This window comes from Streptosporangium canum (assembly GCF_900113865.1).
In the GTDB taxonomy this organism is placed as follows: domain Bacteria; phylum Actinomycetota; class Actinomycetes; order Streptosporangiales; family Streptosporangiaceae; genus Streptosporangium; species Streptosporangium canum.
This window is the reverse complement of sequence record NZ_FOQY01000027.1, coordinates 1-54,912: the sequence shown is the minus strand read 5'-3', so window position 1 is coordinate 54,912 and position 54,912 is coordinate 1. Positions and strand designations below refer to the sequence as shown.

Annotated in this window: 54 protein-coding genes, 6 tRNA genes and 5 pseudogenes (1 of these 65 only partly in view); 35 read left to right on the top strand and 30 right to left on the bottom strand. The window is 68.8% G+C overall.

Going from position 1 to position 54,912, the window contains the following annotated elements; translation table 11 throughout:
* Positions 1-541: the 5' portion of a carboxylate-amine ligase gene (locus BM085_RS30745; RefSeq protein WP_093890351.1), read on the bottom strand. 617 nt of this gene lie to the left of the window's left edge; 541 of the gene's 1,158 nt are visible here — the first part of the coding sequence; the start codon lies at positions 539-541; its stop codon lies beyond the left edge, outside the window.
* 310 nt (positions 542-851) lie between these two features.
* Between BM085_RS30745 and BM085_RS30740 the strand changes: the two genes are divergently transcribed.
* Positions 852-1,784, top strand: a complete 933-nt coding sequence (locus BM085_RS30740; protein ID WP_245789789.1) for a TrmH family RNA methyltransferase — start codon at positions 852-854, stop codon at positions 1,782-1,784.
* A gap of 171 nt (positions 1,785-1,955) precedes the next feature.
* Here BM085_RS30740 and BM085_RS30735 read toward each other — a convergent pair whose 3' ends face one another.
* Positions 1,956-2,762 carry a hypothetical protein gene (locus tag BM085_RS30735; RefSeq protein WP_143121133.1) on the bottom strand — a complete coding sequence of 269 codons (807 nt, stop codon included), beginning with the start codon at positions 2,760-2,762 and terminating at the stop codon, positions 1,956-1,958.
* Between the two features lie 229 nt (positions 2,763-2,991).
* Positions 2,992-3,234, bottom strand: a complete 243-nt coding sequence (locus tag BM085_RS30730; protein WP_093890349.1) for a hypothetical protein — start codon at positions 3,232-3,234, stop codon at positions 2,992-2,994.
* 800 nt (positions 3,235-4,034) lie between these two features.
* Here BM085_RS30730 and BM085_RS30725 point away from each other — a divergent pair.
* Together BM085_RS30725 and BM085_RS30720 are read left to right on the top strand one after the other, a co-directional pair.
* Entirely contained in the window at positions 4,035-4,433 is a 399-nt protein-coding gene (locus tag BM085_RS30725) for a hypothetical protein (protein ID WP_093890348.1), read from the top strand.
* Between the two features lie 521 nt (positions 4,434-4,954).
* A complete protein-coding gene (locus BM085_RS30720) occupies positions 4,955-5,494 on the top strand; it encodes a hypothetical protein (RefSeq protein WP_093890347.1) in 540 nt (179 codons plus the stop codon).
* A gap of 21 nt (positions 5,495-5,515) precedes the next feature.
* Here the strand turns inward: BM085_RS30720 and BM085_RS30715 are convergent, their stop codons facing one another.
* From BM085_RS30715 to BM085_RS44770, 3 genes are all read right to left on the bottom strand, one after another.
* A complete protein-coding gene (locus BM085_RS30715) occupies positions 5,516-6,202 on the bottom strand; it encodes a hypothetical protein (protein WP_093890346.1) in 687 nt (228 codons plus the stop codon).
* 1,235 nt (positions 6,203-7,437) lie between these two features.
* A complete protein-coding gene (locus BM085_RS30705; protein WP_093890344.1) occupies positions 7,438-7,986 on the bottom strand; it encodes a GNAT family N-acetyltransferase in 549 nt (182 codons plus the stop codon).
* Positions 7,987-8,276: 290 nt separating this feature from the next.
* Positions 8,277-9,029 (bottom strand): DUF6461 domain-containing protein, encoded by a 753-nt coding sequence (locus tag BM085_RS44770; protein WP_177245358.1) that lies wholly within the window; start codon positions 9,027-9,029, stop codon positions 8,277-8,279.
* A 37-nt stretch (positions 9,030-9,066) separates the two neighbouring features.
* On the opposite strand from BM085_RS44770, the gene BM085_RS43550 reads away from it, so the two are divergent.
* Positions 9,067-9,444: a hypothetical protein gene (locus BM085_RS43550; protein ID WP_143121132.1), complete on the top strand. Its 378-nt coding sequence runs from the start codon at positions 9,067-9,069 to the stop codon at positions 9,442-9,444.
* Positions 9,445-9,560: 116 nt separating this feature from the next.
* On the opposite strand, the pseudogene BM085_RS47525 reads toward BM085_RS43550, so the two are convergent.
* The 3 genes and pseudogenes from BM085_RS47525 to BM085_RS30690 all read right to left on the bottom strand — a co-directional run.
* Positions 9,561-9,656: pseudogene (locus BM085_RS47525) on the bottom strand (inositol monophosphatase family protein); the annotation flags it as partial.
* Positions 9,657-9,811: 155 nt separating this feature from the next.
* Positions 9,812-9,979, bottom strand: a pseudogene (locus BM085_RS47520) (inositol monophosphatase family protein); the annotation flags it as partial.
* Between the two features lie 255 nt (positions 9,980-10,234).
* Positions 10,235-10,310: transfer RNA gene (locus BM085_RS30690), tRNA-Lys, on the bottom strand.
* A gap of 118 nt (positions 10,311-10,428) precedes the next feature.
* On the opposite strand from BM085_RS30690, the gene BM085_RS30685 reads away from it, so the two are divergent.
* A complete protein-coding gene (locus tag BM085_RS30685) occupies positions 10,429-11,052 on the top strand; it encodes a 3'-5' exonuclease (protein ID WP_093890342.1) in 624 nt (207 codons plus the stop codon).
* 37 nt (positions 11,053-11,089) lie between these two features.
* Here the strand turns inward: BM085_RS30685 and BM085_RS30680 are convergent, their stop codons facing one another.
* Positions 11,090-12,247 (bottom strand): acyl-CoA dehydrogenase family protein, encoded by a 1,158-nt coding sequence (locus BM085_RS30680; protein WP_093890341.1) that lies wholly within the window; start codon positions 12,245-12,247, stop codon positions 11,090-11,092.
* 119 nt (positions 12,248-12,366) lie between these two features.
* Between BM085_RS30680 and BM085_RS46990 the strand changes: the two genes are divergently transcribed.
* Positions 12,367-12,933 (top strand): PspC domain-containing protein, encoded by a 567-nt coding sequence (locus BM085_RS46990; RefSeq protein WP_093890340.1) that lies wholly within the window; start codon positions 12,367-12,369, stop codon positions 12,931-12,933.
* Position 12,934: 1 nt separating this feature from the next.
* On the opposite strand, the gene BM085_RS30670 is transcribed toward BM085_RS46990, so the two are convergent.
* Together BM085_RS30670 and BM085_RS30665 are read right to left on the bottom strand one after the other, a co-directional pair.
* A complete protein-coding gene (locus BM085_RS30670) occupies positions 12,935-14,230 on the bottom strand; it encodes an MFS transporter (protein ID WP_093890339.1) in 1,296 nt (431 codons plus the stop codon).
* Between the two features lie 169 nt (positions 14,231-14,399).
* Positions 14,400-14,750 (bottom strand): metallopeptidase family protein, encoded by a 351-nt coding sequence (locus BM085_RS30665; RefSeq protein WP_386447862.1) that lies wholly within the window; start codon positions 14,748-14,750, stop codon positions 14,400-14,402.
* A gap of 33 nt (positions 14,751-14,783) precedes the next feature.
* Here BM085_RS30665 and BM085_RS30660 point away from each other — a divergent pair, with 33 nt between their 5' ends.
* The 4 genes from BM085_RS30660 (at position 14,784) to BM085_RS30645 (ending at position 16,731) form a co-directional block, all read left to right on the top strand.
* Positions 14,784-16,283, top strand: coding sequence for a metallophosphoesterase family protein (locus BM085_RS30660; RefSeq protein WP_093890337.1), 1,500 nt, complete (start codon positions 14,784-14,786; stop codon positions 16,281-16,283).
* A gap of 92 nt (positions 16,284-16,375) precedes the next feature.
* Positions 16,376-16,448: transfer RNA gene (locus tag BM085_RS30655), tRNA-Glu, on the top strand.
* Positions 16,449-16,554: 106 nt separating this feature from the next.
* Positions 16,555-16,629, top strand: a tRNA-Asp gene (locus BM085_RS30650).
* Positions 16,630-16,657: 28 nt separating this feature from the next.
* Positions 16,658-16,731: transfer RNA gene (locus BM085_RS30645), tRNA-Phe, on the top strand.
* Between the two features lie 369 nt (positions 16,732-17,100).
* Here the strand turns inward: BM085_RS30645 and BM085_RS44765 are convergent.
* Complete coding sequence (locus BM085_RS44765) at positions 17,101-17,370, bottom strand: site-specific integrase (RefSeq protein WP_093890336.1); 270 nt, start codon at positions 17,368-17,370, stop codon at positions 17,101-17,103.
* A 143-nt stretch (positions 17,371-17,513) separates the two neighbouring features.
* Positions 17,514-19,658, bottom strand: coding sequence for a DNA translocase FtsK (locus BM085_RS30635; protein ID WP_177245357.1), 2,145 nt, complete (start codon positions 19,656-19,658; stop codon positions 17,514-17,516).
* Positions 19,659-20,023: 365 nt separating this feature from the next.
* Between BM085_RS30635 and BM085_RS44760 the strand changes: the two genes are divergently transcribed.
* The 7 genes from BM085_RS44760 (at position 20,024) to BM085_RS30610 (ending at position 24,582) form a co-directional block, all read left to right on the top strand.
* Positions 20,024-20,084, top strand: a tRNA-Phe gene (locus tag BM085_RS44760).
* A gap of 239 nt (positions 20,085-20,323) precedes the next feature.
* Positions 20,324-21,442, top strand: a complete 1,119-nt coding sequence (locus BM085_RS30630; protein ID WP_245789788.1) for a helix-turn-helix domain-containing protein — start codon at positions 20,324-20,326, stop codon at positions 21,440-21,442.
* Positions 21,442-21,990, top strand: a complete 549-nt coding sequence (locus tag BM085_RS30625; RefSeq protein ID WP_093890333.1) for a PIN domain-containing protein — start codon at positions 21,442-21,444, stop codon at positions 21,988-21,990. The genes BM085_RS30630 and BM085_RS30625 overlap by 1 nt, the downstream gene beginning before the upstream one ends.
* Before the next feature lie 225 nt (positions 21,991-22,215).
* Positions 22,216-22,279: transfer RNA gene (locus BM085_RS44755), tRNA-Ser, on the top strand.
* Positions 22,280-22,491: 212 nt separating this feature from the next.
* A complete protein-coding gene (locus BM085_RS30620) occupies positions 22,492-22,752 on the top strand; it encodes a type II toxin-antitoxin system Phd/YefM family antitoxin (protein ID WP_093890332.1) in 261 nt (86 codons plus the stop codon).
* Complete coding sequence (locus BM085_RS30615; RefSeq protein WP_093890331.1) at positions 22,737-23,144, top strand: PIN domain-containing protein; 408 nt, start codon at positions 22,737-22,739, stop codon at positions 23,142-23,144. Before BM085_RS30620 ends, BM085_RS30615 begins: the two co-directional genes overlap by 16 nt.
* Positions 23,145-23,598: 454 nt before the next feature.
* Positions 23,599-24,582 carry a BtrH N-terminal domain-containing protein gene (locus BM085_RS30610; protein ID WP_093890330.1) on the top strand — a complete coding sequence of 328 codons (984 nt, stop codon included), beginning with the start codon at positions 23,599-23,601 and terminating at the stop codon, positions 24,580-24,582.
* 175 nt (positions 24,583-24,757) lie between these two features.
* On the opposite strand, the gene BM085_RS30605 is transcribed toward BM085_RS30610, so the two are convergent.
* Together BM085_RS30605 and BM085_RS30600 are read right to left on the bottom strand one after the other, a co-directional pair.
* A complete protein-coding gene (locus BM085_RS30605) occupies positions 24,758-25,438 on the bottom strand; it encodes a response regulator (RefSeq protein WP_093890402.1) in 681 nt (226 codons plus the stop codon).
* Positions 25,435-26,553, bottom strand: a complete 1,119-nt coding sequence (locus BM085_RS30600) for a sensor histidine kinase (protein ID WP_245789787.1) — start codon at positions 26,551-26,553, stop codon at positions 25,435-25,437. Before BM085_RS30600 ends, BM085_RS30605 begins: the two co-directional genes overlap by 4 nt.
* Positions 26,554-27,071: 518 nt before the next feature.
* Here BM085_RS30600 and BM085_RS30595 point away from each other — a divergent pair.
* Entirely contained in the window at positions 27,072-28,430 is a 1,359-nt protein-coding gene (locus BM085_RS30595) for an alpha/beta hydrolase family protein (RefSeq protein WP_093890328.1), read from the top strand.
* Between the two features lie 111 nt (positions 28,431-28,541).
* Here BM085_RS30595 and katG read toward each other — a convergent pair whose 3' ends face one another.
* The 6 genes from katG to BM085_RS30565 all read right to left on the bottom strand — a co-directional run bounded on the left by katG (position 28,542) and on the right by BM085_RS30565 (position 35,794).
* Positions 28,542-30,770, bottom strand: a complete 2,229-nt coding sequence (gene katG / locus BM085_RS30590) for a catalase/peroxidase HPI (protein WP_093890327.1) — start codon at positions 30,768-30,770, stop codon at positions 28,542-28,544.
* A gap of 29 nt (positions 30,771-30,799) precedes the next feature.
* Complete coding sequence (locus BM085_RS30585; RefSeq protein ID WP_093890326.1) at positions 30,800-31,237, bottom strand: Fur family transcriptional regulator; 438 nt, start codon at positions 31,235-31,237, stop codon at positions 30,800-30,802.
* 247 nt (positions 31,238-31,484) lie between these two features.
* Positions 31,485-32,699, bottom strand: a complete 1,215-nt coding sequence (locus BM085_RS30580) for a cytochrome P450 (protein WP_093890325.1) — start codon at positions 32,697-32,699, stop codon at positions 31,485-31,487.
* A 163-nt stretch (positions 32,700-32,862) separates the two neighbouring features.
* Complete coding sequence (locus tag BM085_RS30575; protein WP_093890324.1) at positions 32,863-33,267, bottom strand: type II toxin-antitoxin system VapC family toxin; 405 nt, start codon at positions 33,265-33,267, stop codon at positions 32,863-32,865.
* Entirely contained in the window at positions 33,260-33,541 is a 282-nt protein-coding gene (locus tag BM085_RS30570; RefSeq protein WP_093890323.1) for a type II toxin-antitoxin system Phd/YefM family antitoxin, read from the bottom strand. The genes BM085_RS30575 and BM085_RS30570 overlap by 8 nt, the downstream gene beginning before the upstream one ends.
* A 159-nt stretch (positions 33,542-33,700) precedes the next feature.
* Positions 33,701-35,794, bottom strand: a complete 2,094-nt coding sequence (locus BM085_RS30565; RefSeq protein WP_093890322.1) for an MMPL family transporter — start codon at positions 35,792-35,794, stop codon at positions 33,701-33,703.
* Between the two features lie 75 nt (positions 35,795-35,869).
* Between BM085_RS30565 and BM085_RS30560 the strand changes: the two genes are divergently transcribed.
* A complete protein-coding gene (locus tag BM085_RS30560) occupies positions 35,870-36,340 on the top strand; it encodes a MarR family transcriptional regulator (protein WP_093890321.1) in 471 nt (156 codons plus the stop codon).
* Between the two features lie 303 nt (positions 36,341-36,643).
* Here the strand turns inward: BM085_RS30560 and BM085_RS46260 are convergent.
* Positions 36,644-37,495 (bottom strand): annotated as a pseudogene (locus BM085_RS46260) (serine hydrolase domain-containing protein); the annotation flags it as partial.
* Positions 37,496-37,768: 273 nt separating this feature from the next.
* Here BM085_RS46260 and BM085_RS30550 point away from each other — a divergent pair.
* Positions 37,769-38,380, top strand: a complete 612-nt coding sequence (locus tag BM085_RS30550; protein WP_245789786.1) for a TetR/AcrR family transcriptional regulator — start codon at positions 37,769-37,771, stop codon at positions 38,378-38,380.
* Between the two features lie 101 nt (positions 38,381-38,481).
* On the opposite strand, the pseudogene BM085_RS30545 reads toward BM085_RS30550, so the two are convergent.
* The 3 genes and pseudogenes from BM085_RS30545 to BM085_RS30535 all read right to left on the bottom strand — a co-directional run.
* Positions 38,482-39,018 (bottom strand): annotated as a pseudogene (locus tag BM085_RS30545) (MFS transporter); the annotation flags it as partial.
* Positions 39,019-39,178: 160 nt separating this feature from the next.
* Positions 39,179-39,667 carry a MarR family winged helix-turn-helix transcriptional regulator gene (locus tag BM085_RS30540; RefSeq protein ID WP_093890320.1) on the bottom strand — a complete coding sequence of 163 codons (489 nt, stop codon included), beginning with the start codon at positions 39,665-39,667 and terminating at the stop codon, positions 39,179-39,181.
* 91 nt (positions 39,668-39,758) lie between these two features.
* Positions 39,759-40,232, bottom strand: a complete 474-nt coding sequence (locus BM085_RS30535) for an RrF2 family transcriptional regulator (RefSeq protein ID WP_093890319.1) — start codon at positions 40,230-40,232, stop codon at positions 39,759-39,761.
* A gap of 83 nt (positions 40,233-40,315) precedes the next feature.
* Here BM085_RS30535 and BM085_RS30530 point away from each other — a divergent pair, with 83 nt between their 5' ends.
* A complete protein-coding gene (locus BM085_RS30530) occupies positions 40,316-41,059 on the top strand; it encodes an SDR family oxidoreductase (protein WP_093890318.1) in 744 nt (247 codons plus the stop codon).
* 133 nt (positions 41,060-41,192) lie between these two features.
* Complete coding sequence (locus tag BM085_RS30525) at positions 41,193-41,840, top strand: SRPBCC family protein (protein ID WP_093890317.1); 648 nt, start codon at positions 41,193-41,195, stop codon at positions 41,838-41,840.
* Positions 41,841-41,953: 113 nt separating this feature from the next.
* Here the strand turns inward: BM085_RS30525 and BM085_RS30520 are convergent, their stop codons facing one another.
* Positions 41,954-42,598 (bottom strand): TetR/AcrR family transcriptional regulator, encoded by a 645-nt coding sequence (locus BM085_RS30520; RefSeq protein ID WP_093890316.1) that lies wholly within the window; start codon positions 42,596-42,598, stop codon positions 41,954-41,956.
* 52 nt (positions 42,599-42,650) lie between these two features.
* Here BM085_RS30520 and BM085_RS30515 point away from each other — a divergent pair, with 52 nt between their 5' ends.
* Positions 42,651-42,950: a hypothetical protein gene (locus BM085_RS30515; RefSeq protein ID WP_093890315.1), complete on the top strand. Its 300-nt coding sequence runs from the start codon at positions 42,651-42,653 to the stop codon at positions 42,948-42,950.
* A gap of 238 nt (positions 42,951-43,188) precedes the next feature.
* The gene (locus tag BM085_RS30510) at positions 43,189-43,395 is read left to right on the top strand and encodes a hypothetical protein (protein WP_093890314.1); all 207 of its coding nucleotides are present in this window, start codon (positions 43,189-43,191) and stop codon (positions 43,393-43,395) included.
* 225 nt (positions 43,396-43,620) lie between these two features.
* Here BM085_RS30510 and BM085_RS30505 read toward each other — a convergent pair whose 3' ends face one another.
* Positions 43,621-44,178: a YceI family protein gene (locus BM085_RS30505; RefSeq protein WP_093890313.1), complete on the bottom strand. Its 558-nt coding sequence runs from the start codon at positions 44,176-44,178 to the stop codon at positions 43,621-43,623.
* A 218-nt stretch (positions 44,179-44,396) separates the two neighbouring features.
* Between BM085_RS30505 and BM085_RS44750 the strand changes: the two genes are divergently transcribed.
* From BM085_RS44750 to BM085_RS30455, 11 genes are all read left to right on the top strand, one after another.
* Positions 44,397-44,546 carry a hypothetical protein gene (locus tag BM085_RS44750; protein WP_156055948.1) on the top strand — a complete coding sequence of 50 codons (150 nt, stop codon included), beginning with the start codon at positions 44,397-44,399 and terminating at the stop codon, positions 44,544-44,546.
* Positions 44,547-44,618: 72 nt separating this feature from the next.
* Positions 44,619-45,581: an MvdC/MvdD family ATP grasp protein gene (locus BM085_RS30500; protein ID WP_093890312.1), complete on the top strand. Its 963-nt coding sequence runs from the start codon at positions 44,619-44,621 to the stop codon at positions 45,579-45,581.
* A complete protein-coding gene (locus tag BM085_RS30495) occupies positions 45,581-46,582 on the top strand; it encodes a TIGR04500 family putative peptide maturation system protein (RefSeq protein ID WP_093890311.1) in 1,002 nt (333 codons plus the stop codon). The genes BM085_RS30500 and BM085_RS30495 overlap by 1 nt, the downstream gene beginning before the upstream one ends.
* Positions 46,579-46,767 carry a hypothetical protein gene (locus BM085_RS30490; protein WP_143121130.1) on the top strand — a complete coding sequence of 63 codons (189 nt, stop codon included), beginning with the start codon at positions 46,579-46,581 and terminating at the stop codon, positions 46,765-46,767. The genes BM085_RS30495 and BM085_RS30490 overlap by 4 nt, the downstream gene beginning before the upstream one ends.
* Positions 46,768-46,852: 85 nt before the next feature.
* The gene (locus tag BM085_RS30485) at positions 46,853-48,970 is read left to right on the top strand and encodes a peptidase domain-containing ABC transporter (protein WP_245789785.1); all 2,118 of its coding nucleotides are present in this window, start codon (positions 46,853-46,855) and stop codon (positions 48,968-48,970) included.
* A 240-nt stretch (positions 48,971-49,210) separates the two neighbouring features.
* On the top strand, positions 49,211-49,621 hold the full coding sequence (locus BM085_RS30480; protein ID WP_093890400.1) for a TOBE domain-containing protein: 411 nt from the start codon (positions 49,211-49,213) through the stop codon (positions 49,619-49,621).
* 9 nt (positions 49,622-49,630) lie between these two features.
* On the top strand, positions 49,631-50,416 hold the full coding sequence (gene modA / locus BM085_RS30475; protein ID WP_093890308.1) for a molybdate ABC transporter substrate-binding protein: 786 nt from the start codon (positions 49,631-49,633) through the stop codon (positions 50,414-50,416).
* A 5-nt stretch (positions 50,417-50,421) separates the two neighbouring features.
* The gene (locus BM085_RS30470) at positions 50,422-51,270 is read left to right on the top strand and encodes an ABC transporter permease (protein WP_093890307.1); all 849 of its coding nucleotides are present in this window, start codon (positions 50,422-50,424) and stop codon (positions 51,268-51,270) included.
* A complete protein-coding gene (locus tag BM085_RS30465; RefSeq protein ID WP_093890306.1) occupies positions 51,267-52,298 on the top strand; it encodes an ABC transporter ATP-binding protein in 1,032 nt (343 codons plus the stop codon). The genes BM085_RS30470 and BM085_RS30465 overlap by 4 nt, the downstream gene beginning before the upstream one ends.
* A 200-nt stretch (positions 52,299-52,498) precedes the next feature.
* On the top strand, positions 52,499-52,843 hold the full coding sequence (locus BM085_RS30460; protein WP_093890305.1) for a hypothetical protein: 345 nt from the start codon (positions 52,499-52,501) through the stop codon (positions 52,841-52,843).
* A gap of 11 nt (positions 52,844-52,854) precedes the next feature.
* On the top strand, positions 52,855-53,340 hold the full coding sequence (locus BM085_RS30455) for a hypothetical protein (protein WP_093890399.1): 486 nt from the start codon (positions 52,855-52,857) through the stop codon (positions 53,338-53,340).
* A gap of 175 nt (positions 53,341-53,515) precedes the next feature.
* On the opposite strand, the gene BM085_RS30450 is transcribed toward BM085_RS30455, so the two are convergent.
* Positions 53,516-54,304, bottom strand: a complete 789-nt coding sequence (locus BM085_RS30450) for a maleylpyruvate isomerase family mycothiol-dependent enzyme (protein ID WP_093890304.1) — start codon at positions 54,302-54,304, stop codon at positions 53,516-53,518.
* A gap of 360 nt (positions 54,305-54,664) precedes the next feature.
* Positions 54,665-54,817, bottom strand: a pseudogene (locus BM085_RS30445) (transposase); the annotation flags it as partial.
* Positions 54,818-54,912: the final 95 nt, after the last annotated feature.

Below are 54,912 nucleotides of genomic sequence, written 5' to 3'. Positions count from 1 at the left end.
CGGTGTCACGGCCCGCCCAGAACGGGGAGTTGGCCATCAGCGCGATGAGCACCGGCAACCACGGCCGCAGGTGGTTGCTCACCAGCACCGCCCGCTCGCGGTCGGGCAGGTGCACATGGACGTGTCCCGCGCAGATGCTCTGCTCGTCGTGGAGCGCCCGGTAGGTGCCGATCCCCACCTCGTAGCGCGGATGGTCGGTGATCGGCGGCGGGACGATCTCGCCCAGCACCGGCGTGCCCGAGGCGATCACCGCCAGCCCTCCGGTCCGGGCCGCGGCGGCCATCGCCGACCGCATCCGCCGTAGCCGCCCCTCCAGCTCGGAGATGTCGGCGCACGGCGGCGTCTTGGCCTCCACCTGGAACCTGGTGATCTCCGTGCTCACCTGCTCGCCCAGCTCGGCGGCGCGCTCCAGCACCGCGGCCGCCTCCGGCGCCACCGCCCGCGTCGACGGGTCGACGACCAGGTACTCCTCCTCCACCCCCACCAGAGGGCAGAGCGCGTCGAAGGTCGATGAATCCGATGAGTCCACGGTCGCCGTCATCCCTGCTCCACTCCCGCCCGGGGCGGATCGCCCGTGTCCGGTGGCATGCCCACCGACGTCACGCTATCTATTCGATCTTGTTTCTGCGGGGATAAAAGGGCATCTCCTTCAACGGACGGTCCTCTCCTGGGCGGTTCGCCGGGTGGGCGCCGGCGTGCCGGACCGGCGGTGCCGGTGAGCTCTCCGGCGATCCGGTCGCTCGGCGGCAGTTCAAGGTAGGGAGGGCAAGGTAGGGAGGAGGAGACATGCGTGTCCGGCCGGCGTCGGCTGATCAAGATCCGAGGTGGGGCCTGGCTGTTAGCCTTGTCCCGTGCCGGGCAGAGAACACGACAGCGGAGCGAAGCGGAGCAGCCGCGCCAGGACGCGCGGGCCCCTCGTGGCCGCGTCGCCTCCCGTCCGGGCCACCCGGCCCGGACGGGTGCCGAGGGTCACCGCCCGCAACGCGCTCTTCCAGCAGTGGCAGGCGCTGCTGACCAACCGCACCAAGCGCCAGCGCACCGGGGAGTTCCTCATCCACGGCGTGCGGCCCATCACGCTGGCCGTCGAGCACGGCTGGCCGCTGCGCACCCTGCTGTATCCGGCCGGCCAGCGGTTGTCGGAGTGGGCGCGGCGCCTGATCGACGACAGCGGCGTCCCGCTCGCCGAGGTCGCCCCGGAGCTGCTGCATGAGCTGGGCGAGCGGGAGTCGGACGCGCCCGAGCTGATCGCGGTCGGCGCGCTGCTCCCCGACGACCTCGACCGGCTGCGGCCGGGGCCGGGCTTCCTGGGGGTGGCCTTCGACCGCCCCGGCAACCCCGGCAACATCGGCACGCTGGTGCGTTCGGCCGACGCCTTCGGCGCCGCGGGCCTGATCGTGACCGGTCACGCCGCCGACGTCTACGACCCCAAGTCGGTGCGGGCGAGCACCGGATCGCTGTTCAGCCTGCCGGTGGTGCGCCGGCCCTCGCCGGAGGACGTGCTCGACTGGGTCGGCGCGCAGCGCGACAGGGGGCTGCCGATCAGGATCGTGGGCACCGACGAGAGCGGCTCGACGCCGATCTCCGGATGCGATCTCACCGTTCCCACCCTGCTGGTGGTCGGCAACGAGACCGCGGGCATGAGCGCACGCTGGCGTGAGATGTGCGACGAGGTCGTGCGGATCCCGATGGGGGGCGCCGCCAGCTCGCTCAACGCCGCCTCGGCCGGCACCCTCGTGCTGTACGAGGCCGCCCGGCAGCGCGACTTCCCCGCCACGGACCGGTGACCCCGCCTCCAACGGTCCGTGGCGTCGGCCGTACCGCGGTCGGCGGTGTCAGGTGCGCCGAGGTCCGTGGCGCGGTCGGCGGTGTCAGGTGCGCCGAGGTCCGTGGCGCGGTCGGCGGTGTCAGGTGCGCCGAGGTCCGTGGCGTCGGCCGTACCACGGGGTGGAACGGGGTCAGATCTCGTCGACCGTCCCGCACTCGCCTTCCTTGAGCGGAGCGGCCTTGTCGTCGTAGGCGTCGTCCACCCGGCCGCCCCCGCCTCCCTCTCCGCTGTAGTCGGGCCGGAGGAACCCGTCCGGAGAGTCGCACTCCGTTCCGGCCGACCAGAACTCGGTGCTCTCGCCGTCCCAGTTGCGCAGCCGGGCACCCGGCTCGTCCCGCCAGAACTCGTGCCGCGCCTTGACGAGGACCATCACCCGGACGATGGGGCTGTCCTTGCCCGCCGGCCGGAGCGCGTAGACGAACCGCGCCTCGTAGTTCACCCACAGCTCGGGCCGGCCGTCCTCGTCCGCGCCCGACTCGGCGGCCAGTTTTCCCCGTACTTTGACCACGTCGCCGACCAGTTCGGCCGAACCGGGGGCGAAGCTGGTTACCCAGGCGCGGCTGTTCTTGTCCTGGTCCTTGTGGTCCAGGTTCCGCAGGAAGTCCTTCCGCTGCTGGGGGTCGAGCTGCTTCGCGAAGGCGTCCGGCCTGCCGCCGAGCAGGGTCTGCCCGTCGAGGTGGGCGGCCCTCAGCATCCGCCTGCTGGTCAGGAACGCCGATCGTACGTCCCCGGCGGAGAAGCGCTGCACCGGTCGCGCCTCGGGAACGACGATGCCGTCGATCCCTTCGGCGAATTTCTCCGCGGGCGACCCCCGGAACGGCTGGCTCGCGGTGATCACTGCCTGGTCGGCCGTCAGCTCGCCGAGCACCCCGCATCCCGTCAGAGCCCCCGCCAGGCATCCCGCCATGATCATTCGCGCTACCCCGTGGTTCGACATAGCAGGATGATAGTTATCGATCTACCCCGGCTTTACCTCAGATGATCAGGGGGAGGCGGTCGCTCGGCGAACCGCTGCGAACCGGCGGGCACGTGCCTTCGCCAGAGGGAGCCGTCGATCCGGCGCCGGGGGAGGGCCTTCGACGGTCATGAACGGGTCTTCGCGCCGACGGCGTGTTCGAAGAGGTCGGCCGGCTCGCGGGGCTCCGGACATAGCCCTGGCCGTCCCCTCAGTCGCCCTTTTTCCCCCTGCTGAGCAGCCCACTGACGAGTAGAACGCCTCCGGGAATGAGAAAGACGAATGCGAGCAGGCGCTGACTGCTCTGCTCGTCCGGGCACTGGAACCAGCTGTCCGGAACGAACGCGCTCCCGCATGTGTTGTCGTCGGAGTGGTGGATGGGCGAGAACCCGATGAAGAGTCCCACCAGAGTGGCAGCGATTCCGGCCGTGATGACTAAATGAACCCTGCTCATTGGACCTCCGCGATTTTCGGATCTCGGACCTTGGTCGAGTGTCTGCCTCTGCCCTGAGAACGACAAGTCCCCAGGGCGGAAACAGCGACAGAGCGAGCAATAGTCAAGACTCGATGACTTCCAAGTCATGGACGGCTGTCATGTCTCCGACAGTAGGCGAGGCCTCTGTCCGGGTGGCTGGAAATGCCGCCTCGGTACGGTGCGTCCACCTCCTGACGGCGCCGGCCGGGGGCCGGGAAGACCGGCGGTCCGTCCGAGAAGGCCATCGACAAGGAACAGATCGCCCAACGGCTTGCTCCTGAGCGGTTCGAATCCCAATCCCGTACGGCGGCCGGCCATGACGTGGCGATCGTGTGGACTGTGGTGGTACGGCCGGCGCTCCGACCCGATCACCATCCCGGAGCCGGGCCTCCCCTGATGATCGACTCTGCGAGAGATGATCGCGACCAGGGAGATGGGCCCACGGGAGAACGACACCTCTGGGTTCAAACGGCAGGGATCAGTGGGTCTCACCTGCGCGAACGGATGTTTTGTACAGACAGGACGGCCAATGAGGACAAGGTTTTACGTAGCCTTGACGAGTACATAACGTGAATGTATAACATGCATGTAAGTGATCACGTGCGGCCGCCCGGAGACTGTGGAGCTCGACGACCTCTGCCACGGATCCGGCCCGCCCGGTCGTCTTCTGTCATGGCGTCACCACAGGGGTGTGCGTACCGTGACGCCTGCCGACCGGCGGGTTACGCGGCTGTAGATGATCGCGCTTCGCCGGACTACCACCCCTCAGGAGATTTTCTGTGCGCAGATTCAAGCAGGGAGCCGCGCTCGCAGTCGCCACTGTGGCCGCGCTCGCCGGAACCTTCGCCGCCGGCAGCCCGGCGATGGCGGCATCGTCGCCAGTCGCGGCCTGCGGCGGCGGCTCCTACCACGTGATCGACAAGCACGACCTGGGCAAGGCCACCGTCTACCTGCTGTACAACGGCACCACCAACTGCGTGGTCACCTGGAAGGACAGCCCCAACAGCACCTTCGTCCTCGCCGAGGTTTTGAAAAGGGGGGGCAACTTGTTGACCGACTCGGGTAATTACTCCACTTACGCCGGCCCGGTGAAGGTCTCCGCTAGAGGGGAGTGCATCGCTTGGGGCGGCATATACGGCAGCACGCAATGGGGCTCGCCTTGGAGTCATTGCGGCTGATCAGAGCGCCTGACCTCGCACAGATCCTTCCGAGCCTGGTCTCCTGCGGGCTGGCTTGGCCCAGGCGAGCATCGGCCAAGGGTTGACGAACGCACCCGACTCCCTTGGATCGGTACTTCAAAGATTTTCACGTTGAGCGTGGTGTCAGCGACGAGTCGTGTCCGGACCTCACCGGCGCTGTGGCGGTGGGCGATCACGATCACACCGGCCGTTGTGTTGCCGAGCGGCCGGTCGATTCGCAGGTGTCCGAAGCAGACGTGTCCGATGACATCAGCGGTGTCAGCTTGTCCATCGCACGGACGCGTACGTAGGCTCTTCGGTCTTGAGGGTGAATTCTCCCCCAAGACCGAAGAGCTGGTAAACGCCGTAGCGAGGCGTCGGCGCGTACCGTACCGGCGAGTAGAGCCTGGCCGGCGCGGCGTGCGTGCGATGGCGGTCCGGAGTCCTGCCACACGCCAGGACCGGCCTGACCCACACGGCTCTCACTGGCCCTGCCCGATGTCTGCGCGCCGGGGTTCGCTATGCATCCCTACGAGCAGGCCGATGAGCTCTGCCAGGCCGTCGACGAGTTGGGCGTCCGCATCTACACAGCGTTGCGCGACGGTGGTCTCGACGCCGACCCCCTCGTCGATCTGGCTTGCCTGATGAAGGAGTGGGGCGCGCCCAGTCCTGTCACGCGGGAACTCCTCGAACGTCTCGCTACCGAGTTGACGGCCGCCGACCTGGCCCGGCTGGGCGAGGCCCTTCTCGACGAGATCGGCTTCGGGCCGACCTTCGCTCTGGAACCGGACCTGCTGGTGCCGCTGGAGGAGGCACTGAAGGTCGTGGAGCGGGACGTCCGCGCCGCGGGGATCACCGGAACGCTTCGGATGATCGTCCCTGACTGGGACGTCATGGGCATGGCATGGGTGGAGTCCGAGGGCGGATCTCGGGATCGGGCTTCACAGCCGAAGCTCTCGGCAACCCGGCCCGTCTCCCTCCTGTCAGGATGGCCCTGTGTCCTACATGCGAGCTGCAACTCTGAGACGGGTCATCGGTGGCGTCCGTGGAGCTCAGCATGAGTGCGACGATCAGCCGCGTGGTCAAGGCCTGTAGATGTTCGACAGCGGCAGATAGGAGCTGAAGTGGTCGACCACGATGTCTGCCACGGCCTCCGCATCGTCGAGCCCGTCAACCTCAAGGACTCGTATGCTCAGGCGACGAGCGGAGCGGACGGCCTCGTCGGCGACGAGGCGGTCTCGGGCGAGTCGGTTGCGCTGTGCTCGATCAGGGTCGCTGACCGCGTGATTGACGGCGGCGGCACGGGGCAGCTCGCGGAACTGACGCTCACGGAATCCCTCGCTCGGCACCATCACGATCATTCGACGGGGTGAGTCGATGATGGGGGCGACCAGTTCGGGACGGAGTCCCCAGCCTTCGGCGATGATGGGTCGCCCCGATACCAGGCCGCGCAGGTCGTCCAGAGCCCACTCGAACCGCGTGGGGAAGCCGGCCAGGGTCTCGTCAGCCATCTCTTGAGGGCTGGTGTTCACCCAGACGCTGTCCGGGTCGGGATCTGCGACGGGCTCGCCAAGTCGCGCTCGACGTGCGATCCGACGGTCATTGTGTGCACGCGCGTCGTGATAGTCGTAGTGGTACGCGGTCAGCCCGTATCGGGTGGCCAGCAGCCTGGCGACGGTGGATTTGCCGGCCCATTGGCCACCTCCGATCCATAGGGCGCTGTGCAAAGTGCCGAACGGATCCCAAACCTCACTACCTGTAGCGTTCACGGTTACAGCCTGACAGCTGTACAGGCCGAAGAAACAGTCTTGTTCTGCCTGCCTGGCCGGGAGATGATCATAGAGAGGGGCAGCGGCACACTCTCCGCTCGTAACCTGTCGAACGCCCGGACGGCGGGCGGGCGGAGGGCCGGGGTGCGCCGCCGCTTTGATACCTGTAAGAACAGTTCGGCAGACTGGCCTTGGAAAACCGATCTGTTCCTTCGGCCACATGACCCAGGAGCTGTCTGAATGAGCTCGACGTTAGCGATTGGGCAGGCGTTCCTGTTGACAATGGGCTGCGGAAACGCCGCGCTGGGCCTCTACGCTCTGTTGGCCGGCCGACTTCCTCGGCTACCTGTCGTCGGGCGTGACCGTCTTGACCCTCGCCGGTACGGGGCGGGGCAGATTCTGATGTCGACGTTTGCGTTTTCTATCGTACTGAGCCAAGTGCTCATGGACCGGGCACCTGACTTTTCCATGGTGCTGATCATGGCAGGGCTCGGGTTCTTCCTGGGCGGCATCTGGTTGACGGTTCCCACTGAAGGGTCTCAGCGGTCTTTCTGAATCCGATCGGTGCGGTAGCCGGTCCAGTGGTTCAGGGCGACGTGATGTAGGCGCTCGGCGGGCTGTGATGAGTCGCTCGTGAAGCTCCTCGGCGGGGTTTCACGCCGGTAGCGCCGGCACGGCACTCGGTTCAGATCCGCGGCACGGTTGCCGAGGTCGGTGAGGGACCTGCGGTCGATGTCGCCGACGCGGGCCGACCCGCGGGCTTCCCGCAAGGTGAGCCGGACCACTTGGCGAAGCCGTTGGCGAACGCTCCCGGAACATGATTGTTCCGGGAGTGTTCTTGCTGGTAAGGCGCCTGAAACTCGAACCTGAACCTACGGATTGAAAGACGTCGATTCGATCGAGGTCCGGGGCTTTGAGCTGGGAACGCGGTGTCCGTGGACGTTCGCTGAGTCCCGCTCTCGTTCGTCCTCCTGGCTGTAGTCGTGGCTGTACGGCCAAGGCGCTGTCAACTTGGGAATCATCTACTGATCAGGATGCTTCGAGCTGGGAAAACGGGGGGCAGGTCAGGGCGGGGTCAGTGACCGTGAGTCCCCGTGAGCAACAGGGGTTCCCCGCCTGTTCTGGCACGGATCCGGCGCGCGGTCATGGCGGGTGCCCTGACGGATCCAGGCCCATCCGGGGGCTTTACCGATCGGAAGGCTCCTACGAGGTGGCGGTCAAGGGGCCCGGACCGATCACCTGTCTGGAATTCCGTGCTCGTCCTGCCAGTCCGGGGGCGTAACCGTCCCGGAAAGCCAGTCGCGTCGAAGGATCGCATAGCCGATCGAGTCATGGCGTGTGCCATCCGGACTCGGCCACGCCTCTCGATAGTGCGACTCCTTCGCATAGCCGCTCTTGCGGAAGATCGCCCGCATCGCGTGGTTGTCCTGGCGAGTCGTGCCCTCGATCCTCATGATGTCCGGCAGCTCGGTGAACAGGTAGCCGGTCAGCCAGGCCACCGCCTTCGTGCCGATGCCGCGCCCCCGCCAGGCCCGCCGTATCCGCAGGTCGAACATGGGAGTGTCGTCGGTGAGATCCTGTAGCTTGACCAGCCCCGCGCGCTCGCCGTCTGCGAGCACCCAGAACGTTCTCGTCTCATCGCTGCCATAAAGGCCTTCGGCGGCCCGGCGCCTGACCGTCTCCCGGTCCTGCGTTCCCGCGTGGTATGGCCATTCTTCTTCGGTCAGGAAATCGACGAGCGGCTCTACCTCGTCGGGTGAGAATCTCAAGAACTCGATGTGCACCTCTTGATCGTCCCCATCGGCTATGCATCGGTCAAACGCGTTTCTGTCCCCCTCCGGCCCGCTTGGGGCACCGGCACCAGGCACAGCCAAGAGACCTCGAAGATCCCGGAACGAAGAAGGCATCCAGCTCCGCGTCAGTGTCGGGGCCGGGGAACGCGCCCACACCGTCATCAGGGACGAAACCCCGGACCGTCGATCGCCCCCCAACCCCGCACAGAGACCAGCCGCCGCCTGACGATCGTGAGGAGCTGGTGCATCGGAACGTCGCCACGCTCGTCACGCCTGCGGCCCTACGCGGGGAGGAGGCCAAAGTGCTCACGGTCGAGGAGGCCAAGCGGCTGCTCGCCGTGATCAAAGATGATCGGCTCGAAGCCTTCCGGATCTGCGCGTTGACGCTTGGCCTGCGGTGCGGTGAACTCCTCGGGCTCCGCTGGGAGGACATCGACTTCACCAACGGACTGCTCACCGTATGGCAGACGCTCCAGCGGGCGGACGGCTCCCCTGTACGGCTCACTGGGAGACTCGGGCAGCTCGCCATCGACGTCCACGCCCAGGGCTTCGACATCCGCCTGGAGCCGGTCGGGGTCGGAGCCGCTCCGGTCGGGATAGGAGTACAGGTCGAACGTGGTGATCAGGTCACCGTCGACGCAGTAGGCGAAGCCGTCGTTGTCGGTGGTTGCGGACACCGAGGCCGCGACCGTGCCCACGGACAACAGGTCGGCCCTGTCGTGGATGATCCCTGCCCAGCCGCATTCGATCAGCACGGCTCCGCCGCCACCCCTGTAGGCGGCGACACCGAATCCGGACTCGCCCAGAGGGCCAGGGGCGACGCCGATCCGTTGCAGGGCGACTCCAGGAGACAGGCCCCGGATGATGCAGGCGTAGAGCCAGGGGGCAAGGTGGAGCGCCTCACCGGACGAACGACCTTGACCCCTGGCCCTGGTCCGCTCAGCTTGTTTCGGGTCGAGGGCAGACGGGATGATCAGGCCCCGTACCCCAGCCACCGACAGGCCGGCAGTGACGAGCACGCCCTTGGCGATCATCCCGGAGCCGGAGGAATGTCTTTCGTAGGATCGAAAGATGATGGGTCAAGAAGCCGAGGGAGTTTCCACGATTAAGCGAGCCGCGTCTGTTGGCGTGGTTCTGATCGGAGACGCACTCCTCCTGTTGACGGCGGGGTGGATTCGAAGCAGTGTTTATCTCAAGGGAAGGCTCTGCGATGGAGCCAGCGTATGGTGTGACGGGTGGGGAGACCCGACTCCCGCCGAATGGCTGGCGGAAATGAATTTTCGTTCCGCTGTTGCTTACACGTTATCGGCGGCCGTGGCCTTGATTCTGCTGGTGGTTGCTGCTGTGGCGTGGAGGCATCGCCGAAAGGACATCGCGTTGGTGCAGGTCTTTCCACTCCTGCTGGTTGCCGCGTTCGTCATCACCTGGACGCCGTACACACCTGTGTGACATTACTCGCTACGGTTGGCGTCCCTGTCCGCCTCGGCGATGAGCTCGACCGGGTCGGCCAGAATCTTGGGGTTGGCGGCGATCGCGGCTCGGGCGTTCATGGCGTGCGGGCTGCCGCCCATGTCGACCACGACGGCTCCGGCTTCGCGGGCGATGAGGACTCCGGCGGCGGTGTCCCAGGGCTTGTTGCCGAGCATGATGTTGGCGTCGATTCTGCCTTCGGCAACCCAGGCCAGATCGACCGCGGCCGAGCCGAACTCCGGACCCGTTGCACGCGGGCCGCGAGCTCGTGAGTGAGGGGCAGACGTAACCGGTTCTTCTCGGCGGCGTCGCTGCCCATGGCGTAGTCACCGATGGCGACTACGGCTGAGCCGAGATCGCCGATCTGGCTGGTGTGGATCTGCCGGTCGTTGAAGTGCGCCCCGTGGCCTTCAGCTGCGCTGTAGCGGGAGTTGTGGAACGGCAGGTCGATCACGCCGAGACAGGGCATGTCCTTGTTGATCAGGGCGCTGCTGATCTTCGTCGCCGCGCTCATCGGAGTCATCGTCGGCGAGACGAAGGCATCCTCGTCGCCATCGACGGAGGAACCGTCTCCCAGTGCTTCATCGCCGGCGGTGGTGCGTTCGCCGGAACGGTGGCGCTGTTCCTGGGGGTGCTTCACGCCCTCAAGCCGCTGTGACGTACAGGCCATAGGTGCAGGTCGGGCCCTCAAAGCCGCCCGCTCGCATCCGTGTTGGCAAAGCCGTTGGCAAACACCCCCGGAACATGATCGTTCCGGGGGTGTTTTTGCTGGTAGGGCGCCTGGGACTCGAACCCAGAACCTACGGATTAAAAGTCCGCAGCTCTAACCATTGAGCTAACGCCCCGCTGAAGACAGCGTACCGAGGATAGTGTCCACTAACGCCCGTCGCCAGGCCTGTGGGCGATCACCTGTTTACCCAATAGCTGACAGAACGGGGAGTCGGCTCTCATACAGTGGCACTCATGACGAGCTCGGGGCTTGACCCCGCCCGCAGTGTCCACCTGTCCGCGAGGCAGGGGTATGTCGTGGTCGACGTGGAGACCACGGGCTTCTCACCGGCCAAGGGGGACCGGATCTGTGAGATCGCGCTTGTCTCCCTGGACACCGACGGCACCACCGTCGACGAGTGGCACTCGCTGGTCGATCCTCGTCGCGGCACCGGGGCCGTCCACGTCCACGGCATCACCGAAGCGATGGTCGAGGGCGCGCCGGTGATCGAGGAGGTGCTGGACGAGGTGTGGCAGCGGATCGCCGGGCGGGTCCTGGTGGCTCACAACATCTCCTTCGACCTGCGTTTCCTCAATGTCCTTCCCGGCAGCCACTGGCTGACCGAGACCCTGTGCACGCAGCGGCTCGCCCCCGGCCTCGTCCCCGATGGGAAGTGGACTCTCGGCGCCTGCTGCGAACGCGCGGGGATCCCGTTCTCGAACGCCCACGCCGCGCTGGCCGACGCCCGGGCCACCGCCGAGCTGTTCCGCTTCTACCTGAGCCGTGGTCTCTCCTGGCAGGACGAGCTCGACAGAGCGGCTCAGGCCCCGGACTGGCGTCCCTGCGGCCTGCCCCAGCGGCAGCCCCGGCGGCGGTAGGCGGGTACACGTGGCTCGACAGGCGGGCAGGCGCGCCTCAGTGGAAGGCGTCGAGCCCGGTGAGCGCCCTGCCCAGGGTGAGGAGGTGGATCTCCTCCGTCCCCTCGTACGTCAGCACGCTCTCCAGGTTGGTCATGTGCCGGATCACCGGATACTCCAGGGTGATGCCGTTGCCGCCGAGGATCGAGCGTGACCGGCGGGCGATGTCCAGGGCGGCATGGACGTTGGCGAGCTTGCCGAAGCTGACCTGCTGGGGGGTGAGGGCGCCGGCGTCCTTCAGGCGGCCCAGGTGGAGGGCGGTGAGCTGGGACTGCCCCAGGCCCACGTACATCCAGGCGAGCTTCTCCTGGGTCAGCTGGAAGCCGCCGATGGGCTTGCCGAACTGGACGCGGGTCGTGGCGTAGTCGACGGCCGCCTCCAGGCAGGCGCGGGCCGCGCCCACGACGCCCCACAGGATGCCGAAACGGGCCTCGGACAGACACGACAGCGGCCCCTTCAGGCCACGGACCCCAGGGAGTACGGCTGACGCCGGGAGGCGGATGTCGTCGAAGTACAGGGACGAGGTCACCGAGGCCCGCAGCGACATCTTCTTGTGAATCTCCGGCGCGGAGAAACCCGGCGTGTCGGTGGGGACCACGAAGCCGCGGATGCCGTCCTCGGTCTGGGCCCAGACCACGGCGACGTCGGCGATGGAGCCGTTGGTGATCCACATCTTGGAGCCGTTGAGGATCCAGTCGCCGGAGGCGTCCTGTTTGGCGTGGGTGCGCATGTTCGCCGGATCGGAGCCGTGGTCGGGCTCGGTCAGGCCGAAGCAGCCGATCGCCTCACCGGCGGCCATCCGGGGCAGCCACGCCTCCTTCTGCTCCGCGGAGCCGTACTTCCAGATCGGGAACATGGCGAGCGAGCCCTGCACGGAGACGAACGACCGCAGTCCCGAGTCTCCCGCCTCCAGCTCCCGGCAGGCGACGCCGTAGGAGACGGCGTCCAGGCCCGCGCAGCCGTACCCTTCGAGATGCATGCCGAGCACGCCGAGCGAGCCGAGGACCGGGCCGAGCTCGCGGGCGGGGAAGACGGCCTCCTCGAACCAGTCACCCACGTGGGGGAGGATCCTGTCGGCCACGAACGTCTTCACGGTGTCGCGGATGAGACGCTGCTCCTCGGAGAGCCCGTCGTCGATGCGCAGAAGGTCGTCCATGTGATGTTCCTCTCGTCGGCCCCTGTCAGGGTATTGCCGGTGCTCCGGGGTGGGATGTCAGGGTCGTTCCAGGGGGAATCCCGATGTGATGGGGGCTCCGCATTGGGCAGTCTGAAGACATGAACGAAAACGACTTCTCGGGCGTCAAGCAGCTCCGCAGGACCAAGGACGGACGGATCATCGCGGGTGTGGCCTCCGGCCTCGGACGCTACATCGGCGTCGACCCCAACATCATCCGCGCGGCCCTCGCCATCGCCTCCTTCTTCGGCGGCCTCGGTGTGGGGATCTACGCGATCGGCTGGCTCCTCCTCCCCGACGAGAGCAAGGACAGGTCGATCGTCCAGGATCTGGTCGACAAGAACAAGGACAACCCGGTCTGGCAGGACGCGCGGTCCAAGGCCGAGCAGGGCTGGGCCAAGGCCGAGCAGAGCTGGAACAAGGCGACCACCCAGAACCGGGCGCCGCACCACCCGGCCCACCCGGGCCCGGCTCCGGAGTATCCGGCCCCTCACGACCAGGCGCCGCACTACCCCACCCACCAGGACCCGGCTCCGCACTACACCGCTCCGGCGGCTCCGCAGAACCAGGCTCCGCAGAACCAGGCTCCGCAGAACCAGGCTCCGCAGAACACGGTCCCGCAGAACCCGGCTCCGCAGAACGGCGACGAGCCCAAGCCCCAGGCGTGACTCAGACGGTCGCCTCCGCGCGAACCTTCTCGATGATCTCCTTGCAGGACCCGGCCCAGAGAACGGCCAGCGCGGCCGCGACGGACAGACCGGCCGCGCCGGCCATCGCCACCACGTGCGCGGGGTTGAGCACATCGGCGGCGGCACCGCCGATGAGGATGCCGACGCCCTGAGAGGCCAGCAGGCCTGACTGCACGAGACCGAATGCCAGGCCCCGCCGTTCGGCGGGCACGCACTGCACGAACGCGGCGTTGGCCGCGAGCTGGTAGGCACCGCCGATGCCCGAGACGAACCACAGGACCAGCACCACGGCGAGCGGCGGCTCCATCGCGCACAGGATCAACGGCGCGCAGGTCAGCATCGCCATCCAGCCCATCGCCCGGAGCCGTTTCGACGGGTTGACGTATCGGCTGAAGAGGAAGGCGCCCACGACCGTCCCGGTCGGCATCGAGCCCATCAGCAGGCCGGCGACGAGCGACACCTGCTGCCTGTCGGCGGCCAGGACGTCGGCGTAGGGGGTCGCGATCCCCTCGGGGAGCACGTAGAAGCCGCACAGCCAGGCGAAGAGCACCAGCGTCCGCAACCGGGGGTCGCCGAAGACCAGTCTGGATCCGGCGCGGGTCATGGTCCACATGGAGGGCCGGTCGGTGTCGGTGGCGAGGGGAGCGGGGCGCCGCCGTACTCCCGAGACCAGGATCAGCGCGGAGGCGAGAAACGTGAACGCGTCGAGTGCGAGCGCGCGGTACGGCCCCATCCCCATGATCAAGGCGCCGCCGAGGGCGAAGCCCAGCATCTGCGCGCCCTGGTTGGTCATGTTCTGCAGCGCCGAGCCCGCGACATAGCGATCGCCCTTGAGGAGCTCGGGCAGGAGCGCCGCCCTGGCGGCCGAGAACGGGGCGCTGAGCAGCACCACGCAGAAGACCAGCGCGCACAGTACGGTGAACGACGTGCCGGGGATGGCCATGAGCGCGACCAGGACGGCCCGGAGCAGGTCGCAGAAGATCATGATGCGCCGCCGGGCGTAGCGGTCGGCGAGACCCGCGAGCAGCGGGCCCCCGATGATGGGCGGCAGATAGGTCAGCGCGTAGACCGACGCGGTCGCCAGTGGCGATTCCGTCCGCTGGAACACCAGCACGGACAGCGCCACTCGGGAGAGCTGGTCGCCGAGGAGAGAGAGTGCCTGGCCGATCCAGAGCGCGCGAAACTCCCTGATGGCGATGACCTCGCCGTAGGTCGCTTGGCGTTCGGCCGGGCGGCGGTGCCGCCCGGGTAGCCGGCCGGGCCTGGTGGCCGCCATAGGACTCCGCTGGGCTTACGGGCACATTGACTGTAGGTGTTCGGTGCGTAACCTACGGTGCCCGCTGAAGAGTCGGCGCGCAACTGAAAGCAATCAACCTTATGCAAGCTGTAATTGTAAATCGGGAAATCTCGGGCATTGGGAAGGTCGATATGTAATACGGCTTTGGCTACCAGCCGAGGGTGTGCAGCCTGTCATCGTCGATGCCGAAGTGGTGGGCTATCTCGTGGACTACGGTGATCCGCACCTCTTGCACCACGTCGTCCTCCGTCTCGCAGATCGAGCGGATCGGGTTGCGGTAGATCTCGATCCGGTCGGGTAGCACTCCTGCGTACCAGTCGCCGCGCTCAGTGAGTGGGATGCCTGTGTAAAGGCCCAGAAGATCCGGCTCAGGCGGATCGTCCACGACCACCACGACCACGTTGTCCATGACTTTCGTCAGCTCAGGAGGGATCGTGTCCAGGGCGTCGGCCACGAGCTCTTCGAACTTCTCTCTCGAGACCTCGATCACACCTGCCATTGTGCCCCGTGTTTTCGGGTAAGGGGGAGCCGCATGGATTTCACAGACTGGACTCAGAGACTCCGCCGGTTCGCGACGGGGCGTGCCTCGCGCGCGGTGGCGGTCCTGCTGGTGGCCGTGGGTGGAGCCTGGCTGGGCATCATGCTCGGCGGCCCGGTGCGCGCCGCCGTCGGACCCGTCGAGATCGGCATGTCGGCGGAGCCCTCGTGGGCGGGGGAGACCGTCGTGGACGCGCACCCACTGGGCACGCTCCTGTTCGACACCCACAACGCCCCGGTCGGCCTGCGCATCACCCTGGAGAACATCAACCCCGCTCGGGCCGGCGCGCTGCTGGAGGATCCCCGGTTCTCCGACCAGCTCCCCGCTCTGCTGGAGAAGGAGCTCAGCGAGGGAGTCAGGACGCTGATCCTGCGCGCCGCCCTCTGCGGCCTGGCGGGCGCCCTCATCGCCTCACTGATCGTCTTCCATCGCCCCGGCCCGGCCCTGGCGGGCCTGCTGAGCGCCGCCGTCCTGATGACCGGTACGGGCGCGGCCATCGCCCTGACGTTCCGGCCGGACTCCGTGGTGGAGCCGAAATACACCGGCCTGCTCGCCGGAGCGCCTTCCCTGGTCGGCGACGCCGAGTCGATCGTGACCAAGTTCGAGTCCTACCGGGTCCAGCTCGCGAAGCTGGTCAACAACGTCTCCCAGCTCTACGACACGGTCTCGGCCCTGCCGGTCTACGACTCCGATCCCGCGTCGATCCGGGTGCTGCACGTCTCCGACATCCATCTCAGCCCCATCGCGTGGAATCTCATGCACTCGGTCACCGCCCAGTTCAAGATCGACGCGATCGTGGACACCGGCGACCTGACCGACCACGGGACCGGCCCCGAGGACAAGTTCGTCGAGGAGATCGACAGCTTCGGCGTGCCGTATGTCTTCGTCAGGGGCAATCACGACTCCAAGGCCACCCAGCGGGCCGTGGCCAAACAGAAGGGGGCGGTCGTCCTCGACGACTCCGCCAAGACCGTGGCGGGGCTGCGCATCTACGGCCTGGGCGATCCCCGGTTCACCCCCGACAAGTCCGTGGCCGTCGACTCCGACCCCGAGTCCCTCGCCGCCCTCGGGCGCGCCCACGCCACGCGGCTCGGTCAGGCCTTCAAGCCGGTGGACCTCGTGGCGGTGCACGACCCGACGATCGCCCGCGCGTTCTCCGGCGCGGCCCCCATGATCCTCACCGGCCACTCCCACGAGCGTTCCACCGAACTGCTGCCCTCCGGCACCCGCCTCCTGGTCCAGGGCTCCACCGGCGGCGCCGGTCTGCGCGCCCTGGAACATGACGAGCCGACCCCGGTCGCGGCCTCGGTTCTGTACTTCGATCGCAAGACGCATCGCCTGCAGGCCTGGGACGACATCACGCTTGGAGGGCTCGGAGAGCAGTCGGTTCAGATCGAACGTCACGTTGAGACCGAGCCTGGCCGTACAATTTCTCCTGGGCCAACGTCCGTCCCGTCTCCAACGGGATCGGCCAGCGGCACCACGTCGCCTTAAGCCGGGAAGCCGCTTTGGCATCGGGGCAAAAGTCCCCTATGCTTCAGAGGTCTCCAGCGGAAGACGGCAACGGAACGGAATGAGAATTCCGAGCCCCCATCGTCTAGTGGCCTAGGACACCGCCCTTTCAAGGCGGCGACACGGGTTCGAATCCCGTTGGGGGCACGGCCGAGCAGATGCTCGCCAGGGAAACGGCAGGTCGCAGACCTCCGAAGAACTGGTAAGCTAAGTGAGGCAAGAAGGACGGAAGCGAAAACTTCCGACCAAGCAAGGTCCTGTAGAGCAGTTTGGAGTGCTCGCCACCCTGTCAAGGTGGAGGTCGCGGGTTCAAGTCCCGTCAGGACCGCTCTGGTAGGTGTTCGATCCACCACCGAGGTCAGGTAGCTCAGTCGGTACGAGCGTCCGCCTGAAAAGCGGAAGGTCGGCGGTTCGACCCCGCCCCTGACCACAGCAGCTGAGCAGGGAAGACGCCCCGAACGATCACCGTTCGGGGCTTTTTTGATCTCCGGTGACAGCAACGTCCCGGCTGCCCCAATCTTGGATCTCTTGCCGGTGATCTCTCGTGCTCTGGACGATCCTGCCCAGGGACAGGATCATGAGAGTGTGAGCAGGACGGACAGCACGATGCCGCTCCGTTTGCAGGAGCAGGATGGGCGCCGTTTCGGGCGTGATGTGGGCGGGACCTATTCAGGTATCGGTGAGGACGCCAACCTCGCGGAGCGTAAGGCCCGACAGCGGGTACGACTGGCGCTGTTGCGCGGTGAGGAGCCTGAGCCGACCAGGCACCGTCATTGCGAAAAGTGGCTTTATTAGTGCTCTAACCACGAAGCGTCCCGGAGGGGAATCTCCGGGACGCTTCGTTTATGTACGGGCGATGTCGGCCGAGGGCATCGCCGAGTTTGCCGAGAGCATTGCGCTTGTCGTCGAGGTCGATGGCCACCCAGCGGAGCCCGAGCAGCTCCCCGCGCCGCCGCCCGAGGCAGGGCGCCAGGACGTACAGGGCCGACAGCCGGTGCTCGTGGGCGGCCTTGAGGACCAGGCGAGACTGAGGCACGGTCAGGCCGCGGCTGACCTTGTACTTGGGCACCGGGCAGCCCCGGCCATCTTCCGCTGCTCGACCTGATGAGGTGCGACGGCGACGAAGGCGAGGAGTCGCGGTACGTTTCGGCTTCGCCTGCCACCTCGGTGCAGTGCTACAAAGAGAACGTCGCTTGACCGCGGAACCGCTGATCAAGTTCCACGGAGCTCAGAGTATCCCTGCTGGGCCTTGCAGTGGGCGACGACCTCGGCGATCTCCTTTTCCGACACATACGCGTTCTGGATCCGCATGGGCCAGTTCGCACCCATCGGCAGGAACAGCGCGTCACCCTGGCCGACCAGCTTCTCGGCGCCCGGCTGCTCCAGGATGACCCGGCTGTCGGCGAGGCTGGAGGTGGCGAACGCGAGGCGGGAGGGCACGTTGGCCTTGATCAGGCCGGTGACGACGTCCACCGACAGGCGCTGGGTGGCGACCACCAGGTGGATGCCCGCCGCACGGGCGAGCTGGGTGATGCGGACGATGGAGTCCTCGACGTCGCGCGGGGCGACCATCATCAGGTCGGCGAGCTCGTCCACGATCACCAGCAGGTAGGGGTAGGGCTGGTAGACCCGCTCGCTGCCCGGCGGCGGCACCAGCTTGCCGGCGCGCACGGCCTTGTTGAAGTCGTCGACGTGCCGGAAACCGCTGGCGGCCAGGTCGTCGTAGCGGCGGTCCATCTCGCCCACCACCCACTCCAGCGCCTCGGCGGCCTTCTTGGGGTTGGTGATGATCGGCGTGATGAGGTGCGGGATGCCCTCGTAGACGCTCAGCTCGACCCGCTTGGGGTCGACGAGCACCATGCGGACCTCGTCCGGGGTGGCGCGCATCAGGATCGAGGAGATGAGGCCGTTGACGCAGACCGACTTACCGGCGCCGGTGGCGCCCGCGATGAGCAGGTGCGGCATCTTGGCCAGATTGGCCACGATCGTGCGGCCCTCGACGTCCTTGCCGAGACCGACGATCATCGGGTGCTGGTCGGCCTGGGCCACCTGGGAACGCAGGATGTCGCCCAGCGACACGAGGTCCTTGTCGGTGTTCGGGATCTCCACCCCGATGGCCGACTTGCCGGGGATCGGGCCCAGGATCCGGACGTCGGCCGACTTGACCGCGTAGGCGATGTTCTTGGTGAGCGCGGTGACCTTCTCGACCTTGACGGCCGGGCCGAGCTCGATCTCGTAGCGCGTCACCGTCGGCCCGCGGGTGAACCCGATCACCTGGGCGTCGATGGTGAACTGCTCCAGCACGCTGGTCAGCGCGTTGACCACGACCATGTTGGCCTTCGTCTGAGGCTTGGGGGCGGTGCCGGGCTGGAGGAGGTCGAGCGGGGGCAAGGCGTACGGGCCAGGGGCGTGGACGGTGACCGAGAGTAGCTTCGTGGTGGGCGGCGTGACCGCCCGGCCGCCCTCGACTGAAGGACTGATCGGTGCCTGTTCTTCTAGCCGCTTCGTGTATCCGAGAGTCACGGCGTTTCGCAGGTCGACGGTAGACGGCTGGCCCTCTGCCGGGAAGTCGATGCTTGCCTCGCCTACGAGCGTGCGCAGGATTTCCCGGTCGGGCGGCCGATCTTCTGGCCGCTTCGACATGCAGACGGCGAGCAGGCCATGTAGCGGTTCGGGCACACCTGCGAGATCCGGCTCCAGATGGGAGATCCGGTTAAGCACGGCGGGAATGCTGTCGCTCCCGAAGGCCATCCGGCCCGTCGCCGCGAAGACCATGGTGACAGCCCAGGAGAAGCTATCGGATGCGGGGCCGATTTTTACTCCCGCTATCTGCTCGGGTGACATGTACGGCAGCGTGCCCATCACGGCGCTGGACTGAGTCGATGTGGCGTCCAGCACCTTGGCGATGCCGAAGTCGATTACCACCGGCCCTTCGGGTCCAAGGAGAACGTTGCTCGGCTTGAAGTCGCGATGGACGATCCCCGCTTGGTGGATCGCCATGAGCGCGGTCATCGTGCCGATCGCGAGCCGAGCCAGCCCGCCCTTGTTTCGGGGCCCGTCTCGGCGGACCAGTTCGTCCAGGGACACCCCGTCGACGTACTCGCTGACGATGTACGGCTGGTCGCCGTCCATGTCGACGTCGATGACGCCGGCCGTACAGAACGGAGCGACCTGTCGGGTGACCGCGACCTCGCGCAGGAAACGCCGGCGGGCGTCGTCATCTCCCACGAAGCGGGTGTGCAGCACCTTCACCGCGACTTTCGTGCCGGACGGAGACTCGCCGAGGTAGACCGCGCCCTGCCCGCCCTGGCCGAGCAGCCGGGACAGGGTATATTTACCGAGCCGTCGGGCGATCATGCCATGGACTGTACTCGGAGTGAGGTTCCCCCAATAGTCCGAACACCGGCGGTGTGTCATCTCTCGTAGCACGGAGATCCTCTCCTAAGGGGAGGGGTAGGACATGGGAAACCAGACGCAGCTCGCCTCGGAGCCCGAGGCGAGTGTGATCCGGATCGTTTAGGAGCCTGGCGAATCAGCCGTTCAGGGAGTTTGAGGGTTGGGCGCCGGCACGGACACTCTGGTTAACCAAGTGAACACGGTCTGCCGGCGGTGCCAGGTCGGTAACAGCGACCTTGTGACAGCAGCGCTGACAGCAACGTCTCCGCACACGGACTCACTTCGGCTACCGTCCACCACTCTCTGACCACGGTCTCCGCTGCCCGACCAGAGTGATTGGTCCGCCTGAAAAGCGGAAGGTCGGCGGTTCGACCCCGCCCCTGACCACAGCAACTGAGCAGGGAAGACGCCCCGAACGATCATCGTTCGGGGCTTTTTTGATCTCCAGCGACAGCAACGTCGCCGGAGCGTGGTGGGTGGCTGGCGAACGCCAGGACGTGTCGGGAACCGGCTGACCTACGAATCATTCAACGCAAGACGCAGGTCTAAAGCCCGGTAGACCAGCAGGGTTTGCAGATCCGTGTCGTCGCCTACCCCTTTGACCAGCGCTGTTCTATAATCGCACAGTGAGTACCGTAGACGGGAATGAGTTGGGCGAGCGCATCGCACACGCTCGGCAGCGCGCTGGAATGACGCAGGCCGACCTGTCCGTCGCGGTGGCGCTCGACCGGTCCAGCCTTGCCAAGATTGAGAACGGCAGTCGCCGGGTGTCTGCCCTAGAGTTGGCTCGCATTGCTCGCGCAGTGAACGAACGGATCGAATGGTTTTTCCGGCCTGCGCCGCCCGCTGTGATCTCTCACCGCAACCTTCAGGAACCCGGTGCGGCCAGCCCTGCCATTGACCGCCTGATCGAGAGGGTCGCTCGAAACGTCGAGTTCGTCATCGAGCGCGGCAGGCGGGCATGGTCGGACACCCCCGCTCTCACCAGGCCCGGCACTGTGGCCCAGGCTGAGGACACTGCCGCGAGAGCTCGCGCCTTATTGGGCGCCGACCCCAGTGGTCCCGTCTCGGCGCTGGTCGATCGTATGGCTGCTCAAGGCCTGTTCGCGTTCTCCTTCGATTTGGGCGCCGATGCCGCCGATGCCGCCTCCCTGCTGCTTCGCGAAGGCGGCGTGGCAATCGTTAATGGTGCCCGTCACGTAGGCCGCCGCCGCCTGGCCCTGGCGCACGAGTTTGGCCATTTCCTGTTCGCTGACGAGTACACCGTTGACTGGCGGATCGCCGAGCAGGACGGTGTCGAAGGCTGGGAGTCGCGCCTGGACCGGTTCGCCCGCGCCTTTTTGCTGCCCGAGGCCGGCTTGCGCGAGGAATTTCGCCGCCTAACCAACGAGGGCACCGACCTGCGCACGATCGCGGTGAAGGTCGGCAGCTTCTACCAGGTGGATATGGCGACGTTGGCGCGCCGCATGGTTGAGATCGGGCTGATCTCTGTCTCAGATGCTCGCCTTGTCCGATCGGTACGCACCGGTAAGGCTGACATCGTCGAACTGAACCTGGTGGTCAAACACGAACTCCAACCGCCCTGCCTGCCCAATCCTTACGTCAAGTCTGTCCTTTCCCTGTATCGCGGCTCTGAGGTCTCTGCCGCCCGTGCCATCGACCTGCTGCTCGACACATGGACCGAGGACGAGCTTCCCCAGGTGCCGGAACTGCCAGAGAAGGCGATCTGGGAGTTCGTCTCGTAATGGAGGATGCGAGCGAGACATTCGTCTTCGACACGGGCCCGCTGAGCGCCTTCGCCACCAACAACTGGTTGGGTGTGCTCAAGGCGGTGGTCGGTAAACGCCGTGCTCTCGTTCCGGATGTCGTAGTAGCGGAACTGATGGAGGGTGAGGCGAAAGATTCGCGCATTGGCGTCGCGCTCACTGCGGACTGGATTGAGCACCATGAGCTGAGATCCCAAGCTGAGATGGAGGCGTTCGCTGACTTCTCCGAACTGCTGGTCGTCGGCGACAAGAACGTCGGCGAGGCGGGCGTGCTTGCCTTGGCGCGTACGATGAGGGCTACGGCTGTCCTGGACGACAGTGCAGCGAGGAAGGCTGCGGCCTCCTTCAACGTCGACTACTGCCCCACTCTGCGGCTGCTGTGCTGGTCTATTAGGGACGGTCTGCTGACTGTCCCGCTCGTCGCCGAACTGGCCGATGACTTGTTGTCCAGCAAGTATCACCTGCCGTTCCGGCGTGGTGGTTTCAAGCTGTGGGCTGAGGAGAACGGCCTTCTTGACAGCTCTTGAGCCACGCCGCTGGATTCCGGGTGCGCATCCATGGATATCGATCAGGTGGCAAGAGCTGTCGAGCAGGCACTTCTGATGGCAGCAGACGCCTGTAGACCATCTCGACCCGACTCGTAATGCATAAGTTGTGGACTGACGAAGTGACAGCAGTGCTGACAGCAACGTCCTCACACAGAGGCTCATCTCGGCTGCGGTCCACCACCCTCTGACCATGGTCTCCGCTCCCCGACCAGGGTGATCGCTCTGCCTGGAAAGCGGAAGGTCGGCGGTTCGACCCCGCCCCTGACCACAGCGGCTGAGCAGGGAAGACGCCCCGAACGATCATCGTTCGGGGCTTTTTTGATCTTCGGTGACAGCAACGTCGATCCTGTCGTCATGGTCACTTGGATGTCGCGGACGACCTGGGGCGGTACGCCGAGGTTGAGCAGTTGAACAGGATGCCGGCCCTATAAGCCCTACCGGTTAATCAAAAAACAGACAGGAATCAGATAATCTGATTTCATGAAGGTGATGACTGCCACCGAGGCGTCTCGGAGCTTCGCGACCGTTCTGGACGAGGCCGAGCGAGGGGAGACAATCATGGTCACCCGTGGGGGTAAGCAAATCGCGATGATCGGCCCCGCGCCCGCAGCGCCGGGGCGTATGGTCAAGGCCTTCCTGACCAGAAGCGCGGGAACGCTGGACGCCGATTTCGAGGCCGACGTTGTGGCAGCTCGGGAGGCGGTCGATGACGAGACGAGGGAAACATGGCCCGACGCCTGATCCTGGACACCGGCGTGCTCATCGCCGCGGAGCGAGGCAGGGCTTCCGCGGACGCGGTGATCGGGGATGCCGATGATGTGGCGATTGCCGCGATCACCGTGGCCGAGCTGCTCGTCGGCGTGGAGATGGCGGACGCGGCACGCCGTCCCGGCCGGCAGGCCTTTGTGGATGAGATCCTTGCGTTGATTCCGGTCGAGGAGTACACCACGGATGTGGCGAGGGTCCATGCTCGTCTTATGGCACATGTGCGACGAGAGGGAAAGACGCGGGGAGCGTACGATCTGCTGATTGCCGCGACGGCTGCGACCACTGCGAGAACCGTGATCACGATGGACTCGTCTGCCGCGTTCGACGATCTACCTGGCGTGCGGGCACAAGTCGTTCCCCGCTGAGCGCTGACGGCAACGTCCACCACCACAGCCACATATGGGGCACCGTCGGCACTCCTCTGCTTTCAGGTGGCAGCACGGGAGCTGGACGATCGCCACGCCTGGAAAGCGGAAGGGCGGCGGTTCGCCCCTGCCCCTGACCACATCATCTGATCAGCGCAAGCGCCCCGAGCCGATCACGGCCGGGGTACTTTCCGTTGTCTTGGCGACAGTGAGTTCCGACGTTTTAGGTCGAAGTCAGCCCGGCTGTGTCAGTCCTGGCGTCTACGAGATCACCTAGGCCGCTTGAACACCGCACCAACAGTGTTCGCCAGAGCGGAACAAGTTCACTCGGTTGGACTCTCCCTCCGTGGGAGGCCTCATGCTTGCTCCCGGCGGTCCCCAGTCGTTGATCATGAAAGTGTCAGGGACGGGGACGGCGTGACCGTTCGCCGCGTCAGTATGAGGAGAGCGACGCATGACCATCGTGCAGGACATCGAGGCCCGTGGCACGCAGCACTGCGAGACGACGGCGCTGGGGGTGCTGTTGCGGCATGAGGGACTTGATCTGTCCGAGCCCATGCTGTTCGGGCTGGGCTCGGGCCTGTCCTTCGTCTATTGGGACGGCAAGGGCATGGCGTTCCCCTTTCTCGGAGGCCGCGTCAAGCCTTTCGACCTCACCAGGAACCTGGCCGCCAGGCTGGGGCTGACGTTAAGGGCCGAGGAGACCACCTCACCGCGCAAGGCGTGGGAGAACGTGGCCGCCCCCCTCGACGCCGGTCGGCCGGTCGGTCTCCAGCTCGACTGCTACCACCTGGACTATTTCCGGTCCAAGGTGCACTTCGGCGGTCATGTCGTCGCCATGTACGGCTACGACGAGCACGACGTCTACCTGGTGGACACCGATCAGCAGGGAGGAGCGGTGCGCACCAGCCGGGCCGGCCTCGCCATGGCGCGGGCCGAACGCGGCCCGATGACCGCCAGGAACCGATCCTTCACCATCACCCTGCCGGAGCACTCGCCTCGCTGGCAGGACCGGATCATCCCCGCCATCAAAGACTGCGCCGACGCCTTCCTCGCCGCCCCCATCGCGAACCTGGGCCACCGCGGCATCGAGAAAGCCGGCAAACAGGTGCCCAAATGGCTGGCGCGCGCCGGCGATCCGCAGCAGGACCTGCTGCAGGCCGCCCTCCTGATGGAGAGGGGCGGCACCGGCGGCGCCCTGTTCCGCGCCCTCTATCGCGACTTCCTCGACGAGTGCACCCGGCTGATCGACGACGGCGACCTCCGCGCCGGTCACAGGCTGTACGCCGAGGCCGCCACCCTGTGGACGGACGTGTCCACCTTGATCACGAAGGCTGGAGAGAGCGGCGACGCGGGGTACCTCGAGCAGGCCGGCGCCATCCTCCACGATCTTTCGCGCATCGAGAAGGACGCCATGCAGGTGCTGCGGCAGTTGTAGCTCAAAGGGGAAGCCGGCTGTCTGGGGCGGTACGCCGAGGGTGAGCGGCAGGGTCACGTTGGTGTGCCGGAGCTCGGTCAGCTCGTCGAGGATGGCCGGCCGCCGGGCCCGGAAGCCCGATGTCACACCGCCGGTGTCCGGGTTACGGGGGAAGCTCAGCGGCCGGCAAGGTCGATCAGGTGGTGCCCGATGGGCCGCCTGGGGAGATCAGTCCGGTTTCGTAGGCCAGGACGACGGCCTGGACACGGTCGCGGAGGCCGAGTTTGGACAGGATGCGGGCGACGTGGGTTTTCACCGTCGTCGCGCTGAGAGTCAGCCGGTCGGCGAGTTCGGCGTTGCTCAGGCCGGTGGCGAGCAGGCGTAGCACTTCCAGTTCTCGCGGTGTCAGCTCGGACAGATCGCGGTGGAGCTCGGCCTTCGCCTCGTCCCGGGGCGCGAAACGCTCGATGAGGCGGCGCGTGATGGTCGGTGAGAGCAGGGCGTCGCCGGAGCGCACCAGACGTACCGCGGCCACCAGGTGCTCGGGGCTGACGTCTTTGAGCAGGAAGCCGCTGGCGCCGGCGGTGAGGGCGGCGTAGACGTAGTGATCGAGATCGTAAGTGGTCAGGATGACGACGCGGGTCCCGTTCGCTCCACCGCTCATGATCTGGCGGGTGGCTTCGATGCCGTCCATCCGCGGCATCCGGATGTCCATGAGCACGACGTCCGGCCTGGTGCTCCGCACGGCGGCGACCGCTTCGGCTCCGTCGGCCGCCTCCGCCGTCACCTCGATGCCGTCGGCCGAGAGGATCATCCGAAACCCGGTGCGGACCAGCGCCTGGTCGTCGGCGATGACCGCGCGCAGCGGCCCGCTCATGCGGCGGTCCACGGAATGCGGGCCGTGATCCGATACCCGCCCCCGGTCCTGGGCCCGGCGACCAGGGTTCCGCCGTAGACGGCCAGCCGTTCACGCAGCCCGATCAGCCCGCGGCCGTTGCCGGCCCGCGACTGGTGACCCGGTGTGCCGCCGGTGTCGGTGACCTCGATCTCCAGCCAGTCGCCGCTGTGGCCGATCGCGACGGACGCCGCCGCGCCGGCCGCGTGCTTCATCGTGTTGGTCAGAGCCTCCTGCACGACGCGGTAGACAGTGAGGCCGACGCCGTCGGGCAGGGGGTTCGGCGGGGAGAGTGCGACGTCCACCGGCCCCCCCGCGGCGCGTACCCGCTCGACGAGGCCGTCGAGTTGGTCGAGTCCGGGTTGCGGTTCGAGCCCGTCGCCCCGGCTGTCCACGCGTCCGCCTTCCGGTCCGGCAAGCAGGCCCATGACGTTGCGCAGCTCGGCCATGGCGGCTCGACCGCTGCTTTCGATCGCGAGCAGCGCCTGCTTGGACAGGTCCGGTTCGGCGTCCATCACTTTGCGCGCCGCGCCCGCCTGGATCACCATCACACTCACATTGTGGGTCACCACATCGTGGAGTTCGGCGGCGATCCGGGAACGCTCGGCCTCGACTGCCTTCCGCATGGCGTCCTCCTGGGCCTGCTGAAGTTCGGTGAGCCGATCCCGGTTCCGCCGCAAGAACCGGATGACGCTCGCGCAGACCCCGGCGCTCAGCAGGACGACGTAAGGCCCCAGCCAACTGGGGAGACTGGGGAGGCCGGACGCGATGTCCCGGCCCACGGCCCCGGCGAGCACGGCCGCGAGCAGCAGGCCGGCCACCGCGGGCACTCGGTTGCGGCTGTGGGCGACGGCACTGTAGCCGGCGATCGCGCAGGTCAGCACGGTGATCCACGTCTCACCGCCGTTCGTGGCCAGCGCCGCGGACACCACCAGCCAGAAGGTGGTGAGCGGATACCTGCGCCGGGCCGCCAGCGGCAAGGCGGTCAGCGCCACCAGGAACATGGGCGGCTCGTACTCCTCGGAGACGGCGCCATGCGGCGGGTTGATCCGCACGGGGACGGGCGGCTGGACGCCGATGCTCGCGTCCGGTGGCACCGGAGGAGGCGGAACCGCTGGGGGCTCCGGAACCGCCGGAGGAGCCGGAACCGCCGGAGAAGGCCGCAGTTGCAGCAACTCGATCAGAGGGCGCGACTGCGCGTCGACGCGATGGACCGGGCCTTGGAGTCCCCCCGCCGCCATCAGCGCGGTGACGGTCAGGAAGATCGCGAGCAGTGCGTCGGCGGCGAGAGTCCGGTGAGACGGACGGGCGGTTCGCGGCTCCGGCCGCAATATGTTCTGCGCGTACTGCCGCCAAAGCCGTCGTTCGTCTGCTGCCACCGGCACATTGTCGCGTTCGCGTGCCCCGCCGCACATCGCCTTCAGTGACCACGGCGGTGTCCGTCGGGCGTACATCGCAAGGATGACACCGCGGGCGGGCCGTTCCCCGGAGGTATCCGAGATGGGTACGACGGCCGACGCGCATGGACATCGGCCGCTTCTAGCCTCGTCCCTGCCATCAGGCCGCGGGACTTCCCGCCCGAGCGGCCGTTTCGATCGGAAGGACGGGCACGTTCATGGGTCATGTGACAGAGCCGGTGGACAGGCGCAGGCGGTACGGCGGCGCGGGTGCCCCGGTGCACGCCGCCGGGGGCGGAGCGGCCGCCGCCGAGCGGGGCATCTCCCGGAGCGAAAGGGGCCGGATCCTGCGCGTCGGTGTGGTCGCCGCCGGGCTGCTCGCCTCCGTGGCGACCACGTCGGCCGCGTCCGCGCAGTCCGGGCCTGCCGCGACCACGTCGGCCGGGCCTGCCGCGTCCGCGCAGTCCGGGACTGCCTCTGCCGGCCTTTCGGTGACATCGAGCAGCACGCTCTACCTGCCCGGGCCGACCGGTTCGCATCCGGTCGGCACCACGTCCCTGTACCTGAAAGACACCTCCCGCCCCGACCCCTGGGTCCCTTCGGTCAAGGTCCGGGAACTCATGGTCTCCCTGTGGTACCCGGTGAAGTCGCCGGGCCGTAAGCGGGCCCCGTACATGACGGCCAAGGAGTCCGAGCTTCTTCTGAAGAGCGGGGAGATCACCAGCGTGCCGCCCGACACGCTGAGCAAGACGCGGACCAACGCCTTCACCGACGCCGACCCGGCAGGGCGCAAGCACGGTCTCCCCCTCGTCGTGCTCTCCCCCGGCCATACCAAGCCCCGGACCGAACTCACGGCGCTGGCCGAGGAACTGGCCAGCCGAGGCTACGTGGTGGCCGCGATCGACCACACCTACGAGAACGTCGCCACCACCTTCCCCGACGGACGGGTGACCACCTGCGTCACATGCGGGATCGAGAAGAATCCGGCGTGGTGGGAGAAGCTGGCGAGGAGCCGGGCGGCCGACGTCTCCTTCGTGCTCGACCAGCTGACCGGATCGCACCCGAAATGGAAGGGCGCCCGCCTGGTCGACACCTCCAGGATCGCGATGGCCGGCCACTCCGCCGGAGGAGCGAGCACCATCGCGGCCATGCTCGAAGACTCCCGGATACGCGCCGGCATCGACATCGACGGCACCACACAGGTCCGGATCCCGGACAGCGGACTGGCGCGGCCGTTCCTGTTCCTGGGCAAGCCGGCCACCTACACCCCGGGGGAGGGAGAGGCGGCCGCCACCTGGGAGCGCGACTGGAAGCAGCTGAACGGCTGGAAGCGCTGGCTCCTGGTGACCGGGGCGGAGCACACGTCCTTCACCGACCTGGGCGTGCTGGCCGACCAGATCGGCATCGACCTCGGCGCCGACATACCCGGTGTCCGCGCCATGGACATCACCCGCAGGTACGTCGCGGCCTTCTTCGACCTGCACCTGCGCAAGAGATCCCAACCCCTGCTGGACAAGCCGTCGACCCGCTACCCCGAGGTCAAGCACTGCTCGCCCGAGACGAGAACCTGCCGGTAGGACGCCGCCCGGTGCGGGCCCGGGCCGGAGAGACAGCGGCTCGCCCGTGTCGAGATCCTCGGGGCTGAGGACGTCCAGGCCGGCCGGTGAGGGCCGACCTGGACGCCATGATCAGACGAGGTCGAACCGGTCGAGGTTCATCACCTTGTCCCACGCCGCGACGAAGTCGTTCACGAACTTCTCCTTCGCGTCATCGCTCGCGTAGACCTCCGCGAGCGCGCGCAGCTCGGAGTTCGACCCGAAGACGAGGTCGGCACGGCTGCCGGTCCACTTGACCTCGCCCGTGGCGGCGTCGCGCCCCTCGAACGTGTTCGCGTCCTCGGATGTCGCCTTCCACGTCGTGCCCAGGTCGAGCAGGTTGACGAAGAAGTCGTTGGTCAGGGACCCGGGGGTCGTGGTGAGGACGCCGAGCGGCGACTGCCGGTAGTTCGCGCCCAGGACACGGAGGCCACCGATGAGGACCGTCATCTCGGGGGCGCTCAGGGTCAGCAGGTTCGCCCGGTCGATCAGCAGGTACTCAGCCGGCAGCCGGTTGCCCTTCCCGAGATAGTTGCGGAACCCGTCGGCGGTCGGCTCGAGCGCGGCGAACGACTCCACGTCGGTCTGCTCCTGCGACGCGTCCACGCGGCCCGGCGTGAAGGGGACCTCGACGTCGAAGCCGGCGTCCTTGGCGGCCTGCTCGACGGCCGCACCACCGGCGAGCACGATCAGGTCGGCGAGCGAGACCCGCTTGCCGCCGGTCTGGGCGGCGTTGAAGGACTCCTGGATCCCCTCCAGGGTGCGCAGCACCGTCGCCAGCTGGTCGGGATCGTTGGCCTCCCACCCGATCTGCGGCTCGAGGCGGATGCGCGCACCGTTGCCGCCGCCGCGCTTGTCGCTGCCGCGGAAGGAGGAGGCCGACGCCCACGCGGTGGACACGAGCTGGGACACCGACAGGCCCGAGGCGAGGATCTGGCCCTTGAGGGAGGCGATGTCCGCGGCGTCGACGGTCTCGTGCGTCACCGCGGGGAGGGGGTCCTGCCACAGCAGCGTCTCGGTCGGGACCTCCGGGCCGAGGTAGCGCACGACCGGGCCCATGTCGCGGTGGGTCAGCTTGAACCACGCCCGGGCGAAGGCGTCCGCGAGCTCGGCGGGGTTCTCGAGCCAGCGTCGCGTGATCTGCTCGTAAACCGGGTCCACGCGGAGCGCGAGGTCGGTCGTCAGCATCGTCGGGGCGTGGCTCTTCGACGGATCGTGGGCGTCGGGGACGGTACCGGCCCCGGCGCCGTCCTTCGGCTTCCACTGGTGCGCGCCGGCGGGGCTCTTGGACAGCTCCCACTCGTAGCCATAAAGGATCTCAAGGAAGCTGTTGTCCCACGTCACCGGGGTGTTCGTCCACGCACCCTCGAGACCGCTGGTGATCGCGTCGCCGCCCTTACCGGTGCCGTAGGTGCTCTTCCAGCCGAAGCCCTGGTCCTCGAGCGGGGCGGCCTCGGGGTCGGGGCCGACGTGGTCCGCCGGGCCGGCGCCGTGGGTCTTGCCGAAGGTGTGACCGCCCACGATCAGGGCTGCCGTCTCCTCGTCGTTCATCGCCATCCGGCGGAACGTCTCACGGATGTCGCGGGCCGCGGCGAGCGGGTCCGGGTTGCCGTTCGGGCCCTCCGGGTTGACGTAGATGAGGCCCATCTGGACCGCGCCGAGGGGGTTCTCGAGCTCCCGGTCGCCGGTGTAGCGCTGGTCGTCGAGCCAGGTGAACTCGGGGCCCCAGTAGACGTCCTCCTCGGGCTCCCAGACGTCCTCACGACCGCCGGCGAAGCCGAAGGTCGTGAAGCCCATCGACTCCAGGGCGACGTTGCCGGTGAGGATCAGGAGGTCGGCCCACGAGAGCTGCCGGCCGTATTTCTTCTTGACCGGCCACAGCAGGCGGCGCGCCTTGTCGAGGTTCCCGTTGTCCGGCCAGCTGTTGAGGGGGGCGAAGCGCTGCTGGCCGGCCCCGGCGCCGCCGCGGCCGTCGCTGATCCGGTAGGTGCCCGCGCTGTGCCACGCCATCCGGACCATGAACGGGCCGTAGTGGCCGTAGTCGGCCGGCCACCAGTCCTGCGAGCTGGTCAGCACCTGCGCGATGTCCCGCTTCACGGCCGCGAGGTCGAGGCTCTTGAACGCCTCGGCATAGTCGAACCCCTCACCGAGTGGATTGGCCACGGCGGGGTTCTTGGCGAGGATCTTCAGGTTGAGCCGCTCCGGCCACCATTGGCGGTTTCCGCCGCCCTGAGTCGGGTGCGAGGCGCGCTCGTGCGCGACCGGGCAGCCGCCGCCCTCCGTCTTCGCGTCTGTGACGATTGCATCATGGTTCTCGGACATGGGAATCCTTCCGGACAGCTGATCACTGTTCAGGCACTGCGGGGGGTGGAACAGCCGGGGCACAGGCCCCAGTAGATGACCTCGGCCTCGTCGATCGAGAAGCCGTGGTCGTCGGACGCGGTCAGGCAGGGCGTCTCGCCGGCCGCGCAGTCGACGTCGGCGACGGCACCGCACGACCGGCACACGACGTGGTGGTGGTTGTCCCCGACCCGTCCCTCGAACCGGGCCGGGCTGCCGGCCGGTTCGATCCGGCGTACGAGTCCCGCCGCGGTGAGCGCGTAGAGGGCCTCATACACGGCTTGGAGGGAGATGTGACCTACGCGATCGCGCACCCCGGAGGCGATCGTCTCGACATCGAGGTGGTCACCGTCCCGGACTGTCTCGAGCAGCGCGACGCGGGCGGCCGTCACCCGCAGGCCGGCCCCGCGTAGCTCCTCGGCGGTGGTCGGGGGCAGGGATGCGATCATGGCGCCAACTTATCCCCACAAAAACGAACGATTCAAGATAAAAACGAATGATTCAAGACAATAAGTGACCCAAGTCTTGTGCCGTGTCAGGCGGCGTTTGCCCTGCCGTGGCGTGGCGCGCTTCCCTGCGGCCGCCCGCGCCATGCGGGGAGAACCGGCCATCCGCACGCTCTCGCCAGGCCATGCCCTCCCTCCGGGGGACGGGGGGACGGGTGGCGGGAACACGGGCCGGTCCCGGCTCCTCGCGTCAGGAGCCGAGGTCGGCCGAGGTGACCGGCAGCGCGACGGGGCGGTAGGTCAGGCCGTCGCTCCACTCGACGTCTTCGGCCGGAACGGCCAGTCGGAGCCCCGGCCGTTTGACCGCCAGCGCCCTGACGGCCTCGGTGAGCTCCACCCTGGCCAGCGCGGCGGCCAGGCAGCGGTGCGGGCCGTACCCGAAGGCCAGGTGCGGGTGCGGCGGGTGCGTGCCGAAGCGGTGGATGTCGAAGCGCTCCGGCTCGGGGAAGGCGCGGGGGTCGTGGTTGGCGGCGTTGAGGTTGGGCATCACGACCGTCCCGGCTTTCAGGGTGCCGCCCGACAGCTCGACGTCTTCGGTCATCCGGCGCATGAACGCGCTGGCCGGCGGTCCGTCGTAGCGCAGGATCTCCTCGGCCGCGGTGGGCGCCAGCTCCGGCTGAGCGACCAGTTCGTCCCACTGCTCGCGGTGGAGCATGAGGCGGAAGGCTCCCCTGGAGACCATCGAGGCGGTCGTCTCGTGTCCTGCGGTGATCAGCGAGAACACGGTGTTGACCAGCTCGCCCTCGCTCAGCCGGTCGTCGGCGTCGCGGGCCTGCACGAGCAGGTCGATGAGGTCGTCGCCGGGTTCCGTGCGGTGCCGGGCCACCAGGTCGCGGGCGTAGGCCATGAACTCGGTGTAGCCCCGGTGGCGGACCTGTTCGGCCGCGGTGGAGGTGGTGAGGAACATGTCCGTCCAGGCCACGAACTGGTCGTAGTCCTCGTGCGGGACGCCGAGCAGCCGGCAGACGACCTGGCCGGGCAGTCGCACCGCGAACGCGTCCACCAGGTCGAACTCCTCTCCCAGCCTGTCGAGCAGCTCACCGGCGATCGCCGCGATCCAGGGCCGCCACGGCTCGGTCCGGCGGGGCGTGAAGGCTCCGTGCATGATCCGCCGGTAGCGGGTGTGCTCCGGCGGGTCCTGGTTGATCAGCGCGTCGGGGTCGTCGTCGATGCCCATGCCGCTCACCAGCCGTGGCAGACCGGGAAAGCGCAGGTTGCGGCTGGAGGCCGCCGAGCCCAGCAGGGTCCGCACGTCCTCGTATCTGACGGCCACCGGCACCAGATCCCCGCTCGGCATGGCGGCCGGGTCCAGCGGCCCCTCCTTGTGGCGTCGCGCGAACTCCGGCGGCGGCGTGCCCAGCGGTCCGGGGACGATGTCCGTGTTCGGGCTGAGTTCGGAGGTCATCGCACCCCTTCCGTTCCGGGTGCCGTACCGGCGGCCCAAACGGAACGTATGCGGAGGGATGCCCACGGTCAACGCCTTCCGGCGGAGCCGTGACAGCAGCGCTGATTTCGTCGTGCTTGACGACGATGGCGATTCCAGGTCCTTGGGACGCTCCGCGGAATCGTCACACGGACACCACGGTCACTATGCCTTCGAGCCCCTTGAAGTCGGCGTCGTTGCGCGTGTAGAGCGGCAGGCCTCGAGCGGATGCCACCGCCGCGATCATCAGATCCATTCTGCGCGGGCGTGGATCGCGATCGGCGGCGATCGTGAGGGCCACCAGGGTCCCGTAGCGGGCGGCGGCGTCGCCGTCGAAGGGCAGCGGTTCGAAGTCGGTGACGGCTGCTCCGAGTTTCTCCATGCGTGCGGCTCTGGCCCCAGCGCTTTTGGCCATGGCGACGCCTTGGTGGAGTTCGGCGAGGGTGATCGCGGTAATCTCCGGGATGGTCGGCAGCCGCGCTGGGTCGATCAGCTCCAGATCGATGTAAGTGCGGGTGTCGAGCACCCCGGACTCGGCACGATCAGGCATGGTTGCGCTCCCAGGGATCGTTGTCGTCGCCGACGCGATCTTCCGTGCCGAAGAACTCGTCGGCTTCCTGACGCATGCGCTCGTAGTCCACACGCGGTAGCCGGCGATGGCGGGTGACCAGTTCCTCCGCCGTCAGGCGCCGTCTGCGGGCCAGGGGCCGCAGTTCGGCGACCTCGATGCCGTTGCGGGTGATGTGGTAGACCTCACCCGCCTCCACCGCGTCCATGACGGCTGCGGAGTTGTTGCGGAACTCGCGCTGGGTAATCGTCTTCATTCATTCAATGTAGCCCCCTGTGTCTCGGTGTGCTACATCCTTGTGAATGGCCTGTTCGCCGATGAATCCGATGTCGAGGGCACCGGTGCCGAACTCGAACGCCTCGTCGGCCGCGACCTCGCCACAGAGGAGGTCGCGGCCGATGCCCAGGCTGGGCGCCTACTTCGACGCTCCGGCCAGTCCCCGGGACTCCTGCCGTACCTCGGAGCGGCCCAGGCGGCTGGGCCACCAAGCCCGTGGGCCCAGATCCCGTACCAGCGCCGGGACCAGCAGAGACCGCACCACCAAGGTGTCGAGCAGGACGCCGAAGGCGACGATGAAGGCTATCTGCGCGAGGAAGGCCAGGGGGATCACCACCAGCGCGGCGAAGGTGGCGGCGAGCACGACGCCCGCCGAAGTGATCACCCCGCCGGTGGTGACGAGCCCGCGCAGCACACCCTCTCGCGCCCCGTGGTGCGCGGTCTCCTCGCGCACCCTGGACATGAGGAAGATGTTGTAGTCCACACCCAGCGCGACCAGGAAGACGAAGCCGTACAGCGGCACGGAGGCGTCACTGCCGGTGAACCCGAACACGTGCGTGAAGACCAGTGTGGAGACGCCGAGGGTGGCCAGGAAGTTCAGCGCCACGGTGACCACCAGGAGCACGGGCGTCATCAGCGAGCGCAGCAGGACGATCAGGATGAGCAGGATGATCGCCAGGACGACCGGGACGATGAGCAGCGTGTCGTTCTTCGCGGTCTCCGTCGTGTCGTATCGCTGGGCGCTGTACCCGCCGACCATGACGCCGTTCTCGGGGGCGAGCGCGGCGCGCAGGCGTTTGACCGTGTCCTGGGCGGCGTCGCTGTCCGGCGCGTCGCGCAACGTCGCCTCCACCAGCACGCGTCCATCGACGATCTTGGGGGTGTCGCCCGGCCGTCCGCTCTGCGTCGTCGCCGAGGCGTCGGACACACCCTCGACGCCGCCGGCCGCCTCCGCCACGGCCGCGGCACGCTCGGCGGGGGCGACGATGACCGCGGGCTGCCCCGAGCCTCCGGGGAAGTGCTCGCTCAGCGTCGCCTGGGCCGCCACCGACGGCGCGTCGTTCACGAATGTCTCGTCCAGCGGCACGCCTCTGGCGTTCAGTTGCGGCGCGAAGAGGGCGAGGCCGATGAGGGGCAGGACGGTCGCGATCCAGAGCCGGCGCGGATGGCGGTCGACCAGGGCGGCCACGCGGCCCCAGATCCCGCGGGCCGTGGCGTCGGCCGGACGCGGCTTCGCCGGCCACAGGGCGGCGCGCCCCAGCAGGACGAGAGTCGCGGGCAGGAAGGTGAGCGCGCTGAGGGCGGCGCACACGATGCCGATGGCGCCCACCGGGCCGAGCGCGCGGTTGTTGGTCAGGTTGCTGAGCAGCAGCGCGAGCAGGGCCAGGGCCACCGTGGCGGCACTGGCGACGATCGGCTCGAACGAGCGTCGCAGCGCGACGCGGCCCGCGGCGAAGCGGTCGCCGGTGGCGGCCAGTTCCTCCTGGAAGCGGGCGGTCAGCAGCAACGCGTAGTCGGTGGCCGCGCCGATGACCAGGATGAACAGGATGCCCTGCACCTGGCCGTCGACCCGGACGATGTCGCGGTCGGCCAGGAAGTACACCACGGCGCATGCCAGGCCCAGGGCGAAGACCGCGCCGATGATGATGACGAGAGGCAGCAGCACGCTCCGGTACACCGCCAGCAGAATGATCAACACGGTGATCAGCGCCACCCCGAGCAGCAGGCCGTCGATCCCGGCGAAAGCGTCGGACAGGTCGGCCCGGGTGGCCGCCGGTCCCGCCAGCTGAGCCCGCAGGCCGTCGACCGCCAGCGCCGAGCCGATCCGGTCCAGGCTCTCCCCGAGCGAGCCTTCCAGGTCGGCGCCGAGCTGGACCACGCCCTGCAGGGCCTTGCCGTCGTCCGATCCGATGGCGGGGGTGGGCGTCCCGACGACGCCCGCCGTGCCGCGCAGCGAGGCGAGCGTCCGGGTCGCCGCGGCGCTCTGCTCGGGAGTGATGTTCTTCCCGTCCGCGGTCCACACCACGATGAGCGGCTGCGTCTCACCCTCGCGGAAACTCTCCTGCACTTCCAGCACGCGCGTGGACTCCGCGCTCTGCGGCAGGAAAGCGGCCTGGTCGTTGGTGGACACCTCGGTGAGCTTGCCGGCGAACGGCCCCAGCCCTCCGCCGACGGCCAGCCAGACCAGCACCAGCAGCGCCGGAACAAGCCAGCGGATCGGTTGCCGCGCCATGAGATCACCTTTCCGTGATGCCATATAACTCGATTATTGAGATACTCAATTGTTGAGTTAATGTAGCATGACGGCATGAACGGCGATAACCAGGGGGGCATCGACCTGCAGTCCTTCGCGGTACGGCTGCGCCGGATGACCGCCGAGTTCAACCGCATCGCCCACGAGTTCGCCCACGAGCACGGGCTGCACACCACCGACGTCCAGGCCCTCATCAAGATCTTCGATGCTCCGTCGCCGATCACCCCGAGCCGGTTGCGGGAGGAGCTGAACCTCACGTCGGGCGCCATCACCGCGTGCCTCGACCGGCTGGAGCGGGCCGGGCACATCCGCCGGGTCCGCGACGTGCACGACCGGCGCGTGGTCCACGTGCACTACCTCGACGCGGCGCAGGAATTCGCCGCGGCCTTCTTCCGCCCGCTCGGCCGTAGCACGGACAACGCCCTGCGGCGTTTCAGCCCGGAGGAGTTGCACGCCGTGGCCGCCTTTCTCGACGCCATGAACGAGGAACTCGACGTGTTGCGAGCCGCGCCGCGTTCTTCCTGACCGTGCTTTCGAGCGCGCGGGTTGAACGGTTGCGTACCGGCGTCGAGTTTTCTCGTTCTTCCTGACCGCCGACTGGGTGCCGCGGTGGTGTGCGACCGGGTGAGGAACACCCGGCCCCGGACGTAACCGGTCACCATCGGCATGATCGTGCTGAGGCGGCGCTGTCGGCAGGTCTGAACGATCATGGTTTGAAGGGCGCCGTGGAGCGCGCGCGAGCAGGTCCGGAATTCCCGGAGGAGGAAGGCGACGACTACGACGTGGACGTGAGCCGCCGTCGGGGAGCAGGGTCTGCATGGCGTTGTGGGTGAGCAGCCAGCCGGTGTGCTGGATCCGTACGGGGCCCTGTTCGGGCTCGCTGGTCGACCACCCCATTCCGTAGCTGCTGCCCTTGCTGGGTGCCCGCATGGTCTCGATACTTCGGGTGGAGACGATCTGCCGGCCGTGCGCACTCCTGCCCTTGTTGTTCTGCATGATCAGCCAGCGGGTCAGGTCGTCGGCCGTGGTGACGACGCCCTGGCTTCCGTTGGCGAACCAGTAGGGGTGGGAGCGCGGGATCACCTGGCCGTAGGCGCGGATGTAGCCCTTGGCGCCGCCCGGCATGTCCTTGGTGGTGTTGACCGTGGTGCTGGCCTTCATGCCGAGCGGCCCGAACACTTTGCCGGACATGTGGTCCGCGAACGGGACCCCGCTCACGACCTCCACCAGTCGTGCGGCGACGAAGTAGTTGGGGTTGTGATAGTTCATCTTGGTGCCCGGTTCGCCGGACAGCTTCGCGCCGCGCATCCTGGCGACGGCGCCGGCCAGCGTGTCGGACTGTGGCAGGGCCAGGTCAGGGAAGGCGGAGTCGGCCATGCCCGAGGTCTGGTTCAGCAACTGCCGTACAGTGATCTTGCCGGCCCGTGGATCCGCCATCTCGAACTCGGGCAGATAGTGACGCACCGGTGTGTCCAGGTTCACCTTGCCCGCCTCGACCAGTTGCATGACGGCCAGGGCGGTGAAGGACTTGGAGAGGGAGGCCACCGGCATCGGCGTCCCCGCCGTGAGGGTCCTGCCGTCCGCACCGTGTCCGTAGCCGGCGGCACGGATGACCTGGTCGCCTCTGGTGACCGCGACCACGGCCCCGGGCAGGCCGGTCCGTGCCAGATAGTCGTTCATGTAGCTGTCGACGGCGGTCGCGTCGAGGGCTCTGCCGGGTGGAGCGGCAGCCGCCGCGGACGCCAGGACCAACTGTGCCAAGGTCACGCCGAACAGGCCGACAGCTTCCTCACGATGTCCTCCGTTCACTGTTCCGTACGGGACAACCGTAGAAATCGGGAGAGGGAGGTCGTATCGCACGATCGACATCGGTCACCCCCGACTTTCGTCGGGGGTGAAGCAGGAGATGCGGCCGTCATCCGACGTCACCGCCACGTGTCTATAGTTAGTGAGGTGTCTGACTCAACGAAGCCCCGGACGCGGGGGGCCGACAAGCGGCGGCAGTTGATGGCCGCCGCCGCCCGGGTCCTGCACCAGCAGGGCGTGGAGCGCACCACCATCGCCGACATCGCCCACGCCGCCGACGTTCCCGTCGGAAACGTGTACTACTACTTCAAGACCAAGGACGCGCTGATCCAGGCCGCCCTGGCCGAGCATTCCGGACACCTCGCGGGACTGATCGGCGAACTCGACAAGCTCCCCTCCCCGCTCGAACGCCTCAAGGCCCTGGTCGACTTGTGGGTGGGCCAGCGCGACGTCGCGGCCCGCTACGGCTGCCCCACCGGCACCCTGGCCGTCGAACTCGACAAACGCGCCGAGGGAGGCATGGACCTGGAGGCGGGCAAGGTCATCCGGTTGTTGCTGGACTGGGTGGAACGCCAATTCCGCGAGCTGGGACTGCCCGACCCCGACGATCTCGCGCTCACGCTCGTCGCCGCCTACCAGGGCATGTCACTGCTGGCCAACGCCCTGCGCGACCCGGAGATCATGACCCGCGAGGGGAGCCGCCTCATCCGCTGGCTGGACTCCCTGCCCGACGACGGCACCGGCCGCCGGAACTCCTGAGGATCCGGCTCCCCGTCGCCGGTCAGACGCCTCAGAGGTGCATCGCGACCACCGCCTGCGCCCGCGACGGCCTCGTGCGGCGCGCCTGCATCTCGCTGGAACCCGGCGGCGAGGCCGGCCCCACGCTCGTCCGGCAGTGCCCGGATCGCCAGCACGATCGTGGCCAGCCCGATCGGCAGGTTGATGAAGAAGATCCAGTTCCAGCTGAGGGCATCGGTGAGGACCCCGCCCAGGACCTGGCCGATCGAGGCGCCGGCGGCGCCGGTGAAGCTGAAGACGCCGATCGCCTTCGCGCGCTCCTCGGCCCCGGTGAACAACGTCACCAGGATGCCCAGAACGACCGCGGAGGCCATGGCGCTGCCGACGCCCTGCAGGAACCGGGCGGCGATCAGCATGCCGGGGCCGGTGGCCGCTCCGGCCAGCAGCGACGCGGCGGTGAAGACCGCGTTGCCTGCCAGGAACATGGCTTTACGGCCGATGAGGTCGCCCAGCCGGCCGGCCAGGAGCAGCAGGCCGCCGAAAGCGATCAGGTACGCGTTGACGGTCCAGCTGAGCCCGGCGGGCGAGAAGCCCAGATCTCGCTGGATGGCCGGCATCGCCACGGTCACGATGCTGCCGTCCAGGATCGTCATCAGCATCGCGGCGGACAGCACGGTCAGCGCCAGCCGGCGTGATCGGGGCGTGCCGGTGCGAGGCGGTCGAGGGGAAGGCGGGGTGTGCGACATCGTCGGCTCCTGTTCGGAAGGGAACAGGAGCGACCGTAGCAGATAGTTTTTTTGTAGACGATCCCTTGTGGATCTATTTTGTGCGCTGCCGTGCCCGCCGGACCCCTTGGGTCGCCTCGACGGGGGTGGCCAGATGTCCCGTCACCAGGCGGTTCATGGCTCGCACGAGCGCCTCGCCCTCGTTTTCGGGCAGCGCGCCCAGGGCGGCCTTGTGCACGCTGTCGACGATCTCCTGGCTCTGCCTCGCGACCTCCGCGCCCTTCTCGGTGACCGCGATGATCCGGGCCCGCCGGTCCGTGCTCGACGGGCGGCGCTCGGCGAGCCCCGCCTTCTCCAGGGCGTCGACCGTGACCACCATCGTGGTCTTGTCCATGTCGCCGATCTCGGCGAGCTGGATCTGCGTGCGCTCCTCCTCCAGGGCGTGAACCAGCACGCAGTGCATGCGTGCCGTCAGCCCGATCTCGGCGAGCGCCGCCGCCATCTGGGTTCTCAGGACGTGGCCGGCATGGTCCAGCAGGAACGACAGGTCCGGCTCGGTGCGGGTGGGTGCCATGGCGGTCATGTCACCAGCGTAGCAACTAGTTCCGTTCTGGATTATCGATAAGGAATCCCATCGAGCCCCTCCGCGGGCTTCGGCGTCGCCCGCGGACGGACTACACCGTCCCCGCCAGGCGCAGCCGGGTGCGGGACGGCGCCGACGGGGGCAGCGAGGCGAGGATGCCGGCGAGGGTGACCCCGGCGAGGCTGCGCCGCCACGCCTCGTGCGCGTCGGCCATTTTCTCGGCGAGGACGCAGGTGCGGCGGCAGTCCTCCGGGGGCAGCGCCCCCCGTCCCTGCTGGCGGATCTCGCGGCACTCATACGGTGAGGACGTGCCGTCGACGGCCTCGACGATCTGCAGGAGCGTGATCTCGGAGGCGGGCCGCGCGAGCCGGAATCCTCCCCTCGGGCCCGTGGTCGCGGCCAGCAGGCCGGCTCTGACGAGCGCCTTCAGCTGCTTGGTGAGATAGGCCGCCGGGAGGTCGTAGTACTGCGCGAGCTGTGCCGCCGACGCGCTGGCTCCCGGATCGAGCTGTGCCAGCGTCGTGGCGCAGTGCAGGACCCATTCGGTGCTCACAGGCAGCTTCACGGCCCCGAGTCTATCGCAGATATTATGGACCTCTTTAGTCCATGATACCGTCTGCTCGACAGCGAAGAGAAAGAGAGACCGTCATGCGGATCGCAGTCGCCGGCGCGACCGGGAACATCGGGGCGCTCACCGCCGCCGCCCTCGAACGGGACGGGCACAGCGTCGTGCGTGTCAGCCGCTCCCTCGGCGTGGACCTGTCGACCGGTGCCGGGCTCGACGACGCTCTGGCCGGTGTCGAGGCGGTCGTCGACGTGACCAACGGGCCGGCGACCGACCCGGCCGAGACGGTGGCGTACTTCGGCACCACCACGCGGAACCTGATCGCCGCCGAGGAGCGGGCCGGTGTCCGTCACCACGTGCTGCTCTCGATCGCCGCGATCCATCGCGTCGAGGGCAACGCGCACTACGCCGGCAAGCGGGAGCAGGAGCGCCTCGTGGCCGCCGGACCGGTGCCGTGGACGATCGTCCCGGCCACGCAGTTCCACGACTTCGCCGCGATGGTGGCGAGCTGGACCGAGCGGGACGGCGTCGCCACGATCGCGCCGCTGCTCGTGCAGCCGATCGCGCCCGCGGACGTGGCCGACATCCTCGGTGAGATCGCGGTGGGCGAGCCGCAGGGGCATTACGCCGACATCGCCGGGCCCGACCCGCAGGACCTTGTGGACATGGCCCGGCGCACCAATGAGGCGCGCGGCCGCACGGTGAAGCTCGTGCCGACGTGGTCGGCGGTGTTCGGCCCGGCGATGGCCGGCAACGTGATGCTGCCCGGCGAGGGCGCCCGCATCGCGCCGACCACCTTCGACGAGTGGCTCGCGGAACAGCGGTAGATCCGACGAGGGGCCGGCGCCGCGCCGGGTCACGTTTTCGGAGTTGGGGGTTCCAAATCCCCCTGAGGGTTCTAAATCACGAGGACATGCGATAAAAGATCATTTGTCCTTATCATCTCTTTTTGAGGTACATGTGAAGAAGCTCCTTCGACTTCTTGCCACCCCGCTGTTCGCCGCGGCCCTCGTTCTCACCGCCTTCTCCGGTCCCGCCCGCGCCGACGTTCCCGAGAGCGATGCCGAACTCGCCGTCGAGTGGCAGGCCGCGTGGGACACCTACAGGTTCTACGACTCCGCGCCCCCTCCCCTTCCGGGGTCGGGGCGGAGCCGGGACAAGGCCCGCATCTCCATCGAGATCGACGCCCCGGTGGAACACGTGTTCGCCGCGTATTCGGATATCAACCACCACATCGGCATGCATTCGTTCCTGAAGCGCGTCGTCACCCACGACGACCGGTCTCAGGCCGGCACGCGCACCATCGATTTCACGGCCATAGAGGAGATCCCGTACCAGGGCACGATCGTCACCAGCAAGACGCACGCGCAACAGCGCATTGACCAGGCCGGCCTCAGATACGAGACGGACACCTGGTCGCTGCCCGGCGTCGTCACGCACCAGAAAATCCTCTTCAAGGAGCGGGACAACGGGAAGACCGAGGTGATCGAGCACCTCACCTTCGACGCGGACACCTCGCTGATCGATTTCGTCGTCACGAACGGCGTCGCCTCCCACGAGCAGACGCAGGCGGCCCTCAAGCAGGCGATCGAGAGCGGCGAGCTCTGATCCGCCGCCGGGCGGGGCTCGTTCTTCGTACGCGCCCCGCCCGGCCCACCCCCGCCACGTGGACGCGATCGGACACCGATCGACGGCGGCGGCACTCTCGACGAGGCCGGGGATCAGGCGAGCAGGAGCCGGCACCAGGAGTCGGCGAGCCAGCGCTCGTAATGCTCATGCGTCCACCGGCGGTCGCGGACGAGAAGAAGGTAGAGCTCGGGGGAGTTGGTCGCCCAGATGACGTCCGCCGCTTCTTCGACCTCGACCCTCAGCCGGCCCGTCGCCGCCAGGTCGGCGGCCAGCAGGCGCATGTTGGCGGCCCGCCGTTCCGCGATCTCGTGCCACAGCTCGGCGAGTTCGGGTGAGGCCGGCGCGGCCGTCTGCAGCACGCCGAACAGCGGCCCGAGCCGAGCATGGATCCGGCTCATCGCGGCCGCGTAGCCGGCCAGCTTGCGTGCCGCGTCGGGCTGGGCCCGGATGTCCCGTACGTAGTCGCGCTCCAGAGCGGGCACCGCGTGGTCCTCTCCGGAGATCGCCGCCTCGACGAGGAGGCGGAAGAGCGCGGGTTTGGCGCCGACCGAGGCGTAGACGGTGTCGGTGTTGACCCCGGCGCTCCTGGCGATGGCGGCCATGGTGGTGGTCGCGTAGCCCCGCTCAAGGAACAGCGCGGTGGCCGCGTCGAGGATGGCCTGCCTGGTACGGCCCGCGGTCGCGTGCCGCAGGCTCGTGTCGTAGCGCCTCTTGACGCGTTTGTCGTCAGCGGTCATGCTCGCATTATTGATCCGAGACAGTCTCGGATCAAATTACGGAAGAGTCGCGATGCCGTACGCGTTCACCTACGAAGTCCCGATCGGCCCTGACACCTACGCCCGGATCAAGGACGAGCTGGGACCCGATTCGCCGCCCGGCATGATCCTTCACCTCGCCCACAACACCGATCAGGGTCTGCGCTACGTGGAGGTGTGGGAGTCCAAGGAGGCCTACCTCGATTTCGTGGACAAACGCCTCCATCCGGTCGTCGACCGGGTGGTCACCCAGGCACTGGGCTTCCGCCCGCCCGAGCCCCCCGTGACGATGCTCGATTTCGTCGACGTCTGGACCGGAGACCCCGCCGCGTAGGACATCACCGCTGGACGACATCACCGCCCCCGGCGCCGTGCCGCCGGTCTGTGCGGCCGGCTCGGCCTCCGGGCCGTCGCACCGGATCGCGCCCGGACCCGCCGTGGCCGTGCTCCTCGCCGGCGTGGCAGGCTGAGCCCGTGGACGAGTCGACGCTTCAACCGAAGGTTCTCCAGGTGGTCCGGGCCCACGGGCGGCACCGCCGGGTCGCCCTCTCGCGGGCGGAGGGACGCCGCGGATGAGTGAGCAGGCAGAGCCGGTGGAGCCGGCGATCTGCTCGGCGAAGGGCTGCCGGGCGGCGGCGTCGTATGCCGTGATCTGGAACAATCCCCGGATTCACGCGCCGGAGCGGGAGAAGGTCTGGGCGGCCTGCGAGGAGCACCGCCAGTCGCTCGCCGGCTTCCTGGACGTGCGCGGGTTCCTGCGCCGGGTGGAGAGGTTGTAGGCGCCGCCTCAGCGGCGCACGCCTTTCCCGCAGGCGCGCCGGGAAGCCCGCGCGTCTTCCCGCAGGCGCGCCGGGAAGCCCGCATGCCTTTCCCACAGGCGCGTCCGGAAGCGCGCACGTCTTCCCCGAAAGCACGCGCGGATTCCCCGGAAGCGCACATGCCTTTCCCGGAAGCCCGCATGCCTTTCCCGCAGGCGCGTGCGGACCGGCTCCGCCCGGCCGGGGTCACCGCTCCGGGGTGAGGCCGAGGTCGAACCGTACCTCGACCTCGTCGCTGATTTTGAGCGTGCCGAAGAACGCCGAGTAGGGCCGGATCCCCCATCGGGTCTGTGCGATGACCGCCGAACCGCGCACGCGGCCCTCGGCCAGCACGCCCTGCACCGTGACGGGCCGGGTGACGCCGACGATGGTGAGATCGCCCTCGACGCGGAACGACTCCGCGGTCCCGCCGACCCGCGTCGACCGGAACGTGATCGTCGGGTGGCGCCCGGCGTGAAGGATCTTCTCCTGGAGGATCTTCTTGATCTCCCGGCGGTCGGAGTCGCTGAGCGGCTTGACGCCGCCGGTCCCCTCCCGGACCTCGAACGACTCGACGTCGGCCTCGACGGTCACCGAGGAGCCGGCCGGGTCGGCGGGGTCGACCGTGGCGTCGCCGCGCCAGCGGGTGACCTCGATGGTGAGGTCATGACCGGCCTTCGCGCCCAGTCCGGTGCGGGTCGTATTGACGAGGAGCCGGCCGGATTCGGGCCCCAAGGGGTGGCTACCAGCGGTGATGCTCACCATTCCAGGCTAGCTCGCACCCGGAGGGCCGCGGTGACCCGGTGAGGGGACCCGGCCCCCGGCGGGACGCGGCGCCGGTCCCAGGCTCCCCCCTTGTCCGCTGCCAGGATGACGGAAGATCAATCGCGCGGCGGACGCCCCGCCGCGTTCTCCCCGCCTAATTTGCTCGGCGAGACGGATCACGCCGTGTGATCCGGCCGGCAGAAAGTTGGGGGATACATATGAGCAGGACGCGTACCACGCTCGACGACATCGCGGCTCTCGGTCCCGAGCTCGACGAGGGGCAGCTTCTTCAGGTCAGCGGTGGGGCGAAGAGCCAGGTCATCACGATTCACGGCAACCACTCGCACACCTCCGGCGACAGCAACTGATCCGCCGCGGGGGCGCGCGACGCCGCGCCCCCGCGCTGGGAGCCGCAGCGCCGACCCGCGGGAGCCGTAGCGATGATCCTCGTCCTGACCTCTGACGGAGACGACCACGCCGATCGGGTCGTGAAACCGCTCACGGCCGCCGGCGCGGACGTCGTCGTCTTCGACCCCGCCTCCTACCCGACCGCCGCCACCCTGGAGATCAGCCACTCCGGGGACGGTTCGACCGGCCGCGTGCTCGACGCCGGCGGCCGGCGGCTCGTCCTCGACGATCTGGCCGCGCTCTGGTACCGCCGGCCGCTGAGCCCGGCGGCGCATCCGCGGGTCGCCGCCCGCGCCTACGTGGAGGAGGAGTGCCGGATCATGGCCGAGAGCCTCTGGGACAGCCTCGGCTGCCTCACGGTCCCCGCCTCCCGGCCGGTCATCGACCGCGCCGGGCGCAAGCCGTACCAGCTCGAACAGGCCCGGCGGCTGGGTTTCGAGCTACCCGCGACGCTGGTCACGACCGACCCCGAGAGCTTCCTCGACTTCTACGACCGTCATGAGGGGCGCGTGATCACCAAGCCGGTGCACGGCAACCAGCCGGAGGCGGGTGGCGAGCGGTTCGGCCGGTTCGCGGCGCCCGTCTCGACGGCGGACGTCGCGCACGCGGACGCGTTGCGCTTCTGCCCGGTCATCGTCCAGGCCTACGTGCCCAAGCGGGTCGAGCTGCGGGTGACCGTGGTCGGGCAGGAGGTCTTCGCGGCGGAGATCCACTCCCAGGTGAGCAACCACACGCGTTACGACTGGCGGCACTACGACCCGGGCGCCACGCCCATCCGGGCGCACGAGCTGCCCGAGGAGATCTCCGTTCGGTGCACGGCACTGGTCGAGCGGCTCGGGCTGACCTACGGCGCGATCGACCTGATCCTCACCCCGGACGGCCGCTACGTCTTCCTTGAGATCAATCCGAACGGCCAGTTCCTCTGGATCGAGGACGCGACCGGGCTGCCCATCGGCGCGGCGATCGGCGATCTGCTCATGAGCGGGGTGAGGTGATGGCGGACGGGCGGATGCTCGCCGACGCGGTCGGCCTGCTCAGCGGCGGTACGGCGGAGCGGGACCTGGCCGGGTTCAGGGCGGCCCACCCCCAGGTGCGGGTACGGCTGATCAGCCAGCGGGAGGAGTACGACGGATCGCTCCAGCACGCCCTGCTCGTCAAGGAGGGCGACGGCGCCACGGTCTCCCTGTCCTGGTGTCCCGACCGGGCGCTGCCCTGGCCGCTGCGAGGGGTGCACCGGGCCGGTGAGCATCTGCTGCTCCGGGTCAACGGTGTCGAGACCTCCGTGGCCCGTGCCGTCGCCTGCCTGGACTTCATCTGGGACGAATCCCGGCTGGCCGACCGCCTCATCACCGACAGTCTGGTGCGCGAGGTGATGGAGGAGGCGCCGGAGCCGCTGACCGACACCGAGCTGCAGGCGGCGATGGACGCCTTCCGCCGGGCGCGCGGGCTGCTGACCGGCGGGGAGACCCGGGCGTGGATGGACCGCAACCGCGTCTCCCACGACGAGCTGGAGGAGCTGGTCGCGGTCGAGGCGTCGGTGGCGCGGCTCCGCTCGCGGGTGGCCGCCGGGCACGTCGAGGACTGGTTCGCCGAGCACGGTCACGGGCTCGACGTCGTCCGCGTCGCGAAGGTCGTGCTCGACGCCGGGGCCGGCCTCCGCGTGCCGGATCCCGGTGGATTCCTGGAGAGCGTGGAGCGGGCGTTCGCGGACGGCACGGCCAGGCCGGGGGAGGTGTTCGCCTCCCTGCGGAGGGAGGAACTGGACCCCGCGACGGCCGACCTGGTCTTCGGGGCCGAGCCGGGGACGGTGGCCGGGCCCTTCGAGACCGAGGAGGGCCAGTTGCTGATCAAGGTGCTGGCGGTGGAGCCCGCCGTCCTCGACGACGCCGTCCGTGTCCTGGCCGAGCGGAGGATCTTCGCCGAATGGGTCGAGCGGCGCAGGAGCACCGCGAAGATCGAGTGGTTCTGGGGTACGGCCGAGCGGACCGGGACGTGAGCGGGCTCCCGTTCCGGGAGAGGGCCCTCCATCACCACCTGGCCTCCCGGCGGCGCGTCGAGCGGTTGCGTACGGTCTCCGGCAAGGTCCTGCTCGGCCTGTGGGTCTACGTGGGACTGCTCGCGCTGTCGATGACCGGGGTGGTGCTGATCGGGATCCTGCCGGCGCTCGGGCCGGCGCGATGACGGGGGCCGGTGCGATGACCGGGACAGCGATGGCGGGGACAGGGATGACGGGGCCGGCGTCCGGGGCGGGGCGATGAGGCGGCGGGTGCCGGTCATCAGGCAGAGCACGGTCGCCGACTGCGGCGCGGCCTGCCTGGCGATGGTCCTCGGCCACCATGGACGCCGTACGACGATCCGTGAGGTCGGTGAGCACCTCCAGGTGTCGCGGGACGGGCTGACCGCGTTCGCGATCGCGGAGGCCGCGAGGTCGTACGGCCTGCGCACCAAGGCACTCTCCCTCACTCCCCGGCAGCTCGCCGCGGTGCCGGGCCCCTCCGTCGTGCACTGGGAGTTCAACCACTTCCTGGTCGTCGAGCGCTGGCGTCCGGACGTCGTCGAGGTCGTCGATCCCGCCTCCGGCCGGCGCAGGCTCACACCGGAGGAGTTCGACACCGGGTTCACCGGGGTCGTCCTGGCCTTCGAGCCCGGCCCCGGGTTCAGCGTCGAGGCGCCGGAGCGCCGGCCGTGGCGCCGGGACCTGATCCGCGCGGCCCTGACGCGCCACCGCGGGCTGCTGCTCCAGGCGCTGCTGGCCTCCTTCCTGCTGCAGGTGCTCGCCCTCGTCGTACCGGCGTTCACCGCGCTCGTCGTCGACGAGGTCCTCCCCGGTGAGGACCACTACCTGATCCGGATCCTCGCGGTGGGGCTCGGCTTCGTCGTGCTCACCCAGTCGGTCCTCGGCTACCTCCGTAGCGCCGTGCTGCTCGTGCTGCGGGCGCGGGCCGACACCGACCTCACGGCGGGGGTGATCGGCCACCTGTTCGCGCTGCCCTACCGGTTCTTCACCCTTCGCGGCACGAGCGACCTGGTCATGCGCACGCAGAGCGCGGCCAACCTGCGGGCCATGATGTCGGGCCAGCTGCTCTCCGCGCTGCTCGACGGCCCGCTGGCCGTGGTCTTCATGGTCCTGATCCTGTTGCGCGACCCCGTCCTCGGAGGGTGCCTGGCCGCGGTGGCGGCCGTCCAGGTCGTGCTGCTGCTGGCCACCCGGCGGCGGATCACGGATCTCACCGGGCGCGGGCTGACCGCCGCCGCCACGACTCAGGGCCGTCTCATCGAGTCCATCGGGGGGATCGAGACGCTCAAGGCGTCCAGCGCGGAGTGGCGCGCGGTGGAGCGGTGGTCCGGGATGTTCACCGCCCAGATGAACGCCGACATGCGCCTGGGGCTGACGCGCGGGGTCCTGGACGCGGCCCTGTCGGGGGTCAGGATCCTCGGTCCCGCGATGCTGCTGCTCGTGGGCGCGTCCCAGGTGCTGGACGGGGAGCTGAGCCTGGGGACGATGCTCGCGCTCAACGCGCTGGCCGTCTCCGCCCTCACCCCGCTGACCTCGCTGCTGACCAGCCTGCAGGAGCTTCAGGAGGCCGGGGCGCACTTCGAGCGCCTGGCCGACATCGTCGAGGCCGAGCCCGAGCGGGGCGGCCGGAAGCTGCCGGTCCTCCACGGGGAGGTGGTGCTGCGGGATGTGGGATTCCGCTTCGATCCACGTTCTCCGTGGACGCTCAGGCACGTGTCCCTGGCGGTCGGCCCGGGACGGAAGATCGCCCTGGTGGGACCCTCCGGGTCGGGGAAGAGCACGTTGGGACGGGTCCTGCTGGGCCTGTACCAGCCGGTGGAGGGCGAGGTCCGCTACGACGGGGTGCCGGCGGCCGAACTCGATCCGCGCTGGTTGCGCGGCCGGTTCGGCGTGGTCACCCAGGAGCCGCATCTCTTCACCGGGACCATCAGGGAGAACATCGGCCTGACCGTTCCCGGCGCGTCGCTGGAGCAGGTGGTGGCGGCGGCCAGGCTGGCCCGTGTCCACGACGACATCATGACCATGCCCATGGGATACGAGACGATGCTCACCGAGGGCAGCGGCCTCTCCGGCGGCCAGCGCCAGCGGATCGCCCTCGCCCGCGCCCTGCTCCCCCGGCCGCGGGTCCTGCTGCTGGACGAGGCGACCAGCCACCTCGACACCGCCACCGAGGCCGCGATCGAGGAGAACCTCGCCCGGCTGACCCAGACGCGCATCGTGATCGCCCATCGGCTGAGCACCGTGCGCGACGCCGACCAGATCCTCGTCGTCGAGGCGGGCGGCGTCGCCGAGCGGGGCACCCATGACGAGCTGATGCGACTCGGCGGGCGATACGCCGCCCTGACCGAGCGGCAGGCCGTCCGCTAGATGTATTGACCCGCGGCGTTGTCGGCACGGCTGCTGGGGCGGTCTTCGTTGCGGGCCAGGGAGGGGCGCGGTTCCTTGAGGGCCTGGGAGGATCGCGGTGAGCGGGCCGTGCGCCCGCGGTGCGCGGAGAGGGCCGCTTCCGCTGCTCCCGCAGATGAGATGGCGATCTGGAGAGTGGCCGCGTGATTGCCATGAAATACGGGTATCAGGACCTGAATATGCGAAGGTATGGTGGTTGTCGTGACGACGTTCCGGATCAGTGAGGCCGCCGCGCTGCTCGGGGTCAGCTCCGACACCGTGCGCCGATGGGTCGACGCCGGCCGGCTTCCGGCCCGCCGGGACGAGCACGGCCACCGGACGGTGGCGGGCGCGGACCTGGCGGCGTTCGCGCGCTCGCAGGTCGAGGCCGAGAACGGCTCGGGGCACTCCTCGGCACGTAACCGCTTCCGCGGGATCGTGACCGAGGTGATCAAGGACGCGGTGATGGCCCAGGTGGAGATCGCCGCCGGGCCGTACCGGGTGGTGTCGCTGATGAGCCGCCAGGCGGCCGACGAGCTGGGCCTGGAGGTGGGGGTGGTGGCGGTCGCCGTGATCAAGTCCACCAACGTCGTCGTGGAGATCCCCGACCGCGTCCGCGCGGTGAGCCAGTAAGGAGCCCCGTTGTTCAGGCGTCTTCCCCGGTGGACCGTCACGGTCCCGCTCGCCCTCACCCTGGCCGCCGGTCTCTCCGGGTGCGGCGCCGGCGGCCAGGCCGCCCCCGCGGCCTCCGGCGGTGGTGCGGCCACGACGCTGACGGTGTTCGCCGCCGCGTCGCTGACCGGCACGTTCGGCGAGCTGGGCGAGGTCTTCGAGGCCGCCCACCCGGGCACGGAGGTGAGGTTCAACTTCGGATCCAGCGCCACGCTGGCCCAGCAGATCGTCCAGGGCGCCCCGGCCGACGTGTTCGCCGCCGCCAGCCCCGCCACGATGAAGACCGTCACCGACGTCTCCCTGGCCGCCGGCCCGGCCACGTTCGCGCGCAACAAGCTGCAGATCGCCGTCCCGGCCGACAACCCGGCCAAGGTGGACGGCCTGGCGGACCTGGCGGACCCGAAGGTCAAGGTCGCCCTGTGCGCCGCCCAGGTGCCGTGCGGCGCGGCGGCGGTCAAGGCACTGGACGCGGCCGGGCTCACGGTCACCCCGGTCACCCTGGAGCAGGACGTCAAGGCCACGCTGACCAAGGTGTCGCTCGGCGAGGTGGACGCCGCCCTGGTCTACCGGACCGACGTGCTCGCCTCCGGCGGCAAGGTCAAGGGCATCGACTTCCCCGAGGCGGACAAGGCGATCAACGACTACCCGATCGCCGCGCTGTCCAAGGCGGCGGAGCCGGCCAGGCAGTTCGTCGAGCTGGTCCTGTCGCAGCAGGGCAAGGACGTGCTGACCAAGGCCGGCTTCGAAGCTCCCTGAGCGATATGACACCTTCCCCGACGTCGGCCGGCCCGGACGGCGCACCGCGCCGCTCCGGCCCGGCGCGCGGTACGGCGGGCCGCCTCCCGTGGGTGCTGGTCCTGCCCGCCGTGCTCGGCATGGCCTTCCTGGTGCTGCCGCTGGCCGGGCTGCTGGTGCGCGCCCCCTGGTCCACCCTGGCCCGACGGCTGGCCGAGCCGCAGGTGCTGGAGGCGCTGCGGCTGTCGCTGGTGACCGCGACCCTGGCCACGCTGCTGTGCCTGCTGCTCGGCGTGCCGCTGGCGTGGCTGCTGGCCCGCGTCGCCTTCCCCGGCCGTCGCCTGGCGCGGGCGCTGATCACCGTCCCCCTCGTGCTGCCTCCGGTGGTGGGGGGCGTCGCGCTGCTGCTCGTGCTGGGGCGGCGCGGCCTGATCGGCCAGTGGCTGGACGCCACCTTCGGCATCACCCTGCCGTTCACCACCGCCGGGGTGGTGATCGCCGAGGCGTTCGTCGCCATGCCGTTCCTGGTCATCAGCGTCGAGGGCGCGCTGCGCGCCGCCGACCTGCGGCTGGAGGAGGCCGCCGCCACCCTGGGGGCCTCCCGCTGGGTCATCTTCCGCCGCGTCACCCTGCCCCTGATCGCGCCGGGCGTCCTGGCGGGAACCGTCCTGTGCTGGGCCCGCGCGCTGGGCGAGTTCGGGGCCACCATCACCTTCGCCGGAAACTTCCCCGGGCAGACCCAGACCATGCCGCTGGCCGTCTACCTCGCCCTGGAGACCGAACCCGAGGCGGCCATCGTGCTCAGCCTCGTCCTGCTGACCGTCTCCGTCGTCATCCTGGCCAGCCTGCGCGACAAGTGGACGGCCGGCCCATGACCCTGCGCGCCCGTCTCGTCGTCGCCCGGCCCCGCTTCCGCCTGGACATCGACCTGGAGGTCGCCTCCGGCCAGGTCGTCGCCCTGCTCGGTCCCAACGGCGCGGGCAAGACCACCGCGCTGCGCGCCCTGGCCGGGCTCACCGCCATGGACGGCGGCCACATCACCCTGGACGGCGACCCGCTGCACACGTTCGCGGCCGAGCGCCGCCCGATCGGCGTGGTCTTCCAGGACTACCTGCTCTTCCCGCACCTGTCCGCGCTGGACAACGTCGCCTTCGGCCCGCGCTGCCACGGCGCGTCCAGAGCCGACGCGCGCCGTACGGCCGCCGCGTGGCTGCGGCGCGTCGGGCTGGCCGAGCACGCGGACGCCCGGCCCCGGCAGTTGTCGGGCGGTCAGGCCCAGCGCGTCGCCCTGGCCCGCGCCCTGGCCGTGGAGCCGCGCCTGCTGCTGCTGGACGAGCCGCTGGCCGCTCTCGACGCCCACACCCGGCTGGAGATCCGCTCCCGGCTCCGCCGCCACCTGGCCGACTTCGACGGCGCCGTCGTGCTGGTCACCCACGATCCGCTGGACGCGATGGTGCTCGCCGACCGGCTGGTGGTCATCGAGAACGGCGCCGTCGTCCAGCAGGGCACCCCGGCCGAGGTGGCCCGCCGCCCACGCACCGACTACGTCGCCCGCCTGGTCGGCCTCAACCTCTACCGGGGCACCGCCACCGGCCAGCAGGTCAAGGTCGGCGACATGCTCCTCAGCGTCGCCGACCACCTCGACGGTCCCGCGTTCGTCGCGTTCTCACCCGCCGCGGTCGCCCTGTACCGCACCCGCCCGGACGGCACCCCGCGCAACCTCTGGCAGGCCACGATCGAGGGGCTCGAACGGCACGGCGACAACGTCCGCATCCACCTGGAGGGGCCGCTCACCGCCTCGGCCGACGTCACCCCCGCCGCCGTGGCCGACCTCGACCTGAGTCCCGGCCGGCGGGTCTGGGCCTCCGTCAAGGCCACCGAGACCCACGCCTACCCCGCGTGAGCCGGGCCTGGCCGGAGAGCCGCAGTCCCACGCGCCGGTCACGCGCGGGCGTTCTCCCGCACGACCGGCGGCCCCCGGCGTATCCGCCGCACCAGAACACCTTCAATCTCAGCTGATTTTCATGCCGCACAGAGGTTGATCTGAGACGACGTGGCCAGTCTGGAAGTAACCGGTAAGGACGTCACGCTGGACGGAGCACGGTGAAATCAGGGAAAACGGAGCTGGCTCTGGTGGCACTCGCCGCCTGTGTCTCACTCACCGCCTGCGGCGGATCGACGGCGGAGCAGACGCCTGCCCCCACGACGAACACAAGCGGATCGACCCGGTCGGGGAAGGTCTCGGCGAACACCGCCGGTGAGGCCGAGATCGCCGCCGCGCTCAGAACCGCCGGCGTGTCCAACCCCGAACGATGGGCGAAGGAGGTCGTCGAATACCGGCCCTACGCCGCCGATGACAGCGACCTCACCTCGCTGCGTGAGAACCTCGCCAAGTACAACCCGGGTCAGGACACAGTGAACAAGATCATATCGGCGCTGAAGCCTTGAACGGCGGCCTCGTGACGCTGCGCCGCGGCCTCATCGCCCTGACCGTGCTGAGCATCCTCGGCACCGCCTTCGAGCTGGCCACCGAACGCCACTGGCAGACCTGGGAGCAGCTCCTGCCCTGGGGCGCGCTGGTCCTTCTCGCGGCAGGGGTCGCGCTGCCGGTGCTCCACGACTCCCCACGTGTGATCGTCGCGGTCCGGGGACTCGCGGTGGCCGTGGTGCTGGTGGCGCTGTTCGGCGTCTACGCCCACGTGGCCGCCAACTACGAGGCCGGCTTCCTCGACCAGCGATACGCCGGCACGTGGGAGACCCTCCCCGTCCTCTCCAGCTGGTGGTACGCCCTGACCAAGTCGGTGGGGCCGGCGCCGCCCCTCGCGCCCGGCATGCTCGCCCAGACCGCCTTCCTGCTGCTGCTGTCCACCTCCGCCCGCCGGGCGAGCGGAAGGAACGGACCGCCCGCGCCGGCTGTCGTCTACCGGCAGTCCCATCCGTCGTAGGAGTGTGGGGCGACCCGATGGGAGGAACCGTGCGCTCCATGGGGGCCGGCGTCTCCGGTGAGGCAGGGGGCCCGCCCGGTCGCGCCCGGTCGTGCTCGGTTCCGTCCGGTCTCGCTCGCTTCCACTCGGTTCCGCCCGGCCCCACCCGGTCTCGCTCGGGCGCGCTCGGACGGGCTCAGCTGAGTGAGGCCCGCTCCAGCCAGAAGTCCAGCAGCGCCGGATCGCCCAGCACCTCCACCCGATCGCTGTCCGCCGGCAGCCGCCGGTAGAAGACCAGCAGGACATCGGTGAGCGGGCCGCGTAGCGCGACGGTGGCCTTCGTGTGGCCGCGGCGCCAGGTGAAGCCGTCCGCCCCGAACTCGATGAGCCACTCGGCGTCCAGCTCGGCGCCGGTGTCGGTCGCGTGGAGGTGGATGCTCCTGCCGGAGCCGCGCAGCTCCGCGAGGGCGGGGGAGCCGCCGGCCTGCTGGCCGCTCAGCAGTTCCAGGAACTCGTCGACGGCGTCGGCCGCCACCTCGGGGGCGACGGTGAAACCGCTGCCCACCGCGGTGGCCGCGTCGGCGCGGTGGATCACCAGGTCGTGCAGCCCACGGCGGACCCAGAAGGCCGTGCTCCCCTGGAACGTCCAGATCCGCGCCTCGGCGTCGGGGCCCGCCTCGCGCAGCGTGCCCGCGTATCGTGCGGCCCCCTCGGCGAGCCAGGCGTCCAGCTCGGCCGGGTCGTCGCCGTCCGGTCCCGTCACGCCGGGGACCTGCTTGCCGGGGTCGTCCACACTCTCCCCGGTCCGGACCGCCGTCTCGCAGGTGCGGAGATTGCCGCCGATGTGCCGGACGAGCCCGGCGAGCGTCCAACCGGGGCAGGTCGGCACGTCCGCGGACAGGTCGGCGCCCTTCAGGAGCTCCCTGAGCAGGTCGGTCTGAGTGATGATCTCGTCGCAGTAGCGGTCGTGCCCCAGGAGTGCCATACGCCTGCCAATGTCTCGATGATGCTTGCCGTCCCGCCATTCTCCGGGCCTTCCCCGTCTCCGTGAAGACGGCCGGGCCGATTAGGGGGTGCTGATCGCCGGGGGCGAGGGGCGGGGGCGAGGGGCGACGGGCGCCCCTTCCCCCGGCGGTGTCCGGGCGGGTGTGGTTGGGGGCGACCCGACCGGCTGCCCCCGGCTCGGCGCTCACGGGAGTCCGGCGCTCACGGGAGTCCGGCGCGCACGGGGTTCAGCGCTTATGGACGCAGTGTTCACGGGTTCAGCGTGATCTGGCGTGGAACCCCGGGCGTTCAAGCCCGGGAGGAATCGCTTCCCGGTCCTGGGGGTGTGAACGTCCGGTCGTCAGTCCGGGCGTTTTGAGGTTTTCGATGCACCCTTGATGATGCTCAAGGGTGCGCCGCCACAGGAGGCGGCGACGTAGGACGGCGACCACGAATGGCCGCCCCGCAGATACTCGCGGACGTGAGCGGAGTACTTCTTGCGCAGCAGGCGGGCCGAGGCGCCCTTGTCGGGTTCCCATCACGGTGACATGGACCAAAAGATACCGTGGGCGAGGTGAAGCTGGTGGTGCAGGTGAGACTCCTGCCGAC

Excerpts from the sequence above, each read along its gene's own strand:
- BM085_RS46990 (WP_093890340.1), top strand. The coding sequence starts at position 12,367 with ATGAACGAAAACGACTTCTCGGGCGTCAAGCAGCTCCGCAGGACCAAG.
- BM085_RS43550 (WP_143121132.1), top strand. The coding sequence starts at position 9,067 with ATGATGGGTCAAGAAGCCGAGGGAGTTTCCACGATTAAGCGAGCCGCG.
- BM085_RS30735 (WP_143121133.1), bottom strand. The coding sequence starts at position 2,762 with ATGTCGAACCACGGGGTAGCGCGAATGATCATGGCGGGATGCCTGGCG.
- BM085_RS30465 (WP_093890306.1), top strand. The coding sequence starts at position 51,267 with ATGACCCTGCGCGCCCGTCTCGTCGTCGCCCGGCCCCGCTTCCGCCTG.
- BM085_RS44770 (WP_177245358.1), bottom strand. The coding sequence starts at position 9,029 with ATGATCGCCAAGGGCGTGCTCGTCACTGCCGGCCTGTCGGTGGCTGGG.
- BM085_RS30620 (WP_093890332.1), top strand. The coding sequence starts at position 22,492 with ATGAAGGTGATGACTGCCACCGAGGCGTCTCGGAGCTTCGCGACCGTT.
- BM085_RS30470 (WP_093890307.1), top strand. The coding sequence starts at position 50,422 with ATGACACCTTCCCCGACGTCGGCCGGCCCGGACGGCGCACCGCGCCGC.
- BM085_RS30565 (WP_093890322.1), bottom strand. The coding sequence starts at position 35,794 with ATGGCGCGGCAACCGATCCGCTGGCTTGTTCCGGCGCTGCTGGTGCTG.
- BM085_RS30625 (WP_093890333.1), top strand. The coding sequence starts at position 21,442 with ATGGAGGATGCGAGCGAGACATTCGTCTTCGACACGGGCCCGCTGAGC.
- BM085_RS30660 (WP_093890337.1), top strand. The coding sequence starts at position 14,784 with ATGGATTTCACAGACTGGACTCAGAGACTCCGCCGGTTCGCGACGGGG.
- BM085_RS44750 (WP_156055948.1), top strand. The coding sequence starts at position 44,397 with ATGAGCAGGACGCGTACCACGCTCGACGACATCGCGGCTCTCGGTCCC.
- BM085_RS30505 (WP_093890313.1), bottom strand. The coding sequence starts at position 44,178 with ATGGTGAGCATCACCGCTGGTAGCCACCCCTTGGGGCCCGAATCCGGC.
- katG (WP_093890327.1), bottom strand. The coding sequence starts at position 30,770 with ATGTCCGAGAACCATGATGCAATCGTCACAGACGCGAAGACGGAGGGC.
- BM085_RS30575 (WP_093890324.1), bottom strand. The coding sequence starts at position 33,267 with ATGCCTGATCGTGCCGAGTCCGGGGTGCTCGACACCCGCACTTACATC.
- BM085_RS30670 (WP_093890339.1), bottom strand. The coding sequence starts at position 14,230 with ATGGCGGCCACCAGGCCCGGCCGGCTACCCGGGCGGCACCGCCGCCCG.
- BM085_RS30450 (WP_093890304.1), bottom strand. The coding sequence starts at position 54,304 with ATGGCACTCCTGGGGCACGACCGCTACTGCGACGAGATCATCACTCAG.
- BM085_RS30510 (WP_093890314.1), top strand. The coding sequence starts at position 43,189 with ATGAGTGAGCAGGCAGAGCCGGTGGAGCCGGCGATCTGCTCGGCGAAG.
- BM085_RS30680 (WP_093890341.1), bottom strand. The coding sequence starts at position 12,247 with ATGGACGACCTTCTGCGCATCGACGACGGGCTCTCCGAGGAGCAGCGT.
- BM085_RS30615 (WP_093890331.1), top strand. The coding sequence starts at position 22,737 with ATGGCCCGACGCCTGATCCTGGACACCGGCGTGCTCATCGCCGCGGAG.
- BM085_RS30570 (WP_093890323.1), bottom strand. The coding sequence starts at position 33,541 with ATGAAGACGATTACCCAGCGCGAGTTCCGCAACAACTCCGCAGCCGTC.
- BM085_RS30720 (WP_093890347.1), top strand. The coding sequence starts at position 4,955 with ATGCATCCCTACGAGCAGGCCGATGAGCTCTGCCAGGCCGTCGACGAG.
- BM085_RS30730 (WP_093890349.1), bottom strand. The coding sequence starts at position 3,234 with ATGAGCAGGGTTCATTTAGTCATCACGGCCGGAATCGCTGCCACTCTG.
- BM085_RS30540 (WP_093890320.1), bottom strand. The coding sequence starts at position 39,667 with ATGACCGCCATGGCACCCACCCGCACCGAGCCGGACCTGTCGTTCCTG.
- BM085_RS30605 (WP_093890402.1), bottom strand. The coding sequence starts at position 25,438 with ATGAGCGGGCCGCTGCGCGCGGTCATCGCCGACGACCAGGCGCTGGTC.
- BM085_RS30665 (WP_386447862.1), bottom strand. The coding sequence starts at position 14,750 with ATGGCAGGTGTGATCGAGGTCTCGAGAGAGAAGTTCGAAGAGCTCGTG.
- BM085_RS30685 (WP_093890342.1), top strand. The coding sequence starts at position 10,429 with ATGACGAGCTCGGGGCTTGACCCCGCCCGCAGTGTCCACCTGTCCGCG.
- BM085_RS30500 (WP_093890312.1), top strand. The coding sequence starts at position 44,619 with ATGATCCTCGTCCTGACCTCTGACGGAGACGACCACGCCGATCGGGTC.
- BM085_RS30585 (WP_093890326.1), bottom strand. The coding sequence starts at position 31,237 with ATGATCGCATCCCTGCCCCCGACCACCGCCGAGGAGCTACGCGGGGCC.
- BM085_RS30515 (WP_093890315.1), top strand. The coding sequence starts at position 42,651 with ATGCCGTACGCGTTCACCTACGAAGTCCCGATCGGCCCTGACACCTAC.
- BM085_RS30495 (WP_093890311.1), top strand. The coding sequence starts at position 45,581 with ATGGCGGACGGGCGGATGCTCGCCGACGCGGTCGGCCTGCTCAGCGGC.
- BM085_RS30595 (WP_093890328.1), top strand. The coding sequence starts at position 27,072 with ATGGGTCATGTGACAGAGCCGGTGGACAGGCGCAGGCGGTACGGCGGC.
- BM085_RS30560 (WP_093890321.1), top strand. The coding sequence starts at position 35,870 with ATGAACGGCGATAACCAGGGGGGCATCGACCTGCAGTCCTTCGCGGTA.
- BM085_RS30520 (WP_093890316.1), bottom strand. The coding sequence starts at position 42,598 with ATGACCGCTGACGACAAACGCGTCAAGAGGCGCTACGACACGAGCCTG.
- BM085_RS30580 (WP_093890325.1), bottom strand. The coding sequence starts at position 32,699 with ATGACCTCCGAACTCAGCCCGAACACGGACATCGTCCCCGGACCGCTG.
- BM085_RS30530 (WP_093890318.1), top strand. The coding sequence starts at position 40,316 with ATGCGGATCGCAGTCGCCGGCGCGACCGGGAACATCGGGGCGCTCACC.
- BM085_RS30635 (WP_177245357.1), bottom strand. The coding sequence starts at position 19,658 with ATGATCGCCCGACGGCTCGGTAAATATACCCTGTCCCGGCTGCTCGGC.
- BM085_RS30610 (WP_093890330.1), top strand. The coding sequence starts at position 23,599 with ATGACCATCGTGCAGGACATCGAGGCCCGTGGCACGCAGCACTGCGAG.